Genomic DNA, 57,671 nt, shown 5'->3' with positions numbered 1-57,671 from the left:
CTGTTTCCTTCCCATTGCCGCATAAAACACTAGGTGAGGACCTTGTCCTTTCGATCGTGCTGGAGGCGGACAAGACTATTTCAGATTCCGAACTCAAAGCTTTTATGAAAGACTATCTCATCCCAAACAAGATTCCGTCCCGTATCATTTTCGTCGATGAAATACCAAAGGGCGCAACAGGTAAAGCACAGCGTCGGAAGCTTCATCATCAGCTACAGGTTTCGTCATCAGAAGATGCAGAACTGATCGGCGACCCAGACGGAGCAATCCCTGCAGACACGCTTAATATGCAGAAAATCTGGCAGGATGTGCTCGGACGGGAGAAAATTGGCCTGGACGAAAATTTTTTTGCTCTTGGCGGAGACTCTCTTCAGGCGGTGGATCTGTTTCTTCAGATTGAAAAACTGATGGGGCGCCGCCTACCGAGAGACATCTTGTTCGAGGCGGGAACAATTCGCGAAATGGCAAGGCACGTACAGGAGGAACTTTCGTCCTCCTGTATTGTCCCAATTCAGCCGACGGGAAGCCGTCCGCCACTCTTCTTTATCCATCCGATCGGCGGGGAGGTTCTTGGGTATCGGGATTTAGCCCAACATCTGGATAAAGATCAGCCATTTTACGGAATTCAGCAATTTCAGTCCGACACAAATATGCCTCGTTTTTCCTCTCTTGAAGAAATGGCAGATTACTATCTGGGTAAAATTCGTCAGCAGCAGCCAACTGGTCCCTACTATCTCGGTGGGCATTCCTTTGGTGGCCTTATTGCCTTTTTGATTGCGCAAAAGCTTGATGCCTTCGGTGAGAAAACAGCGTTTCTTGCCTTGCTGGATACCTATCTTCCCAGTCGAAAAAGATATGTCTCGCCGTTAAGCTGGATATCACTGCATTACAAGGTATGGGCGCGCTTACCGCTACAGAAGAAGGCAAACTATATCTTCGATAGGTTTCGCAACATAGCCAAGGGCGTCATGCGGCTGATTAGATTGAAATTTATGGAGACGCCCAATAGCAATCTTCCCGGATCTGAGGCATCTACCGCAGGCATGGTCAACAATCAGGATATCAACGCGTTAAATGTTCGAAAATTTTACCCGACTGCTTATTCAGGTAATGCTATACTCTTTCGGACAGAGTTGCCCGTTTCACTTCACCCCGATGTCCATAACGAATGGCAAAACTTGATAAAGGGAAAATTGGATATTTGTGAAATCTCAGGCGGTCATGTTGGAATAATGAAAGAGCCAAACGTGCAGTATCTCGCCAGTAAGCTTACATACTACTTATCAAAGGCTCAGGAAGAAGAATTGTCGGTTTAAACCGACCAGAGGGAGCGGGGAAACATTGAAACAGTTTTGGCCCGAATATGGCAAGGCCTATCCCGCCAGCATGAAAACAATCCGAAGGATTGCCGTAAAAGCAGAACGAACAGGTAAATTCAACAGTCCTTTTCGGAAAGCTCTATCCATCAGCTTTTTTCTACGGCGGTTACCCACTGTTTTCTTTCCACCGAAATCGGATATTGCCAACGCACAAAAGTTATCCGGCAAAGGATACTTGAGGCAAGTAATTGAGCGCCTTGTCTTGCTGATTATGTTTCGCACGGAACCGAGCGAATACTACATATGCGCGCTATTCTTACCTGAAAGGTATGCCCGAGCGGGAGAATTCATTGATTACCGCCAGCACAGCTTTCTAAACTTCTTCCTCAATCAAAAGAGAACGACAATTTTGACTGAGGACAAAGTACGATTTACAAATTTATGCAGTGAAAAAGGACTACGAACGGCGCCAATCATAGCTAGGCTTGATCTCAAAGCGACACCAGAGATGGAGCTCGAAAACAAGCTAAGCCCAATTGCGACGACTGAAGGAGTATTTTTCAAGCCCCGGTTTGGGCTGCAAGGCCGTGGCGCAGGACGGCTAGTTTGCGACCAAAACGGGATATGGTCGCTAACCTATGCAGATGGAGCCGGCTTCGAAAATAGGTGGCCTGAAATCTTCAAAATTTTAATGAAAAACATCAAACAGGAGTTGATATTCCAACCTCTACTTAAAAGCCATCGCAACCTGTTAAAGTTCAATCCTAACAGTACTCAAAGCGTTCGCTTCATTACTTTTCGTGACAATGGCCAGGTCCGCCCCCTCCTAGCCCGGATGCGCCTTGGCATTAATGACAGTCTGGTCGATGCCTCCTACTCCGCCATTGGTGTTCCTATTGATCTACTCACCGGAAAACTTCTAAGGGGAAGCCAGAAAGTAACCGCTATACTTCCTGATAGCATAGAAACTTTTGGCCCAGATAATCTGCCGCTTGTAGGATATGAAGTTCCGTATTTCGAAGAAACCCAAGCTCTCGCCATTGCTGTACATGATGCCTTTCCGGAAATTTTTTCTCTCGGCCATGACATTTTTATTCTTGATAATGGCCCCATTATCCTTGAAACGAACCATATTTGGGGAAACCCGCAATACGCACATAAGGAAGGCCTCGGAAGCTTTCATGCCTATATAAATGCGATCATTGAAATTGCTAATAAAGACGGCTTGTAGCAACGGGTCAAAGTGATGCGATCTGACATGAGAAAAATAGCGACGAACATGGCCTGCCTCAAATCTGTCGGTGGACTTTTGAACAAATTTGGTCAGAATGGCCATGGGCGCATAATCGAAAAATACCACCTGTCGCGTCGCGCGATTAAGTGAACGGAGTTTCGCAAATGAATGAAACATCAGCCTACGTACCCCCGAAGGTCTGGAAATGGGAAATGGAAAGCGGCGGCCGCTTTGCCAGCATTAATCGCCCTATCGCTGGCGCAACCCATGAAAAAGAGCGCCCCATCGGGAAGCATCCCATGCAGCTTTATTCTCTCGGGACACCCAACGGCGTCAAGGTCACTATCATGCTGGAAGAATTGCTGGCAAAGGGCTTTTCCGGCGCAGAATACGACGCATGGCTGATCAATATTGGACAGGGTGATCAGTTCAGCAGCGGATTTGTTGAAGTCAATCCAAACTCCAAAATTCCGGCATTGATGGACCATAGTGGCGCAAAGCCGATACGGATATTTGAATCCGGAGCCATTCTGTTACATCTAGCCGAAAAATTCGGTGAATTTATCCCAACTGATGTCGCTGAACGAGCGGAATGTCTTTCCTGGCTTTTCTGGCAAGTTGGCAGTGCCCCTTATCTTGGTGGCGGATTTGGCCATTTTTATGCCTATGCACCAGAGAAATTTGAATACCCAATTAACCGTTTTGCCATGGAAGTGAAGCGGCAACTCGATGTTATGGACCGTCAGCTAGCTGACAATCAGTTTATCTGTGGCAACGAATATACCATTGCAGATATGGCCATCTGGCCCTGGTATGGTGCCTTGGTACAGAACCGGGTGTATGAGGCTTCTGAATTTCTCGATACCGCCTCCTACAAACATGTTAATCGCTGGACGGAGGAAGTAGGTGCGCGGGATGCGGTACGTCGCGGACGCATGGTCAACCGGACATACGGAGCGCCAGAAGAACAACTCCGTGAACGGCACGATGCCAGCGATTTCGAGAATAAGACGCAAGACAAAATCGACGCAGCAAACGCCACGAACTAGGATATGCCGCCCTATCTTTCCGTTCGGTGGCCTTATCGGACGGAAAGCCTCTGCAAAGGGAACTCAAAAGATGGCCGACAAGAACAACATTACCCCCTTTGAACACATCAAGCTTACGGTAGAAGCGCAAATACCGTTAGTTCGGGCAATGGAAAAAGAGCTTGGCCGGGAAACGGCGCATCAGCTCGTACGCGAGGCGTTAGACAGCCGTAACCGCCAAGTATCCGAAATGCGATCGCGTGAGACGCCAATGACTATTCCCAAGCTGGAGGCTGAATTTGCCTCCTTCGGTATTGGTGTGGACTTCGAATTTGATGTACTAAAACGCAGCGACGAAGAATTTCATGTCGATGTGCATAAATGCGCCTATACGAAATTGATGGAGGAAATGGAGGCACGCGATCTCGGCCCCCTCCTCATCTGTAATTGCGACTACGCACTCGCGGAAGGCTTGGGCCTAGAACTCAAACGCGAAAAAACCTGTATGAAGGGCGATGGAATGTGCGATTTTCGCTTTCGCAAAGTAGAGAAATAAGGCCTACTTTTGTGTCCACTGTCCGTTTTCATTCAAAAACCAGGTACCTGCTGGAGCCTTCTTGAAAATTTCTACCGCATAGACACGCCCGACCTGTTCAACTGTAACATTTTCAGTTTTAGCTCGTTTCACATAGATAGCTCGTCTCTGTTCATTCAGGGTGGCAACAAACCCTTGCGCAGACCCATCACGTGCCCGGACAAAGCCATCAAACGCTTCTCCAACCGCGCCGGAACGTCGCAGATCATCCAGTTGATCCGCCCAGGCCGGTGTCACTGCGAAAACCGGTAGGCACGCTATAACAGTAAGCGCCAACAATGCTTTACGAAAAATCTGCCTACGGCTCATATTCCTATTGTTCTTAACAGATCGCATATCAGAAAATTCCCGGGTTATTACTAATATCGTCTTTGGCCTGCTCTTCTATCTTGAGGCGCACTTCCGCATCCAACTTAATATTCAAATTGATTGTGATGGGTTCCGCCGGCGCCTCAACCTTTACCGTTGGGGTACAGGATACTGAGGCGAACAAAACCACTGTCACGATCGACATCGCAAGAAGAGAATGCTTATCCACAGATATTCCTTCACTCATTTTACCGACCATCCACGGTAGCACGGAGCGCTTTTTCCGACAAGAGATAGCCATCCAGAAGAGCGTTAAATATCTTGTCCAAACTAGTCGTCAGATTGATATTGAGGACCACAGGGCGGTTATTTTCAACGTCTGGATTACTGCCCGCAGCATGCAGTTTAACCGTGTCTTCGCCGTTTTCCGTCTTTGCGATCTCAATCGACAGCTCCGAATAACGGAAATTCTCCAATATATCTAGAAGCAACTCCGCCTGTTCCCCGCCCCCTCCAAGGGCCTGACGCGCCGCGTCCGACGTCATTTTCAGCACTCCCGGCCCCTCTGCGGCCAGCAACCCATCTTCGACAAGCAAACGAGCTCCACCAAAAACGAGAGGTATCTTTCCACTGACACGACCGGTCGCAATAAGCTCCTCAACATTGCTGAGTGCCATAACTTCCTCTAGATCAAGGCGGGTCAGTTGAACCTCAATCCGGTTGACCTTCGCGCCCGTATCAACGCGCGCATCTTCAATGATGGCGGTACCACCCACCAGCCCAACCGTTAGCAGATCAAGATATAACACCGGAGAGCCATTCTTCGTCTCGACGCGAAAGCGCAAAAAAGGCTTTTCCAATAAAATGCCCGTAGTAGCGCTGCGCGCTTTCAGTTCCTGGGGAGACGAAACAGTGATGGGATTCAACTCACTAATATGCACCTGGCCCATGAGCCCCGAAATACTACTACCCGCTGTCTTGATCGAAAGATCGTTAAGACTGACGTCCGCGGAAGACTTCATACCCTTTGCGGACCAGCTTATCTCGCCGCCTGCCACAACGTCTCCTTCGACTTTCATCTCTGTGTCGAAGACGATAAGATCTGAGAGCTGCAACCCATCTTCTGAAAAAGAAAACGGATTAACAGCGACTTGCGCTGATCCGGCCTCGTCCGATAAAGAATGACGACCGTCCATACGAAGATATTTTCCAAGAAAATCTGAAGTAAGCGCAAAAGTGAAATCAATTCTTTCGTCCTTTAAGACCGCGTCTCCAATGACGATTTGATCCTCCTTGAAAAGTGCGCCTTTTTTCGGGCTTACCTTCATATTAATAAGCCCAAAATGTCCATTTTTTCCAAGGGTAATATTCTCAAAGGATGTTTCAAAACGCGCCTTAATATCTGAAATAGCTATATTCTGGGCATCCAGCCGGGCGTTTCCGGTACGCCCTGTAATGCTCCCCTCGAACAGGGTATCCTCTTCATTCTGGCCGCCTATTACCTTGAAATTAAGTCCCTCCGCGACCAACATCTTATCCTGCCATTGGCCATTCCTCAGTTCAGCATCCAGTGATGAAAAGGCGATATTACCCGCTGAATCACGGGTTATTTCTCCTGTGCCCACCACAGTCCCGGTGAGGCTATTTCCAACTTCTTTTAGGTGAGATGATAGCCCGGCAAGCGACACTCCATCCCTACCGAATTTTGTTTCGGGCAGCCGGAAGAACAGCTTCCCTGCGCCAGTCTCTATCCCATACGCCACAGACACATCAACTTGGAAATTCTCCGCTCTATTACCAACTTTTCCCTGAAGCGATAGATCCTGCGATGACGATACCCCGCCAGCAAGCAGAAAGTGAAAGGGAGAAAAAGCGGGCGTTGAACCAGTATCGCTAATCACTCCGCTGAGTGTATTAAGATCAAGTTTTTCAGTAAAATTTTGAATATCCAACTCAGCGAAAAGATCACTGATGATCAGCATCTCATCAAAAAATTCACCCGACACTTCAGACCTCTGCAATGTCATTCGGGCATTCTGAGTATTGTTTTCCAGATCATACTGTCCCTGAAATCTAACAGGCAGCTTGCCCGAAGCAAGATGCCCATCGGTGAGCGCCACCGCCATTTTCTCAACGACAAGATTCCCATCATAGGTGATGGCCGATCCGACAATTTCAGCAATTGCCGCAAACTTTATTGTTGCGTCGATGGGTGGGAGCCCTTCCGCGTAACGCGTCAAATCCACAGGCTGCAGCCCATCACGGCGGAATGATAAAGCTTCCAACGAGAGTTGAACTCGACCTTCTGCGGAGGCAGTATCATAGTTTCCAGTCAGATCCATCAGGGGCTGACCTTCCGCCGTTCTTAAAGCTATTTGAATATCAGCGGCACCCGCCGCCAGTTCTCCTTGCCCGGCCAGCATGAGCGGTGCCCAGTCCGGCTTGGGTCCAGCATGGCGTATGGTTCCGCCATTAAGCTCCAACACCGCCGACTGTCCGCCTATATCCGCGTGCAGAGAAAGCACCATATCCTCTAGAATGATCGGACCGGAGGCAGTTTTAATCTCAGCCTTTACCAAGCCTTCAGCCTTCAGTATCTGATCGGTCGACACGGTGCCCGAAAAATCCATATGCAACGACCGTTGTTCGTCTTTCGAGATAACCTTCCCGGTTTTTAGGGAGATTTCCGGAATCTGGAACGTTTGCGCGGCTTCTTCCTTACCACCCTCTTCATTGACAAGGCTGGCTATTTGCTTAATGGCGCCATCATTTGGGTTGGAGACATTGATAAAAAGTTCGTCGATTTCCGCCTTATCAATTTCTCCCCGCAAGAGAGCAAGAGGCGTGTAATGCACTGCAACATCACGCAGTATAATCTGATCAGAGAGCAATACTTCTTCAATAGTCACGCGATCTAGGGTAACTGCCTCAACAGTCAATATGACATCGTCAAACCCGTAGTAATCAAGCGCCAACTTCCCCGCATATTCCAGAATCGTTGAACGAAAAAGGATTAGGACGACAAGCGGGGCAACGAGCAGAACAACCCCGCCCCAAATGAGCTTTCGAAGAATGCCTGATTTTGCGCCTGCCGCCATCTATCCTTCCTGAATGACTTTATGTCAGTTACAAGGACATACCAATAAGGCAAGCCTAAGGCATAACTAAAGCGATGAGAAAGCCATATTTCTGTCTCTCACAGCAATAGTTCTTTACGCTCGGGCGCTTGGGCGGCTGGTTACGCGGCCCCACCAGCTATTTATATTCACTTGCTCCTCAGTTGGACGGACACCAACCGCTTTTCCCATCAGGATCGCGCACTGCGCCGTGATATCGGCGATACTGTAACTATCCGCCGCGATATACTCACGCCCCTCCAAAGATGACTCGAGCCAGTCTAGACTAGCTGTTGCCTGTTTTTGGCAAACCGGCACATATTCCGAGACCTGTTCGCGAATACCTTTCCACATGGGATGACTATGAGAAAAGGCACTTACAAGTGGGGTCAGCAATTCCAGCTCTATACGCCGGTTCCACATCTCAATTTGCGCCCGCTCCAACGGCGTTGTCCCCATGAGTGGAGGTTCAGGATGTATCTCCTCCAGATAGAGGCAGATCGCATGGCTTTCCGAGATTGTCGTTCCATCGTCCAGTTCAAGCACTGGCATACGTCCAAGAATATTCTTCTCTAAATACTCTGGCGTTTTGTGATAACCTGAGGAAAGATCGATTTCCTCTTTAGGGATATCTAATCCTTTTTCTGCAATAAAAATCCGGACACGGCGGGCATTTGGCGATGCAGGCAGATCGTATAGTTTCACAATACTCTCCTCTATATGTTTAATTCCACATGACTACGGCTGGCTCGGCGCCAATTCACTTTTTGGATCCCCGGCAATACGCGAATGATACATAATACGCGGCTGGTTCATATCCCATGGTGTAGCTTGATGCAGCAGGCAACGATTATCCCATATCACCACATCCCCTGGCTCCCAGTGATGATGGTAGATACGGGGAGCCTGACAGGTAAAATCGACCAGCTCTTCCAGAAGCGCTTCAGATTTCTCTTCGCTTAATCCGGGAATGCCATAAGCGTGACGCCCGATGGTCAGACATGGTCGACCCGTCTCCGGATGGGTTTTGACGAGAGGCCGAAGCGGCGGTTCCAGATCGTGAAGACCATAACCGCTGTATTCACTATCTTTCTTCTTTTGGGTGAAACCCATTTTTTGCTGGCTATAATGGAGCGAATGATAGGCTTTCATATCTTGAATGAGATCGCGCGTTGCCTGATCCAAAGCCTCATAAGTCGCTGTGAGATCGGCCCAGCCTGTTTCCCCGCCTTCTGATGGGACGACATGTGCACTGAACACTGCCCCTTTGGCCTGTACCGGCATATAGGTGCTGTCCTGATGCCACCCCATATTCCCCTTGAGTATCTTGACCATGTCGTTCTCATTCGACTTAATCAGATTCCCGTCAGCATCGACATTACTGATGGGCGCCAGATCAAACTCCATATCCCCAAAACGACGGGCGAACGCCACTTGTTGTTTAGTGGTCAAATGCTGCGCAGGAAATATCAGCAGAGAATATTGCAGCCAGTTGGCATAAAGATCGGAAAAATCGGCCTCGCCCAAGGATTTCAGATCAAGGCCTGTCACAACGGCACCAAACGTTGCATCAACAGGTTTCACATTAAAATTCATGGTGGTAACCCTCCCTGAAAATAGAGGCGGCGGTGATTTTTGATTACTTTTGCTTGGTTCCGCCACCGTCAATAGCATTACCATAGAGGCTCCCGGTGTCAGCGTCTACAAATTGAATAGCAGCTAATATGCAAAATGCGGACAAGCAAGATCTCGAGAGTAGCGAATTCGGAATTGCCTTTATCTTTATGCTATGATGGTATCCGCGCCCTCGCGAAGAATAAAAACCAGACCCATACTAAAGGATGAGTGACGTGTATCCGGCAAAGAACCAATCGGCAGACTTACTAAACAAAATCAGGGATTTTGCCGAAGCTCATATCCGACCAAATCGCGGAAAGTTAATCAAGGCTAACGATTTTCCTCCAGATTTATGGCACACCTTTGGCGCCTCCGGCCTCGCGGGCCTCTCCTTACCCGAAGATCACGAAGGCCTTGGGGCGAATTATAGTCTTCTCTCCGCCGCCGGACGCGTAATCAGCCGGACGGGCGGAGTTCCCGGCGTAACAATGGTTTTCATGGCCCATTGGCTCATGTCCAAGCTACATATTGCGACGGACACACCCTCACCCGTGCAACAGCAGCTGTTACCGCTCCTCGCCGCCGGAAAAACAACACTCTCCGTTGCCATTTCCGAACCCGGTGCCGGGGCCCATCCAAAATTTCTGAAAACAACAGCACGACGTGAGGGTGCGGAATTTGTTCTGAATGGTGAGAAGGCCTTCCTGACAAACGGTCCCCTTGCTGACCAATTCATCGTCCTCGCGATTACAGATGAAACGGGCGGCAGAAAGGCCTTCAGTGCTATACTCGTGCCTGCCGACAGCTCCGGTTTTCGCCGCACAGAAGGCGTCAAAATAGATTTCTTACACCCCTGCCCTCATGGCGGCATTGTGCTTGAGAACTGTCGCGTTCCAGCAGCAAATCTTCTTGGCGAAGAAGGGGATGCATTTGACCGAACCTCCATGCGAATGCGGGCAATCGAAGATGCCGCCGGAGCCGCGGGTCAGGTCGGATCAATGTATCGCTTACTTTCGGATATTGCAGCAGAGGCAAGCGACGATCTTGCAGTGCAACTCGGGGCAATAGCGACTAAACTACAAGCTCTGGATGTCATTGCTGCAGAGCTAGCATCAATGGCGGACGCTGCGGGAGATGATCTTCAACCAATATTGGAGTTGCAACTCGGTTTTCACCAACAATGCCAAAACTGTTCCGAGGCTTTCAGTGCCGTGATGGAAAAATGTCCTGATATCGACAGCCCCCATATCCATTATTTGTTCCGAGATATCTCAAAATCACTCACAATCGCTAAAAATGCCCATGCGGCCCGCCTTGCAAAAATCGGCATGGCAATCCTTTATTCGGCAGACAGCCGTTAGAGCTATTCTTTGGCACCATGATGACGTGAATAGCCGGATCTCTCAGCAGGATGCCAGTCTGCTGGAAGGCCCTTGGTTGCCTTATAAATTTCGACTTTGAGTGGATAGCAGGCGGCATCATCGCTGGAATGCCCGGAGCTACAATCGCCGCCAGGGCAGGTCGAAAGCCCGCCTAAAAGATCTATTTCCGCGAATACCTCCAGATAGTCACCGGGGCGAACCGGGCTCGCCTTCATGAAATACTGATGCGTATCTTTGGTGAACCCGGTGCACATAAAAACATTCAGAACGTCATGCACGAAGGGCTCAGCAGCGTCATATGAAATGCTTTGTGACTTTGCAAAGGCTCGGATGAGATTGGAATGACAGCAATAGTGATACTCATCGCCGCCCAGCATGACATTGGTATAGGGATCGCAACGGGTTCCGATAACATCATGTACGCCCCCGCCGTCATCATCCCAGCCATACCAATCGAGCGTATCATAGGTAAGTGTTGCCATCGGTCTCATATAGGGCAGATTACTCCAGAGCCGGTCGCCAACGCTGACATGAGTGCCGTGTAATGCACGGGTTTTGCCGCTGAAAAACCGTTCATTTACATCGCCTACATTCCAGAGATTAAGATCACCCACCTGAGGGCCCTCAATACTGACGATACGGAAAAAATGACCCGCAGGAACATGGAAGCATTCGGCGTCGCGGGGCGCGACAATGACCTCATCGATCTGCTCCAAATTCGCGCGAGCCTCATCGTAAATATTTGCGTTTGGCAGCGGTAGCGTATCAACAGGATAAACAATCACCGGCTTGATGGCGCGACGGACATCCGCATCGGCAGGAGTTTGGTTTTGCGGGCTGTACTTCATAGGACGGCTCCCTCGTTAAGGACAGCCGATCCTACGATGCTACGGATCACGGGACAAGCGGTGAGAGACCAAAGATCGTTACCAGCCGCCACCTCCGCCACCGCCACCGCCACCCCCCGATGATCCGCCACCGGAAGAACCACTTGAACTGCCCGGCGCAGTGGCGGCCGAAGAAATGGCGCTCGTAAAACCACGCCCGAGAGAGGTTGAGAATCCAGCCAGATTTGTCGGGTTGAAATGCCTACCGTTATACCAGGCCGGGCGGTAGCCGGTCATCTGAGCTGGAGCTTCATGTGCATTGGCAAAGCTGTTCGAGAATTGCTCAGCCCAAGCATTTTCTACATCCAGCGCCAAAGCAAAGGGGAGAAATTTTTCAAAGAGTTCCGGCGTACGATCCGGCGGATTAAAGAAGTTCATGCGGTCTTTTTCAGTGACACTCAGGAAATCCGCAAAGCCCGCAAACCTGTCCAGCATTTTCCGACCCAGCAATGTCGGAGCCTTCAACCAATGATAAAAAAGCAGGTTCACAAGCTGTATCAGCAGGAAAAGAAACGCGGCGGCCGGTGACGTTGCCTCAACCAGAAACATTAACCCAGCCGCCTCACCGCCGAGAAAGGGAACGACCATGGCAGACAAGACAATTGCGCCAACACCGGAAAAGGGGTTCTTTCCACTTAAAAATTCCAGCCATGCTCGATAACCCTTACGGAGGATGAAATAAACACCTGCGGTCCAACCTGCGAGCCAGAAAGAAATAAAAGCGGCTGTGCCCGGATCCTTCGCCCAGATAATCATTAATATAATGACGAGGAGGGAAAGCCCGGCCCCTGGGAGGAAATACAGGCGGTTGTTCTTGAAATATGTTCTTTCATACTCGGTCCGCAGCCACTCTTTCAGACTGTTACGGGCATTTTGTATAATTGCCCGATTTTTCTGTTTAAGTTCAAGTTCATCATCTTCGAAATTGAAAAAACTGTTTGCGACAGCTCTTTCCCCCATGGAAAGCGGTGCTTTTTTCCCGGTTCTCTTGAGGGTATAAGTTCCAGAACTATCTTCCTCAATCGTCAAATATCCCTTCACCGCCATACTCAATATTGCGGCAGAGAAAACTTTGTTATCGAAACCCATATTCCGAATATACCGCATCGCCGCAGGAGAATAGCCGTCTGGGGGATCGAAAAGCGGAATGATTGTTCCCGCGGCGGGGTCACGGCCCACTCGCCACCAGACAAAAAGATAATAGGCAATGATAATCAGCAGGCCAATGATACCAATAAAGAGGATTTTATTGTCAGACAGCAGATAGCCAAGCTTCTCCGTATCCGTGGGCCGCGTGACAAATCCGCTCGGCCAGGAAACTGCAATGGTCAACCCTTCGCGAGGTTGAAGCGATTTCGTTGTGTAGAATTGCATTCCGTCTGCAAATTCGCGGGCCCCATAGGACTTGCCCCTATCGCCCTGATATCCGGTGTAAGCAATATAATCCTGTATACGGGCGCCATCCGGCAAATGCACTCGAGCGCTCGCCTGTTCGATGATAAAAGCCCAGCCATTTCCGGTCACATTCCAGTACAGCTCATCAATATCGTCAAAATTTCCAATCTGGCGGGTGGTTTTATAGGTGATCGTGTAGCTATGCTTTCCATCAGGGAGAAAAACATTTTTATCCCCGATATAGACGCGCACGCCGTTGGATTGCCGCTCAGTGTGAAAGGGTTCCGCGCGTCCGTCGCGGGTGACTTCCTCGACTTCAAAGCCAACACGATACTCATTGCCTTGGGAGTCCTCATAGTCCGTCGGAAAATCACGATAAATCCCGCGCCGTATTTGCTTCCCCTCGCTTATAACCGTGATCCGCTCTTGCACTGTCAGGCTTGCGTCGCTGTGGACCCAGAGATCACTTTCGAAGTTCTTGATGAGTTCTTCTGCGTGAGGTAACGACGGAAATACCAACCCAATCAGAAAGACTAATCCAATCAGGACAGAACGCAGCAACTCTGGCTTTTGTCTTGAGAATACCATCGGATCAGGAGGGTACCGGTTAGTCGAACTTAACATCGACTGGCTTACGGGCGGCTTCTTCATCTTCGGCCAGTTCGAAGAACTCGGCTTTGAGGAAGTTAAAAGCATTAGCAACAAGATTACTGGGGAATTGGTCAATCTTGATATTATTATCCCGTACCACGCCATTATAGTAACGGCGGGCCGCCTGTATCTTGTCCTCTACTTCCGCCAACTGATCCTGAAGACTCTGGAAACTCTCGTTAGCTTTCAATTCTGGATAATCCTCCGCAAGGGCGAACAGGGATTTTAACACTCCAGACAACATATTTTCCGTTTGGGCCTGCTCGGCCGGGGATCCGTGATTTGACATGGCTTCATTTCTCGCCCGTGTCACGGCCTCAAACGTGCTCGATTCATGCTTGGCATATCCTTTTACCGTCTCAACCAGATTGGGAATAAGATTGTATCGAAGCTTCATCTGAACTTCGATTCCGCTCCAGGCCTCATTGGTTTTCTCACGCAGAGTGACAAATCCATTGTAAGTCACAATGACATACAGAATGATGGCGGCGATCAGGCCGATGATAATCAATAAGGTAATCATGTCGCATTACTCCCTCGGCAGGCGCATTGCATATAAGGATTTGCGCGCTGCCGCAAGTTTACGACCTAATTCATTAACGTCAAATGTAGATATCATTCAGGTTGTAATTTTTAAGAAGTTTCTCGCGGTTCTCCTCGTTCCAGCGATTTTCCTCTATCTCTCCAGCCAACGGCTGATAATTAAATCTTGGTTCACCCGGAAACCGCTGCTGACGCGCATCAATACCGAGCGCAATGATCCGACTGCGGGCGTGAATACGTTCCGCATTATATGTTTCCATGCGATCATCAAGCTGACTTGTCGAAACGTCGAGAACACGCGCACGCGGGAAAAACCCAGCGTTTATCGTTACTCTTCTATCCGGAGATGAATTAGCAAAAGACCCATGCACCAGTTGCCGATTAACGACAAAAACTTCCCCCGCCTCACAGACTAGCGGCACCGCTTCAGCTAGCCGTTCCGACCCGCTTTCATTCACCAGGGCGGGGATGTTCGCTTTTCCGCTTTTATGGCTGCCTGGCAGAACCCAGACACAGTTGGCCGGCGTGCTTGGGTAGAGCTGTGTCATGAAGTTAAAACCATGCGCATCTTCGTTCCAGTCAGGCGCATCCCAATGGGTTGTTCCATCCTGATGCCAAGCGACAGAGGGCCCAAGGCCCGGTTCCTTGATGAAAGCCACTTCGTTATAGGGAACAAAATCAGGGCCGTTAATAGCCTCCGCGACGGCAAGCAACCCCGGGTGACCGTAGAGGCGAAGGCAGGAATCCATCAGGTGTAAATTGCCCGTCAAAAGTTCGATGGTCCAACTCGGCGCATCTTCGCCCGGTGTCGGATTGAGCATCTTGACCGGATGACGCCCTTTGTTCTTTGCGGTGCCGCCAAGCGGATCGCTAAGTGGTTTTGCAAACCGATAGGGGTAGCGTGTGAATTCAGGCCCCATTGCTGGCCGACCAGACGCATCCAGAGCCGCCTCCGGCTCAACCGGTGCCCGTGAAAGGACACGCTCGACATCCTCCCGAAGCTCACGCAATTCAGTGTCATCCACGACATTCTCAAAAACGTAAAATCCATGCTCCCGATAGGCATTCAGGATTTCTTTATCAAGTTTGCCATCCGGTCCCAACTTGATTGGCCCCCGGTTTTCAAGAGCATAGGCACGCACCTCTCCTTCCCGGATATATTTTTCCATCAAAAGCGCATGATCGGCGGCAGAGATATGGGTTACGGATTGCGTATTATTCATTTTTTTGCCCTCCTTGATTTATATCGGGTTAGCGTAGCTGATCCACTAGCGCGATCACATTCTTTGCCTGCTTCAAATGCGGCATATCGAGCATTTTCCCGTCTAAACCGATTGTCCCCATGCCGGGATTTTGCTCAAAAATATCAATCACCCTTCGAGCAAAGTCAATTTCCTCGTCCGTCGGCGTAAATGCGCGGTTGATCACTTCAACTTGCGCTGGATGGATGGCAACCTTGCCAATGAATCCGGACCGACGATCCCGCAGGCATTCCTGCTCCAGCCCTGCGCTATCCCGAAAATCGACATAGACGACGCCGACTGCCTGTACATCAATGGCGCGCGCCGTCGCAAGACAGAGAGAGCGGGCCAGCAAAAACGGATCGTCATATTCTCCGGTTGTCGGATGCCTATTCGTTGACGCACCGAGTGCCGCCGCCAGATCCTCTCCTCCCCAGGTCATCGCGACCAGTCTGGGAGAAATGTCCTTCAGATAGCTATCAAACGTCAGTAGTGAAGCCGCCGTTTCTGTCGCAACGCTGCAAATTTTTGTCGAGCCGAGCTCAAGCCCTTCACGCGCCTCAAGCGCCAAAAGAAAATCCGCAAGCCGGTTTACTTCAGCTGCCGAATATACTTTTGGCAAAATGATGCCATCGGGCGCCCCAGACATGACAGCCGCCAAATCCGGCAGGGCCATATCCGTATCAAGCGGATTAATCCTCACCCAAAGCTGTTGCTGCGACCGATCCTGGTTCGCGGCCAGAAAGTCCGCGACCATTTCCCGTGCCACATCCTGACGGTCATCCGCGACAGAATCTTCCAGATCCAGCAATAGAGCATCCGCGTCGTTGCCAAGCGCCTTCTCCATTTTGCGTTCGCTATCACCGGGCACAAACAACCATGATCGCAAAAGCCTCATGGCCGCTTCCTCATCAGACCTGTACGAACACAATAAGCAACTTCCTGATCCCGTTGGTTATAGCCGATATGTTCAAATACAACCAAACCTGCGGTGGGGCGTGATTTACTCTCGCGCATTTCCTTGATCCGGGTGACCACGCGAATTGTATCTCCATGGAAAACCGGATTAACGAAGCGGATATCTGTCATTCCGAGGTTTCCAAGCGTGGTGCCCAACGTTGTTTCCGCCACCGTCACACCGATTACGAGACCGAGGGTAAACAGGCTATTTACAATGCGCTGACCATACTCAGTTTGCTTCGAAAATTCCTCGTCCAAATGCAACGGCTGAGGATTATGAGTCATGGCACAAAACATGACATTATCCATCTCCGTCACCGTGCGGGTAAGGGAATGATTAAATTCCATCCCCACTTCGAATTCCTCGTAATACAAACCTGACATCAGAAACTAACCTTTCTTTATTATTGTTTTTTGCCTTTTGAGTTGCGCCTTACCAAGAAAGCTCTCGCCACTCATCATCCGTGCCCATTACCGCCTTTTCCGCATCATAGGAATAGAGCCAGCGTTGGCCGACCGGAAAGCCATCCTGGTCTTCTTGCTGATGACGTGCGAAACGGGCATTCCTGCGCGAAACTTCTTCCGGATCGCTCATATGAAAGAGATTCTCTGCCGCGCGGGATTGCAACAGCACTCGGTTTGCACGGTCGAGACGAAGCCCCTCATATTTTTTAAGGGCCGCAGGAATATTACCTTCCGCCATCTCAAGGGATCGGCCCAGCACCCAAGCATCCTCAATACTCTGCCCTGCGCCTTGCGCGTGATACGGCATCATCGCGTGCGCGGCATCCCCCATCAGAGCAACCCGGTCCGTGACCCAGCGGTCAAGCGGCTCACGATCTATCATATTGGTCATAAACAGACTTTCCGTGCCCGCAATTAACTCGCGTATCTGCTCATTCCAACCATCATACTCATTAAGAGCGGCATCGCGAGAGCCTGTCTGCGACCAGGATTCCTTCGCATTGTCATTGTAAGGGCCAATCCCGACCCAGTTAAAAAGATCGCCACCACAGACATAGTAGAGAACTGCCGAACGATGTGGCCCCATCCAGACATAGGAGTTCTGCTCAAAGCCAAGTTTCCGGGCGACGTCAACCGGGACCAGCCCCCGCCAGGCAACACAGCCCGAGGGGCGCGGCTTTTCGGGCGCAAAGAACTTTTCGCGAACCATGGAATGAAGTCCGTCCGACCCGATCAGAACATCGCCCTTTTCGACTGTGCCATCACTTAAATGGACTTCGACCCCGTCATTATTTTCCTTAACATCGACAACCTTGCAGTTCAGCCGGACGTTACTCGGATCCATCGCGCGAACCATAATGTCGAGTAAATCCGCCCGATGGACATGGTAATAGGGGGCGCCGAAGTATTCTTCCACCTTCGGCATTAACGGTGTTTTGAGATAAACTTCCCCGGTTTTATAATCCTTGAACAGATGCGCTGCCGGCGGCACCCCGATGCGCGCCAACTCATCCTTTAGACCCAGATATTCAAGAACCCGAATGCTGTTCGGGCTTTGTTGAAGGCCCGCGCCCACTTCGGAAAGTTTAGAGGCTTGTTCCAGCACTAGATGGGAAATCCCCGCCCTTTTGAGGGTCAGTGACAGTGCGGCTCCCGCTATTCCGCAGCCTATTAATATAACATGCATGTTTTCCTCCTTCCGGATTCTCTCCGTGTTATTCTTGAAAACGCATGGTCTTAAGGGTTGCAGACTTAAGGTCAAACGACAAGAAAAAAGCCATCATCGGCCACTAAATTTTCTTTAGTAAGATTTCGGCAAATCAAGTGCCCGCTCCGCAAGGTAGCTTAAAATTAGCTGTGGGCTTATCGGCGCCAGCCGATGGATCAGGCATTCACGCAGGTATCTTTCCACGTGGAATTCCTTCGCATATCCCATGCCGCCATGCGTCATAACTGCATTGGTACAGGACTTGAACGCCGCCTCCGCCGCGAGATACTTCGCGCCGTTTGCTTCCAGTCCACATTCCTGTCCTGAATCGTATAAATGAGCTGCACGAAATGCCATAAGGTTGGCCGCCTCAAGCTCCGCCCAGGATTGCGCCAAAGGATGCTGGATAGACTGATTCATACCGATCGGTCGATCAAAAACGACACGATCCCGGGCATAATCTGAAGCGCGCTTGAGAGCACAGCGGCCAAGCCCGACCATCGAAGCAGAAATCAGTATCCTTTCGGCGTTCAGACCATGAAGCAGATATCGGAACCCCTTACCTTCCTCACCGATCAGGTCTTCTTTCGGAACAGGCAGATCATCAATAAAGAGCTGATTGGAATCAACACATTTACGGCCCATTTTATCGATTGGCCTGATTTCGACATGATCCCGGTTCAGGTCCGTATAAAACAAAGAAAGCCCATCGATTGGTCGTGCTGTCTCGTCCTCTCTTTTTGTCCTGGCAATCAGAAGCATCTTATTCGATTGCAAGGCTGTGGAAGTCCAGATTTTCTCACCCTTGATAATATAACGATCTCCGTCGCGGATGGCCCGGGTCTTCAAACGGGTTGTATCCAGCCCCGTGTTCGGTTCTGTTACAGCAAAACAGGCAACATCCTCGCGCTTTATAATCGGAGGCAACCATCGTTGCTTCTGTTCTTCTGTACCGAAAACAACGACCGGGTTCAGGCCGAATATCCCAATGGCAATAGCCGCGAAACCAGCATTGGCGGCCCCAGATTCCGTAATGGCTTGCACCATGACGGCAGCGTCAGATATGCCGAGACCACTCCCGCCATATTTTTCGGGCATGGCAATCCCCATCCATCCTTCATCCGCAATGGCGCGGCAAAATTCTTCCGGAAACTCACCGTCGTTATCTCGCGCAAGCCAATAGTTATCATCAAATTTTTGACATAGACGGGTAATGCTATCCTTGATCTGAAGCTGCTCGGGCGTAAGATCGACACTCATTTTTTCCTCCCAGCGGTTACCCGCCTTGTTTTATAGGGCTTCTTCTTCGCCGAAATTTCGACAGAATAGTCGCATCTGTTTTTTAGTGGAGATCAATCTGTTGCTGACGGGAAATCCGCAAGAGGATTTGTTCTCACTAATTATGTTATTTTTACATGGAGTAAGATGAAAGAACAGAGACAAAATGGAATGCCCCTACCTTTACTTTTTGATAGAAAACGCAAAGGATATAGCCGAAAGTTCCGCACAATCTCAGGATACGAACAGGTAATGAATTATGAATGAAAACAACCTAACCACACATGATGCGGAGGAGGATGCTCGAAACCAGGATATCAAGATTTATGTGAACGGCGAAATTGTTCACCGGTCAGACGCCAAAGTGTCCGTCTATGATTCCGGGTTCATGCTGGGAGACGGAATGTGGGAAGGAATGCGCCTTTACCGTGGCAAATGGGCGTTCTTTGATGAGCATATGGACAGGCTTTTCGACAGTTGCAAAGCGATTTCATTAGATATTGGGATGGATCGAGATGGTATTCTGGACGCCCTTACCCGGACCGCCGCCGCCAACGGAATGACCCATGATGTTCATTGCCGCCTGATGATTACGCGCGGTGTCAAATCTAAGCCGTTTCAGCATCCAAATCTTTCGAAAACGGGACCGACAATTGTCATTATTATGGAGCATTCTAAACCTTCAGAGCATCTGCAAAACAGAGGTATTTCTCTCGCAACCGTTCCTCAAGTCCGCGGACTTCCTATGTCGCAGGATGCAAAATATAACTCGCATTCCAAACTGAACTGTGTGATCGCCTGCTTGCAGGCGGAGCAAGCCGGGGCGGATGAAGGGTTGATGCTGGACCCGCATGGCTTCGTTAATACGACAAACGCCTGCAACTTCTTCATCGTCCGAAAAAGTGAGGTTTGGACCTCCACTGGCGACTACTGCATGAATGGTGTGACCCGGCAGAAAGTGATCGACCTGTGCCGGGCGAACAATATACCGGTATTTGAGAAGAACTATTCTCTTGTGGAGGCTTATGGCGCAGATGAAGCCTTTCTAACAGGTACTTTTGGCGCCCAAACTCCTGTCGCGCAGATTGATGGAAAAAAGATCGGGTTGCATGAGGGCATCGGCCCCATGACGGCCAGACTTCAAGGCCTTTACCGGGAACTCGTCGCTCAAAATACGCAGTCATAATTTTGCCAATAAAAAAACCCGGCTGGAAAACCGGGTTTTTCGCCTCCCTCTACGCAGAATTAATAGCTAATCGCGCTGACTTTTTGCCACTTGTCTCCAACAACCTGGTAAAGGCCTGCACTATTACGTGCATCTGGACCCAGATGATCTTCAGCAGAGAAGCTATATGGAGCGCCCCCGAATATATTCTGATAGTCTTTAATGCTTTCAATGGCTTCCGCGACTTTTTCAGCAGTCAGATCTGGTCCTGCTTTTTCAAGCGCCATGACGAAAACATGCATTGCGTCATAACCGGCAATTGACTGTAACACCGCGTCATCACCAAAGCGCTTCTTGTAGTCGTCCATCCACGCTTTCACTTCTGGCGTGGCATCTTCATAATAAGGGATTGGGGATTGTCCTGTTCCATATAAACCTTCTGTCAGGCCTTTCGCCAGAGTTACATTCTCAGGAACATAACCAGCAGAACTCACAACAAAGATCGGATCGTAACCAATCTTCTTAGCCGTTGCCATGCTGCCGATCGTCTCACCGATAATGGTACCAAGGCAGACTAGTTCAACACCCTCAGACTTGAGCTGGGCAATCTGAGAGGAAAAGTCCTTTGATCCCCGTTTAAAGTTTGTTTTAACAACCTCAGCAAGCCCCATATCCTTGGCCTGATCTTCGCACCCATGAAGTACATTTTTACCAAAGTCGTCATCCTGATAGAGAACACCGATTTTCTTGATGCCCTTGTTATCGACAAAGTATTTCACAGCGGCCTGCATTTGATCACTGTAAGGCGTGAAACCACCGAACTTAAGCTTATGGTAGGGCTCGAACATCTCATTCGCGGCTGTAACCGGAAAAATATTCATGACGCCCATTTTAAGAGCCCGCGGCATCGTCACCATGTTCGTTGGTGTCCCTAGCGCGCCGACGATGGCGAAAACCTTGTCCTTCTTGAGAAGTTTATCTCCGGCCTGAGCTGCTTTGTTCTGCTGATAAGCTGAATCTTCGACGATCAGTTCAATCATACGGCCGTTAACGCCCCCTTTTGCATTGGCATCCTCAACCGCCATCCGCATACCGTTCGTGACCGGAACGCCCCAAAGAGCGACAGGTCCGGAAAGCGGTTGATGCGATCCAAGAACTATTTTATCGTCATATATCCCCTGATCAGCCGAGGCTATTCCAGCCGATCCAATGAACGCCGCGGCAATAGTCGCAACGGCCCCCAACGAGATATTTAAAAAGCTTCTACGTTTCATGGTTATTCTCCCAAATTATTCCCTGATAACGACATAATACCCTATTTTTCTAATTTACCGAAATTACTGCTCACGCATACATTGTATCGATCAGCCCTTTGTATTTCTGATTTACGAATGAACGCTTCAATTTCATGGTCGGTGTCAACTCATCATCCTCCGCAGTGAGAACTTCCTCAATCAACCGGAAATCCTTTATCGTCTCGACCTGCGCAAAATTCTTGTTCACCTTTTCTACTTCTTCGCGGATCAGGCCCAACACCTCGCTAGTTTTGCAAAGGCTCTGAAAATTCGTGAAAGGAACGTCACGATCTTGCGCGTATTTCTCCACGTTCTCATGATCAATCATGATCAGACAGCTGAGGTATTTACGCTTGTCGCCAATCACGACGGCATCCGAAATATAGGGACTAAATTTCAATTGATTCTCTATTTCCGAGGGCGTGATGTTCTTACCCCCGGCCGTGATTATGATATCTTTCATCCGGTCGGTAATTTTCACAAACCCGTTGTTATCGACATACCCAACGTCCCCGGTGTGCAGCCATCCATCCGTCACAGTTTCTGCGGTCTTCTCCGGCTGATTAAGGTAGCCAAGAAATACATGAGGTCCCTTAAGAAGTATTTCTCCCTCATCGGAAATACGCACCTCAGTTTCCGGTGCGGCGACCCCAACTGTGCCGAGCTTGTATCGATCCGGCAGGTTAGTCGTCGCGACACCAGTATTTTCCGTCTGCCCATACACTTCATACATGCTAAGGCCGAGTGCCCAATACCATTTGATCAGGTCCGGTGATATTGGTGCGGCGCCAGAGCCGAGATAATGTGCGCGGTCCAACCCAAGAAGACGCTTCACATTTTTGAGTACCAGTTGGTCTGCCAGCCAGAATTTAAATTCTTCCAGTTTATTCGGCGTTTCACCGTTCAGCTTTTTGTCCGCAATCTTATAGCCCGCACCAATTGCCAATTTATAGGCAAGCTGCTGTAATCCCGTCGCTTCTTTCAACTGCAATGTTATCGCCGAGTAGAATTTCTCCCAGATACGAGGGACGGCGAAGAAAACAGTTGGCGAGACTTCCCGGATATTTTCCGGCACTGTGTCTGCGCCTTCGACAAAATTGACAACAGAACCGGCAAATAATGGTAAAAAAACGCTAAAAGAACGTTCTGCTACATGGCACAATGGCAGGAATGAAAGCTGCTCATCCTCAGGTCCGAAATCAATGATAGGTGTCAAATTTGAAATCTGAAACATCAGGTTCCGGTGCGAGATCATCGCCCCCTTTGGCGGCCCTGTTGTACCGGAAGTGTATATCAGGATTGCCAAGTCTTCGGGTTTGGAAAGCGCAATCTGTTCTTCCCAGAAATCCGGATGCTCCTTTTGGTATGTTTCACCAAGTTGATAGAGTTCCTCGATACTAATGACCATATCGTCCTGAAAGTCACGCAGCCCTTCCATATCAAGAACAACAATTTTCACAAGATCTGGCAGGCGCTCCCGCACTTCCAGGATTTTGTCGAGTTGCTCTTCATTTTCTGCAACGAAAACTCGCGTCCGTGAATCCCGACACAAATATTCCACCTGCTTCGCACTATCCGTCGTATAGACACCATTACTGACCCCTCCGACACAGAGTATGCCCATATCAAGATAGAGCCATTCGGGCTTATTTTCACTTAGGATCGAAACAGTTTCACCGCGTTTCAGGCCAAGCGCAACCAAGCCCAGTCCGCAGGCGCGCGCTTTTTCCCCATACTCCGACCATGTGACCGTTTGCCAGATGCCGAAATCCTTTTCACGCATCGCAATCTTCTTGTCATGCTCTTTGACACGCCTCCAGAAGAGCTGACAAGTCGTTGTCGCGCCATCAATGACCGTTGGCGGGTAATTCATTGCGTTCATATTTCCCTCCAGCCTCAGCCTATCCTATCGCCAGGTCTTACGTTTTTTCCAACGGCGTTTACCACGAACGCCTTGGTCCTGAATGCCGAGATAAAATTCCCGGATATCCTGCTTTTGCAGAAGGTTTTCAGTTGTATCTTCCATAACGATGCGTCCCACTTCGAGGACATAGCCGAAATCCGCCGTATGCAGCGCAATGTTCGCGTTCTGCTCAACCAACAGCATCGTCATGCCCTGCTCCACATTCAATCGCTTGATGATCGTGAAAATTTCCTTTACCAATCTTGGACTTAGACCAAGGCTGGGCTCATCAAGCAGCATCAACTTGGGCCGCGCCATAAGCGCTCGGCTGATTGAGAGCATTTGCTGTTCCCCGCCTGAGAGCTGTCCCGCAGGCTGATCCCCCCGTTCTTTCAGGATCGGAAAATAGCTGTGCACAAGTTCTACATCCTGAGCAATTGCATCCCGATCTTTTCGGGTGTAGGCACCCATCATCAGGTTGTCATATACTGATAGAAACGGAAAAACTTCCCGCCCTTCCGGGACATGGCTGATCCCTTGGCGCATCACCCAGTCGGGGTCGTGTTTCTGGATTTCTTGCCCATTAAATTCCACAACACCCTTTTGCGGATCCATGATACCGCTGATCGTTTTCAGGATCGTCGTTTTACCTGCACCGTTCGCGCCCAGAACCGTTGCAATCTGTCCTTCGCGCACATCAATAGATATGCCGCGAATTGCCATAATCGGGCCGTAGTATGTTTCAATATTTCGGACTTTCAGGATCGCATCACTCATTATCTACTCTCCCAGATAGGCCTTGATAACTTCCGGATCGTTCTGCACATCCTGGGGAGAACCGAATGCCAGCATCCTGCCGTAGTTCAGCACCAGTACCTGATCGGACACTTCCGATACCAATCCCATGTCATGCTCAACCATCAGCACAGTGATACCCAGATCCTTTTTGATATCATCGATCCAGAAAGACATGTCCTGGGTTTCTTCTACATTGAGTCCCGATGACGGCTCATCGAGCAATATCAGTTTGGGCTCTGTGCATAATGCCCGGCCCAACTCAACCACTTTACGAACCCCATATGGCAAGTTCGTAATCAGGCTTTCCCGGTAATGTTGAAGATCAAGGAAGTCGATGACCTCTTCCACCTTTTCGCGATGCGCTATTTCAGCTTTTCGCATTGATGGCGTGAATGCCAATTCAGAAAATAAATTCGTTCTCGAATGACAATGACGCCCGACCAGCAAATTCTGCAATACGGACGCATGCTCAAACAGCTCGATATTCTGGAATGTCCGGGCGATACCAAGGCTGGCAATGGCATGCGGCGGTACTTTTGTAATATCCTGACCGTCGAACGTCATCGTACCTTCGGTCGAATCATAAATCCGACTAATCAGGTTAAAAATCGTCGTCTTACCCGCACCGTTCGGGCCGATAATGGTAAAACACTCGCCCTTTTTGATCTCAAAATTAACTCCATCGACCGCCTTAACGCCGCCGAAGTTAATCGCCAGATTTTCCGCTTTGAAAAAACTCATTTCAATCGTTCCGACTTCATATAGGCTTTTTGGCGTTTGAAGGTGGCCTTCTTGTAGACAGGGAACATCTGGAAATAATGCTTTATCTTCAACCAGCGGCCGTAAATACCATAGGGTTCAAAAATAATGACCAGCACCAGGATAAAGCCGAAAATAAAAGGCTCCATCCCCGGTGTCTCCGCAATAGCCGTCGGCAGATAATCCTTCAGAATGGCCAGCCCTTGCGGCAGCGCTAGCACGAACATTGCGCCGAAAATCGCGCCATGAAGTGATCCAATGCCGCCAACCACAACGAGCACCAGCAGTTCCAGAGACTGGAACACCGTAAAACTTTCCGGCGAGAGGAAGCCCAGCTTGTGTGCGAACAAGGCCCCAGCTAGCCCCGTGATGCCGGCACTAAGGGCAAAGGCTGTGGTTTTCACACGTGCCAGATTAACACCCATGCTTTGGGCGGATACCTCTGAATCACGGATAGCCATCATTGCGCGTCCCGTCGGCGACCGCAGAAGATTGATCGACATTAAAATAACGAGGACCAGCAAGCCGAGGCACAGAAAGTAAAACGGCGCACCGTCCGTAAGTTCCGTATCCCCGATATAGAGAGATTCCACCAAAAGCCCCGTATAGCCATTTGTCACACTCTCCCAACGAGAGAGGATCTCTTCAATTATCAAGGCAAAGGCAAATGTTGCGATGGCCAGATAAATTCCAGTCAAGCGCAGAACCGGGATACCAATTACCACCCCTGCCAGCGCCGCAAAAATTGCAGCAAGCGGCATGGAAATGACGAAGGGGAAGATTACCGGTTCTTCCATAAACGGCAGTGGCACCCCATTGCTTGTGAGCACAGCCTCGGTATAGGCACCTATGCCGAAAAACGCCGCATGCCCAAGACTGACCAGCCCCGTATATCCCGCAAGGAGCATCAAACCGACACCCGCCATAGCGATGATGAAAAGCTGCGTCATCTGTCCTATATAGTAGCCTTCCAGGAAGTAAGGCGCCGCTACGACAATCAGCAATAATAGTCCGTAGGACCAATAGTAACCTGAGTGTTTCGCAATCCGGATATCCTGATTATAGTCTGTTTTAAAAAGAAACCGCATGACTACACTCTCTTTCCGGTCTTCTGACCGAACAGCCCCTGCGGCCGAACAACCAGAACAACGAGTAGCACCACATATGCGGCCACGTTCTTAAAGCCGGGCGGCAGATAGAACCCCGCGAGCGTCTCAATAATTCCGATGATAACGCCTCCGACGACTGCGCCTGGAATAGAACCGAATCCGCCCAGCACAGCGGCCGGAAAAGCCTTTAACCCGATAAAGCCCATACTGGTATCAATCAGGGTGGTCGGCGCAAGAAGTATACCCGCCGCCGCCGCAACCGCCGCACTTATACCCCAGATCATGGAGAAAACGGCCTTAACCGGAATACCCATATAATAGGCGGCCAGCTGGTTCTGCGAGGATGCCTGCATCGCAATACCAAGCCGCGTGTGGGTGAAAAAGGCGTACAAGACGGCACAGAGGATAATAGTCGCAATAATCACAGATAGATCCGTTTGAGATATGACGAGAGAACCAACAGATTCCGGCACCAGACTCATCCCCTCGCTCGAAAAGGGTGTGGAAATCGCGTAGGTTTCTGTTCCCCAGCCGGGAATCATACCCGCCCCGCTCCGCGCCATATACCCAAATCCAATGGTTACCATGACAATGGAAAATTGCGGCTGACCCAGCACCGGACGAAGAAATATCCGGTCTACAAAGTTTCCAACGAAGAACATGCAGAAAATAGCCGCAGCAGCACCGGCCCAATAGTTCCACCCAAGAATGGATATAAAGGTGTATGCAAGAAAGGCACCTAGCATCATCAACTCGCCTTGCGCGAAGTTGACGACTTCCGTCGCCTTATAGATCAATACGAAACCGAGGGCGACAAGGGCATAGATACACCCGATGGACACGCCCCCGATAACTAACTGAAAAAATTCAAACAGGATAGCCTCCCACTATTGTCCGATTTTTTTAGTTTTTTCACGCCGTATTACTTAAGCGGACGAATACGGTGATTTGAAAAGTATAAGCAAGCGTTTCGTTCAGCGTCAATAAAACTTTTCAACGAGCTTAGTATTTTTTTTGTTCGCATTTGCAGTATAATTATTTTTATAAACAATAAGTACATTAATGAAAACAATTTCCCATTTTTACTACAAATTACTTGTTTAAATTCTATATATTTACTTAATTTATGACAATATGTTGCATCTACAATCGTCAATTCTCACCCTTACGATACATCCCTCAAAGGTACATTAGAAAACACACATGTTGCGCCGCGTGCAACCTGAGATGAAATTACCATACCACTGTAACCAAGAAATGAGTTGGATTTGTTCCACCAACATGGTTATCGTCAAATCACCTTTTAGACATTTTAATTTTTCTAACCGCTGGGCAATCAAAGCCGGGCACCAATAGATCGGGAGTGAAAAATGAACCAGAACACAAAAGGAGGCACGCGCACAACAGAAGGGTTGGGGCAATTATATTCCTCTATCGTAGACACTATTGGCAATACACCTTGCATCCGCGTCAATCGCCTTGCACCTGAAGGTGTCGAGCTATATGTGAAGGCGGAATTTTTTAATCCGGCCGCTTCCGTTAAGGATCGACTCGCTATTTCGATTATTGAGCAGGCGGAGAAGCGCGGAGATTTAAGACCTGGCCAAACCGTTGTCGAGGCGACCAGCGGCAATACGGGAATTGGCCTTGCCATGGTCTGCGCGGCTAAGGGATACCCCCTCGTCGTCACTATGGCCGACAGCTTTTCTATCGAGCGACGGAAACTTATGCGCTTTCTTGGTGCAAAGGTAGTCCTCACGCCCCGGGCGGCGAAGGGCTTTGGCATGTATCAAAAGGCGAAAGAACTGGCGGAGGCGAACGGCTGGTTCCTTGCACGCCAGTTTGAAACCGCCGATAACGCGCTGATCCATGAAAATACAACGGCGCGGGAAATCCTCGCTGATTTCGATGGGCATCGGCTTGATTACTGGGTAAGCGGATATGGAACAGGCGGCACAATGACCGGTGTATCCCGTGTCCTGAAGAAGGAGCGTCCGGAAACCAAGATAGTTCTGACCGAACCCGCCAATGCTCAGCTTGTCGGTAGCGGCGTTGCCCAAGAACGCGATTCAAGCGGCTCCCCGAGTGAGGGTCATAAATCCTTCGAACCCCACCCGATCCAGGGTTGGACGCCGGACTTTATCCCGCTCGTTCTTCAGGAGTCTCTTGATCAGGGATACTACGACGAACTTATTCCGATCGCAGGACCAGAAGGAATTGAATGGTCGCAGAAACTTGCACAGAATGAAGGGATTTTCACCGGCATATCTGGCGGGTCAACTTTTGCAGTCGCCATGAAGGTTGCAGAGAAAGCGGCGCCAGGATCTGTTATCCTCTGCATGCTGCCTGATACTGGGGAACGCTACCTTTCTTCACCGCTGTTTGAAAATATCGTGGAAGACATGGCGGACGACGAAATCGCCCTTTCCCTCTCAACGCCCGGCTTTCACATGCCGACGGAGTGACCCGCGCGTTAAAACACTGCAAATACTCATTTCGTTGTCCTGTTATTATGTTACCGGACAACGAAGTGGGATTTTGCACTTAAGGCAATCTAAGCAGACTTACCAACGAGAACGCAGCCACCAACAATCAGTACTGTGCCGATAATCCGCATCGGCGTGACATTCTCATTTAACAACAAAATTCCGAACAGCATTGTCACCACGAAACCAATCCCGACGAAAGGGTAGGCAACGCTCAAATCTACTTTAGAAAGAACCCAAAGCCAAAGCACCACACTCAGTGCATAGATAATCAGTCCAAACCAGATAAATGGCGAGAACAAAGCCGCCAAGGCAGACTCATAAATACCCGACTGCATTGCTGCCTGCATCTTCTGGTCCGCCACGCCAAGCTTCAAGACAAGCTGCGCGCATGCCGATGCAAATACGGTCAGCAGGATCAGGCCAAGAACAAGGAATGACATTCTATAAGTCTCCTATTTACACATCGCGCGCGACGCGGCAGGTAAAATCAAAATACTAAATATTTAGCAAGGAACAGAACTACGACAAAGCTAACCCCAACGAGTTGGCTCGCCCGATCTTTGATTGCGAAAACAACCGGGTCATCCGGGATTTCCCCCCGTCGCGCACATACCCATATATGGTTCCCCCAGAACAGGACAATCAAGCACAGGAGCCACAGAACTTCTGGACTGGAATATGAGCTCAGCACAAACGGACTATTGATATAAAGGGCAAGAATAACAACTGCCGCGGTAAAATTCGTAATACCAAGACCAAACATTGTTTCCCGGTCATCTGCAGAGTAACCCCGGCCACGAACCTTGTTGTCATTTTCAGTTAAGGCCGCCACCTCAATATAGCGCTTCATGAAAGCTAGGCTGACAAAGATAAAGACCGAAAAGGCGATCAGCCAGGAAGAAAGGTCCACGCCTGTTGCCGCCGCCCCTGCAACAACTCTCAATGTATAGAGGATCGCAAGCGTCATGACGTCAACCGTCGTGATCCGCTTAAGCAGGAAGGAATAAGCATTCGTGATGGCAAAGTAAACCAGGAGAACGCCTACAAATGCAAATGGCAAAAATACAATCGATATGGCAAATGCCAAAATCGGAAATCCAAGAGCTCCGGCAATCCCGATAGGAAGAGGAAGCGCCCCTGATGCGATTGGCCGGTATTTCTTGCTCCGATGTCGACGGTCTTCTTGCAAATCAAGCAGATCATTCAGAAAATAAACTCCAGAAGCACAAAAGCTGAAACAAACAAAAGCCAACAAGGCCGTCATCAGATGCATAAAATCTGAATATTCATGCGACGTCACCAATGGCACGAAAATCAGGACATTCTTGGCATATTGATGCGGGCGCATCTCCTTCACAAAGGCTTTCAAGGTAGACGCCTCGGATTTTGCTTGCCAGACCAATTTACCGTTCTTTTCAGCTTCCGCGACATATTGGGCCGGCGCGTTGACCATAATGTTTGCCGCCGCAGCCCGCCAGATGGGCGCATCAGCAGAACTGTCCCCGGCATAGGCAAAGTCTTCATCGCCGATCAAGTCCTTGATCGCGGCGAGCTTGTTCTTTCCCTTAAGATTATAGTCGCCCTCCGTCGCCATAACCTTATCAAAAATACCCAGATGTTCGGCCACTTGATTGGCATAATTTCGATGGGTTGCTGTCGCGAGGATAAGTTCTTTGCCCTGAGACTTGAGCTGTTTCAGATAGGCAATCAACCCTTCTTCATAGGGAAGATACTCAGCATCGATATCAACATGCTGAGCAATCTTTTCCTTGGCAAAGGCACGCCCCTTCAGCAACCAAAAGAGCAATTGGAATATCTTGAATGGGTTACCTTTCAGGTAACGCAGCAATGATTCCACGAATAAATCCGTCCGAACCAATGTACCATCTAAATCTACAACTACGTATTTTACGTTCTCAACCAACGGATTCTCGCCCTCATATACAGATTGCTGTAAACAGCAGGGGTGACCCTAACAACTCCCTGGTCCAGCAACGATATTATTCGCAAATGCAACCCAGTGTGTATCGAATAAACCTTAATTTTAGATTTCTTTTCGCTATTCTAGAAAAAACAAGGATACGAACCAGTATTAACCATAATATAGTCAATTAATGTTAGTAAGCGTGACATTTTTGCGTTGATGATGAGCCGGGGACAAGTGTTTGTATAATCAGGAGAATCGATCGAAACGGATTTGGCATTTTGGCTTTTTAGCTGCCGTAATAGTGATTTCGCTGTCTATAAAAATCATCAATGAAGGCGCCCTTCCATACTGGCTGGACGAGGGTTACACCGCTTGGTTTGCAAAGCTATCATTTCATGAAATCTGGTTCTGGCTCCCCGAAGTTGAGGCGCATCCGCCACTTTACTATAGCTTGGTCAAGCTTTGGGGCATGATCGAAGCGGATGAGACAGGGCTATGGCACCGGTCTCTATCTATTTTTATTAGTTTTCTGCTCGTTGTTTCGTCCTATTTTTCGACAAGGATTACCGCAACATATCTCAACAGAGAGGGCGATAACGCGGCCCTCTTCAACAGTATCCTTATCTGCTTTAGTCCGGTCCTTGTCTGGTATTCGATTGAAGCCCGGCCATATATCTTGCTTTTCTTCGCCTATTCATTGGCAATTTTCGGCCTAATTTCAATTCTCTTGAATAACGATGGGGGAACGAAAAAAGGGTGGATGATATTTGTCATAGGCGTGCTCCTGACAAATTGGTCCCATCATCTGGGCGGTATTTTTACTGCAGTGCTATTTTCGTCCCTGACTGTGCACTGGGCTCTTCAGCTAAAATTCAGGAAAGATTTTTTCTACAGACTACTATTTTGTTTTATCATAGTGCTCGCCCTTTCCGTCCCACTTATCATTCAAATCGTAAGACAACTGGTCTATTGGGAAGCTTCAAACTGGGTCGCTGAGCCCACAATCACCAGCTTTATCCAGATCATGCGCCGGATTTTCGGCTTTGGCTATGCGGACAAGCTCATCGATACTGCCTTTGGACCATCCGCAATTATTCACACAGGGCGACTTGCTCTCGGTCTGGCCACGGCTATTCTGTCATTTGCCCTTATCTTGCACGGCCTTTACAAGATCATCCAGTTGAAGGCGATTTCCCTTGCCAGCTTCTTCTTGTTAAGCTGCTTCTCAGTACCAGTTGTCTCTTTCCTTATCTCAATAATGGGGCCTAATATCTTTCTGGAGCGGACACTGCTGCCGGGCCTTATTCCTTATTTCATGCTTCTATCCATAGCAATTGAGTTTATCGGACGCCGGTTTCTTCGAAATGCCATCAAGATCTTCTATGTTGTGGTCCTTGCCCTCGGCCTTACGGCAATTTTACGAGCAGGAGAGAAGGAGCCATGGGATGAAATCATGGCGGGCCTTGCGGAGCAAACCCAGAAAAATGACTTAGTCCTGATGATGCCAAATGACCTCTATCTTCCGTCCAGCCTTTATGTTTCCGATCCCGAATTAGCCGCCCGGATAAAAAGTTTTCCTGCAGAATATCCAGCAACGGAGTATTCTGACTTTTACCCCGATGGCTTCCCCGCTGTTCCGGGAGTTCGTGCTGAAGATGCGCAAGTCATCAGAGACCTGATTGTCGACAAGGATCGCGTCTTTCTGGTCACCCGACAGTATGATCTTTTCGATCCGGATGACGTTACAAGAGAGACCCTTAGCGAGCATTTCACCTCAGTGGGCGAAGAAGCCTGGGGCAATATCTATATAGAGCGATTTGACCGCAACTAAATCGCCGCACGTAGTATCATCAGCGGCTGCGGATCAAGTGAAATATTGACCGGTGTTTCAAATCCGCCATCACCGTCGCATTGGCAAGGAAACGGAGCGGGTGAGGTCAGCGATATGGCTGTGTCTGTAACCAGCATTTCAACATCAGGCAAACGGTTAATCCGGTTTAAAAGCAACGCCATCCCATATCGAATGGCGTTCACGGCACCCGAACCTCTGAATATAAGAACATCAAGCTGCGGCTTTTCAATTCCCCCGTCGGGAGCGATCACAAACGGGCCTCCATAGTACTTTGCCTTTGTGATGATGACGCTGCCCGCACTATGACGCACCCCATTTACCGTCACTTCAAGTTTCATATTTCGAAAACCAGCGATTACACGCATTGCCGCTAAAACATATGCAATAGCACCAAATCTCTTTTTCTGATCCGAACGCATGGCTGCCACGGCAAGAGAGTCGTAACCCGCCCCGAGCATCAGCAGAAACCGCTTGTCATTGGCGAGCGCTGTATACACAGGCACGGGCAAGGCAGTCACCAATGTATCTACAGCTTTTTCAATCGAAACGCCGACACCAAGCTCACGCGCGAGTACATTCGCGGTACCAAGTGGAATAACGCCCAAGGGAAGATCACCCCCCTTAAGCCCGTTCAAAATTTCAGATATTGTACCATCTCCACCAGCGGCTACCAGAACAAGATCGGGGTCATTTCGGGCAACAAGCTCTTGGGTCAGCATCGTTGCGTGGCCGGGGCCGGTGGTTTTCAGGATTTCAACCTCGCACTCCGTCTCGGCGAGCCGTAAAAGCGCCTTTGAAAATCTGCTTTTGTTACGCATCCCGGAGGTTGGATTATGAATGATGACCAGGCGCCTGTTCGCTGGAGTCATAGGACTGACCTTCTATCGCAACAAAAACATAACCAAGCGGTCATTAAACTGACCCGTACAACCCGTAGACATTGTCCATACGATTGTTTCGTCATTTAAAACTTTTGATGACCATTTGATGACAACCCAAAAGAGTCATGCGTAATGGATGCCCGTGCAATAAGCCATAAATACCGGTCCATCTGGATATCGGATATACATTTAGGCACCCCCGGGTGCAAGGCAAACTTCCTGCTGGATTTTCTGCGAAGCACCAAGAGCGAAAACCTCTACCTCGTTGGCGATATTATCGACGGATGGAGCTTGCAGCAAGGCTGGTACTGGCCGCAGGCTCACAACGACGTGGTGCAAAAGATCATGCGCAAGGCGCGGCAGGGGACCCGGGTTGTCTTTATTCCGGGAAACCATGATGAATTCGCTCGAAACTATGTCGACCATGATTTTGGCTCCATTCAGGTCGTTCATGAAATCGTCCACACCACCGCAGATGGCCGGAAGTTTCTGGTTCTGCATGGCGATGAATTCGATGTCGTCGTCAAATACGCCCGCTGGCTTGCCTACCTCGGCGACTGGAGTTACGGGCTCTGCCTCAAGCTCAACGATACTCTCAACGCCATTCGCCAACGGCTTGGATATCCGTACTGGTCGCTTTCCGCCTATTTGAAGCTGAAGGTGAAAAACGCCGTTAAATTTATTGCAGACTTTGAAAATGCGCTTGCCGACGTTGCCAAGGATCGGGGCGTCAACGGCGTTATTTGCGGCCATATCCATCACCCCGAAATTCGCGAAATCAACGGCGTCACCTACTGCAATGATGGTGACTGGGTAGAAAGCTGCTCGGCCCTGGTCGAACATTTTGACGGCCGTCTGGAATTAATTCACTGGATGGGTGCGGTTGCTTCCCTCTCCGACATACAAGGAAACAAATCATGCGACTCATCCTCATTACCGATGCCTGGCATCCTCAAGTCAATGGGGTTGTTCGGACGCTCTCGAACTTAAAGGACTATCTAACGGGGCTCGGTGATGAAGTCATCATGGTAACGCCGGAACTTTTTACCTCTCTTCCTTGCCCTACCTATCCTGAAATTCGTTTGTCCCTTTTCCCGGCACGACGAATGCGCAAGATTTTTACAGAAACACTGCCGGATGCCGTCCATATTGCAACGGAAGGCCCCCTCGGTTTCGCTGCCCGTCGTTATTGTATAAAGAACAATATCCCCTTCACTACCGCATTCCATACGCGCTTTGCTGAGTATGTAAATGCCCGCATCCGACTCCCGATCACATGGGGATATGCCAGTTTACGTTGGTTTCATCGACCATCCCGCGCGATTATGGTCGCTACGCCAAGTCTGGAGAAAGATTTAAGGCTCCGCGGGTTTCAGCATATTAGACGCTGGACACGCGGTATAGATACAGAGCTTTTTCATGCCAGAGAAAAAACCGCACTTAACTATAAACGGCCGATTTTTCTCTATGTCGGCCGGGTTGCCGTTGAGAAAAATATTGAGGAATTTTTACGGCTTGATCTCTCTGGCACCAAGGTAGTGGTTGGTGATGGGCCGCAACGCAAGGATTTGGAGAAAAAGTATCCGCAAGTCATCTTTCTTGGACTGAAAGAAGGTGAGGAACTCGCGAAAGTATACGCCGCCGCCGATGTGTTTGTATTCCCGAGCCGGACGGATACGTTTGGCCTTGTCCTCTTGGAAGCGCTGGCCTGCGGAGTACCCGTCGCCGCCTATCCCGTCACCGGTCCTCTCGATGTCATCGGGGATAGTCCTGTAGGAGTTCTCGAGGAAGATCTGAAGGCTGCCGCAATTAATGCTTTGGATATTGACCCCACCGTATGCCGCGAATATGCCATGGGTTACTCTTGGGCGACCAGCGCGATGCAGTTCAAAAATAATTTGGTAGTTTTCACGGATACTACAAACATAGCTCCTGCCCCCCTATCTTTGAAGGAAACGGAAGAAGTCGGCTAATTTGCATTCGATCGGATGAAATCTATTTCTGGTGATCCGGTGCCGGCCCGGCACCGTATCAGAATGGAATAGAATAGCTTTAACCAAAGATTTCTCCATCGTGACACTTAGCTCGTCAAATAATGCAATCGCAATCCACTGGTTTCGGCAGGACTTGCGGCTTTCTGACAATCCTGCGCTCATGGCAGCGGTAGAATCTGGCAAACTACTTCCCATTTATATTCTGGACGATGAAAATGCGGCTAGCCATCGTATTGGCGGCGCAAGCCGATGGTGGCTTCATCATTCCCTGACCGATCTCAACAAAAGCCTTGATGGCAATCTCAATGTTTTTCGCGGAGATCCGATTGAAGTCCTTATGAAACTAACTCGGGAAAATGCGGTAGAAACTATCTCATGGAATCGCTGCTACGAGCCATGGCGCATCCAACGGGACAAAGATATTTCAGCGGAGTTGAAACAGAATGGCGTAAATGTAATCTCCATGAATGGCTCCCTGCTCTGGGAACCATGGGAGGTTCTCAAGTCAGATAGAACACCATATCGTGTTTTCACCCCGTACTATCGCAAAGGCTGTCTGAATAGTACGGAGCCAAGAAAACCCATGAGGAAACATCAGAATTTAACATTTGCCGAGACCGGCACTATCGATGGCTCCCATACCATTTCCGAGCTAAACCTTCTTGCGTTGAACTGGGAGATCAAGCGAGACCCGGATTGGACGCCGGGTGAAAAAGGGGCGCAAGACAGGTTGCACCAATTCCTGGACGACGGCATAGATGGCTATAACAAAGGTCGGAACTTTCCTTCGACTGAGAACAGCTCCAACCTTTCCCCGCATCTTCACTTTGGTGAAATATCACCACATCAGATATGGTATGCGCTCGCCTTTCGAGAACATATGATCAAAAATGAAGAAGATGCAGATCAATTCCGCATGGAACTTGCCTGGCGGGAATTTTCATATAGCTTACTTTATCACACACCTGACCTCCCCGAAAAAAACCTGCAGACGAAATTTGACGCCTTTCCCTGGCGAAAGAATATGGCCGCGCTAGAGGCATGGCAACGTGGACAGACGGGCATCCCCCTTGTTGACGCCGGAATGCGCGAGCTTTGGCAAACCGGTTTCATGCATAACCGGGTGCGCATGGTCGCCGCCTCCTTCCTTGTGAAAAACCTAATGATCGACTGGAGGGAAGGCGCGCGCTGGTTCTGGGATTGTCTTGTTGATGCGGATCTCGCCAACAACAGCGCAAGCTGGCAATGGGTTGCGGGCTGCGGTGCCGATGCCGCCCCCTATTTCCGTATCTTCAATCCCGCCACTCAAGGCGTCCGGTTTGATCCAAAGGGAGAATACACACGAAAATATGTGCCCGAACTCACTGGCTTGCCCGACAAGTGGCTGTTTAATCCCTGGGAAGCACCGAAGGAGATATTAGAGGCGGCGGGGATAACTCTCGGCGAGACCTACCCCGAACCGCTTGTAGATCTTAAAACATCACGCCAAGACGCGTTGGATGCCTATGCGGATATGAAGGCAAGACAGTCTTCTTAGGTTATTCCCGCTGTATACATTCGATTTGCCGTCGGACTGATTACCAGCTGGTTGACACAAACCCGCTTATCAAGTTGCGCCAAGAACAGAATTGTTTCCCCCAAATCCTCGCCTTGAAGCATGACCGATTTTTCATCATCCGTGACTTTGACAGGCCGGTTATCTAGGATCGGCGTCGCCACTTCGCCTGGGCAAAGCGCGCAGGCCCGGATGCCGTTAATCGCCTCTTCCATATTGATGCTCTCGCTCATGGCAACCATACCATGTTTAGCGGCTGTATAGGCGGGCCCTGTCATTTTCGATACGCGCACACCTGCCCAAGACGACACATTAACGATCAGCCCCTCTTTCTGACGACGCATGATCGGCAAAACGGCCTTACAACAATAAAAAGCTCCATTCAGGTCGATATCAACGACTGAATCCCACCCGTCCGTATCAACCTCGCTCCAGCTACGCTTCTTGACATTTATGCCCGCGCTCAACACAGCGATGTCAAGGCGTGAAAACCGTTTTTCAATCCGATCGACAACCGCAGCAACCTGATCTGCGTCGGCCACGTCGAGCTCCTCGATGACGGGTTCAATTCCGACAGCGCGGATCATCTCCTCGGTCTCTTTGAGCTTTTCCTTGCGGCGGCCCGAAAGAACGATCTCCATACCAGCGCGCGCGAGTGATACCGCGCCCGCTTGTCCTATGCCAGTTCCAGCCCCTGTGACCCAGGCAACCTTGCCTGTAATATCTCTGAGAGCACCTAGATTATTACCGTTAGAAGCTATCCCTGCCATTTTTTCTTCCTTGATTAGACCATTGCACAAGAACGACCCCAAGGCATCGCTCCTTTCCCTGTGAACAGCATATCCAAGACGTTGCGATTTGTCCCGACGATAAAATTCAGCTATCTGAGATCACGAGAGTCGGCGTTCAGTTTTTGGGTCAAACACATGCAGGTGGTCAGGTGCCACGCGGATCGGCAACACTTCGCCTCCCTTGATATGACGGATTCCATCCAGCCGAACTGTCAGATCAGATCTGCTTTCACCGAAATGACCATGTACGAGCGTATCTGCGCCAAGTTGTTCCACCATCGTTACCGTCATGGGGACAGCATCAGGCGCTTCAACAACTAATTCCAAATGCTCTGGCCGGATACCTAAGATAACATCTTTTCCGCCATGTTCCGGCATTCCCCCATCACCGAGCGGTAGTGCCTCCTGCCCCGAAATAGTGATATTTTTGCCCTCTGCGTCAATTTTAGCATCCGCAAAATTCATGGCCGGAGATCCGATAAATCCTGCGACGAAAAGAGAGGCAGGGCGCTGGTATAGCTCAATCGGCGTACCAAGCTGCTCCACATTGCCTGCATTCAGCACCATCAAACGGTGGCCAAGTGTCATGGCCTCCACCTGATCGTGGGTTACATAGACACTGGTAATACCTAGATTTGCCTGAAGCGTCTTGATCTCGAGACGCATTTGGACCCGTAGTTTTGCATCCAGATTGGAAAGTGGCTCATCAAAGAGAAAAACACTGGGCTCACGAACGATTGCCCGCCCCATAGCGACGCGCTGACGCTGTCCACCGCTGAGTTGTCGGGGCTTGCGCGTCAACTGCTCATCGGTAAGTTCAAGAATTGCCGCGGCCTTCTTAACCCTTTCCTCAATCTCGGCCTTGGGCAGCCCCATGATTTTAAGGCCGTAGGCCATGTTTTTGTAAACACTCATATGCGGATAGAGGGCGTAGTTCTGGAAAACCATCGCAATATCTCGCTCAGACGGTTCCAGATTATTGACGTCACGACCGCCAATGCTCAGCCGCCCTTCAGTAATGGATTCAAGCCCTGCTATCATCCGAAGCAAAGTCGATTTTCCGCAGCCTGAAGGGCCGACAAGAACAAGGAATTCCCCTTCCTCAATCTCAACATCAACGCCATGAATCGCCTTGAAACCATTTGGATAGGTTTTGCGAATACCCTCTAGAACTACCCTTGCCATCGTCTGATTTTCCCGCCTTATTTTTCGGTTTCCGTCAGTCCCTTGACGAAGAGACTTTGCATGAAAATAACAACACAAACTGGCGGCAACATAGCGAGTAATGCCGTCATCATGATGATATTCCACTGCGGCACTTGTTCCGCCGCCTCCAACATCTGCTTGATACCCATCACAATCGTATACATGCTTGTCTCTGATGTAATCAGGAGTGGCCAGAGATACTGGTTCCATCCATAGATAAACAAGATTACAAAAAGCGCGGCGATGTTAGTCCGCGACATAGGAATTAATATATCCCAGAAAAAACGCATGGGACCCGCGCCATCAATCCGCGCCGCTTCCAGCAATTCATCCGGGATCGTAAGAAATACCTGTCGAAACATAAACGTCGCCGTAGCCGACGCGATTAGCGGGATGGATAGTCCCCAGTAGGTATCCAGCATTCCCAGATTGGCCACGACTTCATAGGTCGGCAATATCCGAACCTCTACCGGCAACATCAAGGTGATAAAAATCATCCAGAAGAAAAACATCCTGAATGGAAAGCGAAAATATACGATAGCAAAAGCCGATAGCAATGAAATCGCGATTTTTCCGACAGCAATCATCATCGCCATGGCAAGGCTGTTCAGCATCATATATCCAACCCCATTGCCATCCATTCCGCTCATTCCACGGCTCAATGCGATGTCGAGATTTTCGAAAAAATGCCCCCCGGGAAGCATCGGTAGCGGGACCTGTGTCATCCGGATTTCAGGATGGCTCGCGGCCACAAACATAATCCAGATGGGCAGCGCTATAACCGCCACACCAAGGATCAACATGATGTGAGAAAAAATTGTCAGAAGTGGCCTGTTTTCAATCATTAGTAATCCACCCGTTTCTCAACATACTTGAACTGAACGACCGTCAGGGCAATTACCATAATCATAAGAATAACCGACTGCGCAGCAGATCCACCAAGGTCAAGCCCCACGAAACCGTCATTAAATACCTTATAGACCAAAATATTTGTCGCGCCCGCTGGTCCGCCAGCAGTCACGACATGGATAACGCCAAATGTTTCAAAGAAAGCATAGACAATATTGATGACAAGCAAGAAGAACGTCGTTGGCGACAACAGCGGCAAGACAATATCGATTGTCCTGCGCATCGGGCCTGCGCCGTCAATTGCGGCGGCTTCGATCAGTGATTTTGGTATTGATTGCAGTCCTGCTAGGAAGAAAAGGAAATTATAAGCAACCTGCTTCCATGCAGACGCCATGACCACCAGCGCCATGGCCTCCCCGCCATTCAACTGGTGGTTCCATTCATAGCCAAGTGCCGAAAGGGCATAACTTACGATACCCAAAGTCGGATTAAACATGAAGACCCACAACGCGCCAGCAGTTACCGGCGCAACGGCGTAGGGCCAAATCAGAAGTGTTCTATAGGCGCCCGAGCCTTTTATGACACGATCTGCAAAAAGGGCGAGAATTAGCGCGAAGGACATGGAAAGAAAGGCAACAAGAAAGGAAAAAACAATCGTTATTTTAAAGGAATCCCAGTAGAGCGGATCGCTCAATAGATCCTCAAAATTCCTGAACCAAACAAATTCCGTTTTCAGTCCGAACGCATCTTCCAACAGCAAGGATTGATAGAGCGCCTGACTAGCTGGCCAGATAAAAAAGACAAGGGTGACGATAATCTGCGGCAGAACCAGTAGAAAGGGCAGCACGGATGGCCCAAAATGTACATTCTTTAACATCAGCGAAAACCTCTCTGAATGCGCCGCCGCAGCACATCTGCGCTGCGGCGGTCGACATCAGAAAATCAAACGTTACGACCCGTTCGCTTCTTCGAACTTACGAAGGAGAACGTCGCCACGCTTGGCAGCATCATCCATGCCCTGTTCCGCAGTTTTGGATCCGTTCCAGATCGCTTCCATCTCTTCATTGATAACGTCACGGATCTGCACAAAGTTACCGAAGCGGATACCACGGGAATTCGGCGTTGGCGTATTCAGGCTTAGCTGCTTAATGGCCGTATCCGTACCCGGGTTAGACTCGTAAAAGCCCTGCTTCTTGGAGAGTTCATAAGCAGCAGTAGTAATCGGAACATAGCCCGTTTCCTGATGCCACCATGCCTGAACTTCCGGAGACGACAGGTAGGTCATGAATTTTGAAACCCCCTTATAGTCGTCATTTTCTTTACCACGCAGAACCCAAAGAGTGGCGCCGCCAATGATAGAGTTCTGAGGCTTGTCGATCACATTCGGATAGTATGGCAACATGGACTGACCGAAGTTAAACTTTGCCTGGCTCTTCATAGAGCCGTAATATGCAGAGGAATTCATCCACATGCCACATTCACCGTTCGTGAACATCGGCAGGCTGTCGCCGCGGCGTCCACCATATGTGAAGAGATTGGATTTATGCCAATCCTGAAGATTTTTCATGTGAGTTTTGACAATATCGTTGTCAAATTCGAAAATCGTTTTCGTGCTCTTGAAGCCGTTTTCTTCGGTGCCCATCGGGATATTGTGCCAGGCGCTAAAATTTTCAACCATAACCCATGACTGCCATCCGAATGAAAAACCACATTTATATCCTGCGGCAACCAACTTTTCGGAAGCTTCTTTCATTTCCGGCCAAGTTGCCGGAACCTTGGATACGCCTGCTTTATCAAGGGCGTCTTTATTATACCACAGAACAGGCGTGGAGCTGTTGAACGGCATGGATAGCAGTTCACCCTCTGATGTCTGATAATAGCTGATCACGGCAGGCAGGTAGTCCGACTTGTCAAACGGTTCGCCCGCATCTTTCATCATCTGCTCAACAGGATAAACGGCGCCCTCGGCGGCCATCATCGTCGCTGTGCCAACTTCGAAAACCTGAACAATATGAGGCTGCTTCTTCGCGCGGAATGCTGCGATTGCCGCCGTCATTGTTTCCGTGTAATTGCCCTTGAATGTCGGAACGACTTTATAGTCTGACTGCGTCGCGTTGAAATCTTCCGCAATTTTATTGACACGCTCCCCGTTGGTGCCACCCATCGCGTGCCACCACTGAATTTCAGTAACCGCCGACGCAACGCCGGTTCCGCTCATGAAGGCAGCCAAAGCCGCCGGTAGAACTAGTTTTTTGAATATAGACATAATGTTTCCCTATAGGTTGATTATAAAACATCACGGTATGCGATGCCCGAATCTAATTTCTTTCTGTCGGAGGCAACCCGTCCCCTCCTGACAGAGTATAGGTATTTGCCCGACCTTCAATTACGGTTTAATGACAGCCTAACAAACTAATTCGAGATTCCACATTTTGCGGGGTTAGTGATAATCTATTCGAATAACTCCATAACATTGTGTTATGGAATAGGTCTTGGGGAGGCATCTTTCGGAATGAATCGGTTACGACAATTGGAGGCCTTCAGAGCTGTCATGATCGCCGGAGGCGTAACGCCCGCGGCCAGTATTCTCAATGTCTCTCAGCCGGCCGTCAGCCGGTTGATCAGCAGCCTTGAAAAATCTCTCAAAATTCCTCTTTTCGATCGGCGTCAGGGGCGCCTTCATCCCACATCAGAGGCCGAATTTTTATATAGCGAGGTCGATCGGGCAATTGCCAACCTAGATCATGTTGCACAGCTTGCAGCAGATATTCGCAATCAAAAGGCGGGACATTTGCGAATTGCCTGCTTACCCGGTTTCGCAACATCCCTATTGCCGCGAGTTGTCTCAGAATTTCTGGCCGATCGGCCGGATGTCACGATGTCAATTCAAACACGAAGTTCTGCAAGAGTTCGTGAATGGATCGCGGCTCAGCAATATGATATCGGAATTGCTGATGAATTTGAGGGGCATAGCGCCGTCAATCATGAATCGGTAAATATTCGGACCGTATGCGCACTTTCAAGTCGCCATCCTCTCGCCGGTCAGCAAGTCATAACAGCTAAGGACCTCGACGGCCTTCCAATGATCATTCAGGATCGGCAAAATCGCTTTTATCATGCTGTAAAAGCAGCATTTGATACGTCGGGCGCCGTTTTGGACCATCGCGTCGAAGTGCGCCAGTTTGCGACGGCCTGCTTACTGGCAGAACAGGAGGTGGGGATCGCCATCGTCAGCTCAATTGATGCCGCAGAATATGTTGGGCGTGGGCTGGTCACCCGGCCCTTTGAGCCGCAACTACCATTCCGCCTCGATATACTCTATCCGAAGTATCATCCTCGCTCGCTTTTGATGCAGGAGTTCATCGCACAGTTTCGTGAAAGCCTGACACCGTTCGTGCTAGCTGATTAAAAATCACAACCAATTTAGTTGACAAAGTCCATTATTTTGTTGTCACATGACAATAAAATAGGAGGATTCTTATGTCTGTCTCTGTAAAGCACATCGACGCGGTCAGAAAGTTCAACAGGTTCTACACCAAGCATGTCGGCGCTCTAAATGAAGGGTTATTGAACAGCCGGTTTTCCCTTACGGAGATGCGGGTGCTCTATGAACTATACGCAGGCGAGAATCTGACGGCGGGGGACCTCTCAAAAAGTCTGTCGCTTGACCCCGCCTACCTCAGCCGTCTCCTCAAGAAGTTCAAGTCAGAAGGCTTGCTCAAGACAGAGAAAAGTGAGACAGATGGACGGCAGCGGGTTCTCACCTTCACTCAACAAGGAAGGCGCGCTTTTAAACCTTTCATCAAAGCGTCCCGCGATGAAGTGGAAACAATCCTCTCCTCGCTCTCTGATGCCACACAAATCCGGTTGCTTGCGGCGATGAACTATATTGCCTCAACACTTGATCCGGTGGACGGCAAATCTGACCCCGTCATTATCCGCAGTCATCGTCCCGGCGATATTGGCTGGGTCATCCACCGCCATGCCGTTCTCTACGCGCGAGAGTATGGCTTCGATTCCAGTTTCGAGGCTCTGGTCGCCCAAGTCGCCGGAGAATTCCTGACAAATTTTGACCCACAATTTGAGCATTGCTGGATCGCAGAGAGAAATGATGAAGTCCTGGGTTCTGTATTTCTTGTAAAGAAAACCACTACAACAGCACAGCTGCGCCTACTCTATGTCGAACCGACGGCACGAGGCCTCGGTGTTGGGCGTAAGCTAATTGACGAATGTATTCGCTTTGCCAACCACAAACATTATGAAAAGCTGACCCTTTGGACTAACAGCACCCTTCATGCCGCTATACATCTGTATGAAGAGGCTGGATTTGAAATGGTTGAAGAAGAGCCTCACCATAGCTTCGGGCAGGATCTTGTGGGTCAGGTTTGGGATTTGAAGTTATGAATCGTGTAAACTTGGCGCTGCTCGCTGCTGCTACGAGTGGTGTCGTTGTTGGTGCCGCAACTGTGGCAACAGGATCAATTGTCGGTGAGATCGGCCCGATTACAATAGCCTTCATCCGATATCTGATCGGAGTCTTGTTGTTACTCCCGCTCGCACTTCGTATTCGTTGGAGCCCTGTAGCGCCGCGCGATTTTCTGGCAATTCTTCTTTTTGGCATTTTTCAGTTTGCCATTTTGATCATCCTGCTAAATTTCTCAGTCATCTATATTGCTGCCGGCCTAGCCGTTCTAATATTTGCCAGCCTCCCTCTCCTCACCATGGCCATTGCCATTCTCCTCGGGCGCGAGAGTTTTACCTACCGCAAGCTCACGGGAATTATACTGACTATAATCGGTGTTGGATTTGCTGTTGGTACAACCGCTTTCGTAGATGATTTAGATACGATGGAGTGGTTCGGCATCGGCGCCGCATTCTTAAGCGCATTCATAGGGGCGCTTTGCTCCGTCCTCTATAGCGCCTACATGCCGCGCTACCCGACATTGCAGATCAGCTCCATGGCAATGGGATGTGCGGTTCTATTTCTGTTTGGCCTCGCCCTAATGGAGGGCATGATCGAAGCCGTCTCTGGCTTTTCAACGACCATATGGTTTGTTCTGTTGTTTATCGGTTTCTCGAGCGCCGTGGGTTATTTCTGCTGGCTTTATGCGTTGGCCCATATCCCGCCATCGAACGTGACCGTATTCCTAGGCCTCAGTCCGATCACCGCTGCGATCCTGGGCGCCCTGTTTATTGCTCAGCCTCTCTCTGTTCAGGATTTGATTGGAACAGCCCTGGTGATTGCCGGTCTCGTCGTCTCCCTATGGCGCAAGGAAAGCAACGATGTTCAGTCTTGATGTCTGTTATAATAAATGCTGCATATTGTTATTATAACGGAAATTGTGTGAAAGTTGGTTTATGGCGGAATTTGTGTTACGCAGCATAGATCGGTTTGAGTTCGGCAGCCATGATCCGGTTTATAGGTCTGATGCCAAACCGGAAAAATGCTGTCTGAGTACTGATTAAAACGGGAACGTCACGAATGATGAAAAACGTCAATTCGGCCGCTGCCTCAATTTTTATTTTTCTTGCTGTTCTCCTCTCCATCAGTAGGGCTGATATCTACGGTATTATCCCACATCTTATTCAGGTTGGCCTTGCCTTAGGAATTACTTGCCCAGCGGTAATCGGTCTCGGCGGCAGGAAAGCTCTGCTTTCCGCCCTTCTGGCAATTGGTAGTTTTTTTATTATTCTGGCCGCGTGGGCATATGGAACCCAACCCTTCTACCCAGCAGGTCATGACGGATATGTTTATCACATCACCGCCATTTGGGATTTGGCGAATGGATGGCATCCCTTTTTGACACCAAATAACAACATTTGGGTTGATTCCTATCCAACAGGCTATTGGGCGCTGCAATCGTATCTCGTATCCATAACGGGATTGCCAATGGCGGGACAAGCGCTGCTGATCGGGTTGATGGCAGTGTTAGGATTACAAGCTTTCACCTTCTTCTATGTAAATTTCTCAGGCACGTGGTCACGGTTCAAGGTTTGGCCAGCCATTCTGTTTTCAGCCATCGTTGTCGCCAACCCCATACTCCTGACGCAAATACAAACCCATTATGTTGATGCGCCACTATATACGGTTGGCGCTTCACTTGTACTCTTCCTTATCTCGGATGTAGTTTCGCGAGGTCGAATGGCATGGATCGGCGCCATAGCCTGCGTCATTTTATTGCTAAATATAAAGACCAGCGCCCTCTATTTCACACCGCTTATTCTTTTCAGTGGCTTTCTTATGGACTTGTTTGTCCAACGAGGACCTAACGGAATAATACAACGCGTCATCCATTGGATAGGAAAGAGAGGCATTTATTATGGTTTGGCAGGGGTCTTCGGGATTTTGGTGATAGGCTATAAGCCCTATGTCACCAATATTCTGGATCATGGTGATTTATTCTATCCTCCCTCTGCGGAGATAATGAATAAAAATACGCCCATGAATGTACAAGATCCGATGTCAGCTCCTGAAAAGTTTTTTATCGGTCTCTTCGCACGAACAGAGCATAATCGATACGGCATTCCGGTTGAAGCTCCAATAAGCCTGAAAATTCCCGGCACTTTCACGCTAGCAGAATTTAAGGCGCCCGATTTTGATACACGTCGGGGCGGCTTTGGCCCCTTATTCAGTCTGGCCTTGATTGCCTCCTTCTTCGCCTTCTTCGCAAGTCGCATTGCGGTGTATCGACAAGAGATGACGTTACAGCAATTGCAGAGCGGAGGCATCGCGCTTCTTGGGTTTGCAATGCTAGCAGTGTCTATCTTCTTTCCGGAGCCATGGTGGGCCAGATATGTACCGTTTCTTTGGCTCACCCCAATCTTTCTTGCGATTACTCCGATGGTTATTGAATTGAAAGGGAAATGCAGGTTCTTTACGCAGATTACTGTGACAATTACCGTAATTTCCCTGTTAGGCTGCATATTGTCGGCAACTTTGGGCGCCGCGCGTCAGCATAAACAAACGTATGAAAGATTTGCGCCGCTTGACCAGATGAAGATGGCGCCTGTTGTTGAACTGACCCTCATAGAGGAGGTGCGTAAATTCTCTGATTATCAGTCTAAATCGCAGTCTGATGCGGCGACGGTTTACGCAGAAATACTGGAAAGGGAAGGCATCAACACAAAGATTACCAAGGTATTTGACGAAGAGACATGTCTCCAAGCCGGATACTTTTTCGGTGCCGTCCTCTGGTGTATTCCCAAAAATTACGAAGAATAGGCATCCCCGATGATGACATCCTTAACCATATTTGCAAAAATACGATAGTCACGATAATTTTCTCAACGCTAAATTCCTTAATAGTTGCAACCGAGAGGGCACTGAAATTGCAACATGATCGTTATAGCTTGCAATCGCGTATATCCATTGCCAGCGGTTCATCAATTTTCTTTTTTTTAGCGCTTCTGCTGATTGTCAATCGACTTACGATTACAACGATGCTCTCCCCATATGTGGATATAGCAGTATCTTTGATATTAGCGGTTCTCCTGTCATATTTTGCAGAAGGCGCACGCGCATCAAAAACCGCGCTTATATCTATCCTTGGGTTTATTGCTCTTCTGGCATTATGGGCTTTCGTGACGTCACCGCTTTATTCTCCCGGAGATGATGAATACGCCTATCACTTAACGGCTATTTGGGATCTGGCTGAGGGTTGGAACCCACTCGCCACTCCCCATAACAATATATGGATTGATTCTTACCCGAACGGTTACTGGGCCCTACAATCCTATCTCGTCGCGACTACAGGCCTCATACTATCGGGGCAGTCCCTGCTAATCGGACTAATGGCAACTGTTACAGTTCTATCCTATGGCTTTTTTCTGGACCATTACACTGAGCAACTTTCCAAATTCCAAAAGCTAACATCCCTTTTTCTGGCAGGCCTTGTTATCGGGAGCCCCATTGTTCTAACGCAAGTCATGACACATTACACGGATGCACCTCTCTATCTGATTGGCTCCGGTCTTGTTTTCTTTCTAATGATAGATGCGCTTGGCACCAGCAAGCTCGCCAAATGGGGAGTGATGAGCTGTATCATCCTGTTGATCAACACGAAAACAGCGAATCTTTATTATGCGCCTCTCATCGTGATCGGTGGATTTTTTATGCACCTCGTGGCGAACGGCAGTCTCAAGGATTGCCTTCCACGTGCCGTCAAATGGATCATGTCCCGCGGATTGATATATATGCTTGTGTATTTTTTCGCGGTTATTGTTATCGGCTACAAACCCTATGTAACTAATCTTCAGGACCATCTGTCACTGCTCTATCCTTCTGTTAGGGACATTATGAGCTATAATATCCCGAATAACGTAAAAGGCGTTTCCGCGCCCGTCGGGTTTTTCTATGGAATATTTGCCGAAACAGGCAAAACGCTTTGGCCGTATCCTTTCGATTCCCAGATTTATCTCAAGTTCCCCGGCACATTTTCAATTGATGAGTTCAAAGTTCTTCGTTTTGACACGCGTCGAGGCGGTTTTGGGCCCTTTTTCAGTCTGGCATTTATAAGTTCCATACTTGCTTATGCAGCCTGCAGAATTGCGAGCTTTTCAAGCAACTCATATTCGATCATACGGAAGGGAGATAGCTTTGCAGCCTTCGCATTTGCGCTTCTACTCATGTCTATGTTCTTCCCTGAATCCTGGTGGGCCAGATACGTGCCCTTCACCTGGCTCAGCGTTGTTCTTTTCGCCGTTGCGTCACTCTATTTGGTCGGCAAGGGTAAGTTCCTGATATTAATCCGAATCCTTCAAGGCGTTGCCGTACTGTCACTTATGCTTTGTATTCTTGCTGGCGCAGGCGGTGCGTATAAGCAAAACAAACAGGTTTGGATAACCACCCGCGCCGCCGAAGCCGCAAAAAATTATCCGATAATTGAAATGTATATCGAAAAAGATATTCGAATAAATCCAGATTTTCAGTCCAAACAAATCTCAGATGCAACGAATGTCTGGGCACGCGTTCTTGGAAGAAATGGAGTAAAAGTTCAAATTGTTGGCACAAGATTTCCGGATGACGTTAACGCCTATTGTGAAAAACTAGGCTGGCTTGAGGCTCATGTACTGTGGTGCGCCCCGAGAGATCCAAAAATGCGGGAGGAACGATTCATCGAAAGAACTGCGCCTAAGACTTTTAAATATCCTAATTAGGGCGAAGTCTGTTGCCGACCGTTTTTCCCCCCAAGTCAATTCGTAGAGAGAACAATGCGATCAACAGCAAAACCGCGCCATAAAAATGTAAGGATTGAAGTAAATTTAATGGTGGTTCGCTAAACACTTCTTTTTCCGCCAGCGTAAAATAGTTAGCCAAAAGAAAATAACTTACGCACAGAAGCAGGATATTGACCAAGGATGATATTTTTGCGGCTGTCGAAAAAGAATGGATCGCCACCAGAAAGGCCGCGAGAAATACAGGTAATAAAATCCCATAGTGATGAATCCATGCGACTGGCGACGCAATCGTGCAAATCAGAAGCATTGCCGCCAAGTCCAAAGCCGACCCGATACTCGGCTCCCCATTCTCCCCGATGACCATCTTATGCCGATAAAAAAGACCCAATAGAATGAGAAGAACCGTCGACGTAATTGTCCCAATATGAACAAGCCGGTTATAAGGGGCGAAGGATTCCAAAGTCCACATCAGAGACGTCGCATCAACCAATAACCTGTTCAGTATTCCGTTGATGCTCTGGTTTGGCCAGTATACCTCCCCGTGGCGTCCCATATGCGATAGTGCACGTAAATAATCCAGATGCTCCTGAAAGCCGAAAATTGCGAGAGAGATGACACCAGCCGGGATGAAGACAATCAGTAAGCCCATCAGGAACTGCTTCTCTTTTCGCAACAACGCCCAAAGCAGAAACAATGCAAACTGCGGTTTGATCAAAGCGGCAAGCGCGATCATCATGCCTGAGAAATATTTTCGCCCCATCAACCAGCTCAAGAAAGCAATACTGATCAGCAAATCTATAATAACCTGAATCTGGCCGATAAACTGCCCCCACATGAGGGGATAAAAACTGAAGGTGGCGACGAGAACGAGCAAAAAGATGGCCACGCGAAAGGCGAAAGATACCTGAAATTCCGAATAATATTTCTTTGCAATTACAGTTACCGTTTTATAGCCGCAAATGACGATCCCAAACAAAGATAGATAGGATACGAAATTTGCAATTTCGGTTGCCCGCTCCCAGCTCATATCAAATTTGTAAACCGCCCAAAATGGCAGAATACTTATCGGTGGATACTGGAACTTGATATGCCTTTCAAAGAAAACATTCTCATAAATACCCTGGTCCGGGAATTTGAGCTTAGCGACGGCAGCCTCCGTCATTGGCCACCATGAATCAAAATAAATCAAATCCAGTGACAAAACCGTTTTAGTAAGCGTTGTGATATAGGTATCGCCCAAAGCATAGTCTACTATGTTCTTTGCGATCCCCAGAGACACGATCCCTCCCACGATAAAAATAAAGAGGAACGTGGGGTTGGACAGTTTATTGGGACGTTGAGGCATTAAGAAGGACTATCCGGGTTGATTACGGCGCGGGCTGACCAAGTTTGCTTACATTTTCTACAGACGTTGATCGAATACTACTGCCTGAGTAAATACGGTCAAGTTATTCTAATTTCCCGCAAAATTGCACTAACTGCGGGACACATCACCGGCCAGACCACCAGATGCCGCGCGTCTTAATAGCAATAGCGCAAAGAGGGTAATGAATCCGCCGTAAAGAAAATGTGACAAAATCAAATTAACAGGAGGTGCATAATATGCGGGGTTATCTGTAAAGCTAAAGTAATTGGATATGAAAAAATAACCGATGCAAAGCAAAGTAAACCCAGTCACAGCATATTGATTTTTTCCTTTAAGCATAAGGAGTATCGAAACCATGATGGCCATCACCAGGATTGGCCATAAGACCCCATAATGATGCGTCCATGCAGTCGGAGTTGCCATCACAGAGAGCAATACCATCGTCGCCAAATCAAGCGCGGACGCGACATTGTTCGAGGATTTCGGCCTGTTATAAAACAGGCCAAACAGGATAAAGCATACCGTCGAGATCATGGTGCCCGCATAAACATATAAATTGTAACCGGAATAGGAATTTGCATCAAAGCTGCCCGGATTATCGCCCCCCAGCAACCGATTAAGCAATCCATTCATGCTTTGGTTTGGCCAAAACGCCTCTCCATGGGTGCCAATGTAAGACAACACCCTGAGATAATCCAGATGTTCCTCAAATCCAAAAACGGCAAGAGAAAGAATGCCCGCTGGAATGAAGACGACGACCATCCCAACAAAACATGCTTTTTCTTTTCGTATCATTGCCCAAAGAAAGACCAGTATCAACGTCGGTTTTATCAAAGCCGCAGTGGCAATCATTATTCCAGAAAGATGCTTTCGCTCGCTCAGCCAGGCAAGGAATGCGAGGCAGACGAGCAGATCAATAATTACCTGTACCTGTCCCAGGTACTGCGCGATATAAATTGGGTGAAATGTGAAGATAGCGAGTAATGACAAGATAAAAATACCCAGCCGCCCGCGCGTTGATAGCAACCCTTTGCAACCATATTTATCTAGGAGAACAACCGCTATTTTGTATCCGCAAAAAGCGATTGCAAGCATCGCAACAAAAGACACCGCGTAGGATATTTTGATAATGGCAGGCAGATCAAACCCAAACTTTATCAGGCCGATATATGGCAATAAGCTTATTGGAGGATATTGAAACTTTATTCCGTTCTCGAAAAAAACAACCTCATAGATTCCTTTGTCCGGAAATTCCCGCCTTGCATATGCCGCTTCATACATCGGCAGCCATGAATCATCCTGTTCCATAGCCTGCAGCAACACAGCCCTTAACTCTGCGTATGTGTTTCCGTACCCCCAGAAGTAATCCAGCAGTCCGTTTATAACGAATAGCGAGATCAATACGCCAAGCGTCAGCATATATAGGCTTGCCGGATCTCTATTTATTTTTCGAAACATACTCTCTGGGCCCATTGCTTCAGGTTATTTTCGGACTATCCGTTGGAAAGCCAAAATACGGCGATCTAGATCTGTCTTATCGAGGGGTGTTAATTCAATCAACATCGGATTTAACAACCAAATTACGCCGGAGCATGAACAAGGCAGCCAACATCAAAAATGCGCCAAAAAGATAATAGGATTGGACAAGGTTTATGGGTGAGGAAGCGAACTGTTCTTTCGTCAGCACCGGGAACCTGTTTGATAACAGTAGAAAGCTCAAGCTGAATAATATGGCCGTTGCAACTGTCAATAGATCCCGCCTTTGGTAAAGCTGCCAAGCGATAACGACAAATGCAGCGATGAAAATGGGCCAAAGGATGCCGTAGTGGTGATACCACGCAATTGGGGAGGCCATTGTCACCAGCAAAAGCATTGTCGCCATATCGAAGGATGAGCTGATAGGCGTTTTGCCCTGAGCCTTAGTATGCCCGGATTCTGGTCGGCAAAATAAGCCCAGCAATATCAGCATCACAGTTGTCACAATCGTAAAACCATATACGATCGGATTATATGGTGCGTAGGAATTCACCGGGAATTTAAGAGGATCAACATCGCTTATCAAGCGATGTAGCAGGCCATTAATACTCTGGTTTGGCCAGTATGCTTCGCCGTGCTTGCCCATTTGGGAAAGGGATTCAAGATAGTGGACATGCTCTAGAAACCCGAAGCCATATAGAGAAATCACGCCCGCAGGAACGAAAATAGCGATCATTCCCACAATTACTTCCTTTTCTTTTCGGATTATCGCCCAAACAAGCAGTAATGTAATCTGGGGCTTAACCAACGCAGCCAGAGCCAGGCACGCGCCAGCTAAATATTTTTTATTAGTTAGAAACAGCAAGAATGCCAGGCAGATGCATAAATCCAGTATGACTTGAATCTGCCCTAAATACTGGGCCTTAACGATTGCATCAAATCCAAACGTTCCTACAATCGCAATCAATATAAACGAAATTTTGTACTTCCAGTCAAAATTTTCAATACTGGTGAACTTCTTAAATACCGAGATTATCAGGTAATAAACCGAACCGATGATAGAGAGTATTGAGACAAACGAGATAAAGTTCATGAACTCCCGAATTGTCTCCCACCCCATTCCTATCTTGATGAAAATCACAAATGGCAAAATACTCAAGGGCGGATATTGAAATTTCATCCCATCCTCAAAGAATACTGTTTGGTATATACCATCCCCATAAAGCCGTACATTTGCGGCATTATACATTGGCCACCAGGAGTCATCATCCACGATTATAAGCTGCAAGATTGTGCGCAGTTCATCTACTGCCCACCCATATCCCCAAAAATAGTCAAATGCATCATAAATAACGCCAAAGGCAATAAGTCCTCCGGCCAGACAAATAAAAATTAGGGCGGACTTACTCATACGTGGTTGGGAACTCGGCTCTGACATATACAATTCTGACTTTCTTCAATCGTCTAAAATAGGCGAACGTCTAATAGTCCCCGTCGAGCTTGGCGGCCCCATACTAATGTTTGGCAGACATGGGTCAAGCTCTCAAACATTAGCTTTAAGAAATGAAATTTTTATTGACAGCAATCTATTGATTTCGAGCACCCACGTCGTTCGAGCATCATTTCTAATACTTTCATGGCATTGATGTGCAATAGCGTGCATAAGAAAATTATGCATGCCATTTGTTTCCGCCTTCGTCAATGCTGGCAATGGTTTATTAGTTTGTTTATGGTATCGACGGATCGCTGGGCTAATTAGGACAAGAGGACTATTTGTTGATGACGCGATTTGCAAATGCTGGATCTTCCGCGATCTTTCTGTTTCTTTCCGTCCTGTTAATAGTTAGCAGAGTGCCGATCATAGATATAGTACATCCGGCGGTGTTCCTGTCAGGCTCTACTCTGATAACAGTTCTCGGCTTTTGGCTGGTTAGTGGATATAGGGCGGCACTAACAGCATTGGTGGCGATTGTCGGGTTTGCGATAATTATCCTGTTATGGGCTTTCTCAACACAGTTTCTCTATGATGTGGGACATGACGGACACTCTTATCATCTGACGGCAATATGGGATTTGGCGCAGGGCTGGAGCCCTTTCCTGTCGTCTCATGACAATATCTGGGTTGATTCCTATCCTAGTGGCTATTGGGTATTGCAATCATATCTGGTTTCAATGACGGGGTTGCTGCTCTCGGGAAAATCTCTCCTCATTGGCCTAATGGCTGCAGTAGGCTTGCTTTCTTACGGTTTTTTTGCGGATCATGTGGCTGCTCAGTTCGCTCGGTTCAGGAGCCTATGGGCATTCGTGTTTGCACTTTTCATTGTCGCGAACCCGGTCACTGTAACCCAGATAATGACCCACTATATCGACGGATCGCTCTATCTTTTAGGAAGTGCATTGGCTCTCTTCCTTCTGTCTGACACGTTTTCTGATAATCGACTCGCCAGATGGAGTGCTGTCGGATGTATTATTTTGATGGTGAACACCAAAACGGCGTCGCTTTACTATGTTCCGATAATCGTTTTCGCCAGCTTAATGGCCGGCTGGGTAATGAAAAATATCGAGCTTTCCCATTTTCAGTTTATTATGAACTGGATCAAAAGCAGAGGTATTCTTCTCGGGCTCGCGTTTCTTATCGGTATCACTGCCATCGGGTATAAGCCCTATGTCACCAATATCGTAGATCACGGGCAGCTGCTCTACCCTTCCGTTGATAAAATCATGGCAACCAACATTCCAGACAATCTGGAAGCATTGCCGGTACCCGTAAAGTTTCTATATGGAATTTTTTCAAGAACCGAAGACAGCGTCTGGCCTGTCTTGGTAACAGCGCCTGTCCATTTAAAAATTCCGGGAACCTTTCAGATATCTGAGTTCAAGGACCTAGATTTTGATACACGACGGGGTGGTTTTGGCCCCTTCTTCAGCCTTGCACTTATCCTCTCAATCGTTGTGTTTACATTCACGAGACTTACCAGTGCGCGCAGAAATTACGCTCCACAACGCCACAAGGGGGATGCTCTGGCTCTATTTGCATTCATTCTTCTGGTCGCTTCGGCGCTGTTTCCAGAATCCTGGTGGGCGCGGTATGTTCCGTTTACCTGGCTTGCAGTTTTACTGATAACAATTTCCACTCTTTTTTTGGAAGACAAGAGCAATCGGCCAATGTTTGCAAGATTTTTGGTCACAGTTATTGTTCTTTGTTTCCTTGGCAACATCGCATCCGCCATACTCGGTTCAATCCGGCAAAGCTGGCATACCTACCAAAGAACTGCCGTCATTGAAGATATGAAGGATTATCCGATCATCGAGCTTACTCTTATTCATGATCCCCGCATCATCAAAGATCATCAATCCACCGCAATTACCTACTCCGATAAAACTTGGACGACTCTTCTACGCGAACGCGGAATTGAAACAAAGATAACATCCGAGTTTCACAAAGAAGATTGCGAGATTTCAGGTTTCTTTGATGGCAATATCATATGGTGTGCTAAAAATCGTCCCAGCAAGTGAAATCTGTATCAGATCACCAAATGTAATATGTGTAAAAATGCGTGACATTAAGGAAACCCGCCTATGATAAGATTTGCGAGTATCGGTGCATCGGCGGTTGTTATTTTTCTGGCTATTTTGCTCATCATTAGCCGGTTCACATCGGAAGCATTTCATTCCCCGGTTATTTTCTTTGTCACAGCGATTATTATTACACTCGGCATTATCGTGAAAATGGAAGGCCGGAAAAACGCCGGGCTAGCTCTTCTCACAATTGTCGCATTTTTGGTCATTATTCTAGTTTGGGCCATTGCGACCCAACCTTTCTATGATCCGGGCTTCGACGGATATGCGTACCATTTGAGTGCTATATGGGATATTGGAGACGGCTGGAATCCCTTCTTATCCCCCCATAACAATATTTGGGTGGATTCATACCCCAACGGTTATTGGGTCTTACAGTCATACATTGTCAGTCTGACAGGCATGCTGATGTCCGGGCAGGCACTTATCCCAGGCCTGATGGCAATAGTGGCCTTGTTATCCTATGGGTTTTTCCTGAATAATTGCACAAATAATTTGCCTCGTCTTCGCGAGGTGACCGCGCTCCTTCTCACCGGTATTCTGGTCGCAAACCCTGTCGTAATCGGTCAGCTTCTAACGCATTACGTTGACGCGCCCCTTTATTTGTTTGGCGCGGCGCTTGCTCTCTTTTTGCTAACAGACATGTACCAGAAAAGCGCACTTGCCCGCGTAAGCGCTCTGTGTTGTATCATTCTCATGGTGAACACGAAAACGGCGGCGCTTTACTATGCTCCTTTAATTGTTGCTGCTGGCTTCCTTGCCGAACTGGTATTTCAGAGGACGAACGAAGCTTTCTTGAGCCGAGCATTTTTCTGGATACGCAATAGAGGCCTCATATACGCATTCACATTTATTATCGGTGTCACTGTTGTCGGATATAAGCCTTATGTCACAAATGTGCTGGATCACGGGCAACTCCTTTATCCTTCAGTGGAAAAAATTATGACGGGGAATGAACCGGCGAATGTGATCCCATTGTCCGCACCCATGAAATTTATCTATGGTATTTTTGCACGAACTGACCATAGCGAATGGCCCATTGACGCGCCGATAGAGCTTAAAATTCCCGGGACCTTTCAACTATCTGAATTCAAGTATCTCAGGTTTGATACCCGCCGTGGCGGCTTCGGGCCTTTCTTCAGCCTGGCCCTTCTCGCTACAATTGCGGCTTTTGCCGCCAGGCGCTACACTAACAGAAGAATTAAAAATACGAGTGTGGTCCAGGAAGCGGATGGCATAGCTCTATTTGGTGCCGTAATGTTTGGGGCCTCTATGTTTTTCCCTGAATCCTGGTGGGCCAGATATGTACCCTTCACTTGGTTAAGCGCCCTTTTCTTCTTTGCAGCGTCTATGAAACTAAGCGGCTGCGGGAAGAGAATGTTCATCCCCCGCCTATTTATGTGTATCGCTCTACTCTCTTTTATCGGGTGTATTATCGCAAGCGGTTTAGGTGCCTTTCGCGAAAGCAGGTTGCTTTACGCAAAAACCGACTTAATTAATGAATTATCGATGTTTCCTGAGGTAAAGCTCCTCATGTTCTATGACCCTCCAGCTTATCAGGATTTTCAGTCAACTTCGACCCAAGATGGTCTTTCTGTATGGACGCAACTTTTGGCTGACAGGGGCGTCAAAACGGAAATCAGCCGTGAACGGGATCAGTCTGATTGCGATATGGCGGGATATCTGAACGGCGGGATATACTGGTGCATTGTCATTGATGAAATGGAATAGGGAAAGTAAGTGGATATGACGAAACATACAATAGACTTAGAGAAGGCAAAGTTGGACCCGAGTTCTGTGTTCGCCTCCCCCGAAGACGTCGTCGCACATCCGGACCTGACAAGAGAGCAGATGATAGAGGTCCTTCTCAGATGGGAATATGATGCAAGCGAACTAGCCGTGGCTGAAGAAGAAGGAATGACCGACGGGGAAGAAAACATATTAGCAAGAGTACTTACCGCACTCAATGGACTGAAAGCAGATTATGATGTCGACCATACTCCGCCGACGAAGCAGGGCGGTTTAGCACGTAAAGTGAGCTCTAAGGTATAGCCTAATTTTCGTAAGTTTTTCTGGCCCTTACTTAAGCTTCTTTGTAGCGGTTATCCCAGCCACCGAACAAAAAAGGGTCCCTGAAGGGACCCTTTTTAATTTGGTTGCGGGGGTAGGATTTGAACCTACGACCTTCAGGTTATGAGCCTGACGAGCTACCGGGCTGCTCCACCCCGCGGTAATTTTGTTTTTCTGGAAGGGGTTTGATGTCCTTCCGGTTA

49 protein-coding genes and 1 tRNA gene (1 of these 50 running past the window's edge) are annotated in these 57,671 nt (G+C 48.7%); 19 read left to right on the top strand and 31 right to left on the bottom strand.

Going from position 1 to position 57,671, the window contains the following annotated elements; translation table 11 throughout:
- The 4 genes from LKE13_RS05485 to LKE13_RS05470 form a co-directional block, all read left to right on the top strand.
- Positions 1–1,316 carry the 3' portion of a non-ribosomal peptide synthetase gene (locus LKE13_RS05485; RefSeq protein WP_227948984.1) on the top strand. Its footprint begins 1,309 nt before the window's first position, so the window shows 1,316 of its 2,625 coding nt (coding positions 1,310–2,625); its start codon lies off the left edge, out of view; the stop codon is at positions 1,314–1,316.
- Positions 1,317–1,341: 25 nt separating this feature from the next.
- Positions 1,342–2,550 carry a sugar-transfer associated ATP-grasp domain-containing protein gene (locus LKE13_RS05480; protein WP_227948982.1) on the top strand — a complete coding sequence of 403 codons (1,209 nt, stop codon included), beginning with the start codon at positions 1,342–1,344 and terminating at the stop codon, positions 2,548–2,550.
- Positions 2,551–2,717: 167 nt separating this feature from the next.
- A complete protein-coding gene (gene yghU / locus LKE13_RS05475) occupies positions 2,718–3,602 on the top strand; it encodes a glutathione-dependent disulfide-bond oxidoreductase (protein ID WP_227948980.1) in 885 nt (294 codons plus the stop codon).
- 70 nt (positions 3,603–3,672) lie between these two features.
- On the top strand, positions 3,673–4,137 hold the full coding sequence (locus tag LKE13_RS05470; protein ID WP_227948978.1) for an L-2-amino-thiazoline-4-carboxylic acid hydrolase: 465 nt from the start codon (positions 3,673–3,675) through the stop codon (positions 4,135–4,137).
- A gap of 3 nt (positions 4,138–4,140) precedes the next feature.
- Here the strand turns inward: LKE13_RS05470 and LKE13_RS05465 are convergent, their stop codons facing one another.
- The 5 genes from LKE13_RS05465 to LKE13_RS05445 form a co-directional block, all read right to left on the bottom strand.
- On the bottom strand, positions 4,141–4,485 hold the full coding sequence (locus LKE13_RS05465) for a YdbL family protein (RefSeq protein WP_227948976.1): 345 nt from the start codon (positions 4,483–4,485) through the stop codon (positions 4,141–4,143).
- Positions 4,486–4,513: 28 nt separating this feature from the next.
- Positions 4,514–4,732 (bottom strand): YnbE family lipoprotein, encoded by a 219-nt coding sequence (locus LKE13_RS05460; RefSeq protein WP_227948974.1) that lies wholly within the window; start codon positions 4,730–4,732, stop codon positions 4,514–4,516.
- 1 nt (position 4,733) lies between these two features.
- Positions 4,734–7,583 (bottom strand): intermembrane phospholipid transport protein YdbH family protein, encoded by a 2,850-nt coding sequence (locus LKE13_RS05455; protein WP_227948972.1) that lies wholly within the window; start codon positions 7,581–7,583, stop codon positions 4,734–4,736.
- A 114-nt stretch (positions 7,584–7,697) separates the two neighbouring features.
- Positions 7,698–8,306, bottom strand: coding sequence for a glutathione S-transferase family protein (locus LKE13_RS18755; RefSeq protein WP_227948970.1), 609 nt, complete (start codon positions 8,304–8,306; stop codon positions 7,698–7,700).
- 33 nt (positions 8,307–8,339) lie between these two features.
- Positions 8,340–9,197, bottom strand: a complete 858-nt coding sequence (locus LKE13_RS05445) for a TauD/TfdA dioxygenase family protein (protein WP_227948968.1) — start codon at positions 9,195–9,197, stop codon at positions 8,340–8,342.
- A 254-nt stretch (positions 9,198–9,451) separates the two neighbouring features.
- Here LKE13_RS05445 and LKE13_RS05440 point away from each other — a divergent pair, with 254 nt between their 5' ends.
- On the top strand, positions 9,452–10,579 hold the full coding sequence (locus LKE13_RS05440) for an acyl-CoA dehydrogenase family protein (RefSeq protein WP_227948966.1): 1,128 nt from the start codon (positions 9,452–9,454) through the stop codon (positions 10,577–10,579).
- A gap of 2 nt (positions 10,580–10,581) precedes the next feature.
- Here LKE13_RS05440 and LKE13_RS05435 read toward each other — a convergent pair whose 3' ends face one another.
- From LKE13_RS05435 to LKE13_RS05400, 8 genes are all read right to left on the bottom strand, one after another.
- A complete protein-coding gene (locus tag LKE13_RS05435) occupies positions 10,582–11,448 on the bottom strand; it encodes an urea carboxylase-associated family protein (RefSeq protein ID WP_227948964.1) in 867 nt (288 codons plus the stop codon).
- A gap of 78 nt (positions 11,449–11,526) precedes the next feature.
- Positions 11,527–13,443 carry a DUF2207 domain-containing protein gene (locus LKE13_RS05430; RefSeq protein WP_227948963.1) on the bottom strand — a complete coding sequence of 639 codons (1,917 nt, stop codon included), beginning with the start codon at positions 13,441–13,443 and terminating at the stop codon, positions 11,527–11,529.
- A 46-nt stretch (positions 13,444–13,489) separates the two neighbouring features.
- The gene (locus tag LKE13_RS05425) at positions 13,490–14,056 is read right to left on the bottom strand and encodes a LemA family protein (RefSeq protein WP_227948962.1); all 567 of its coding nucleotides are present in this window, start codon (positions 14,054–14,056) and stop codon (positions 13,490–13,492) included.
- Between the two features lie 79 nt (positions 14,057–14,135).
- Complete coding sequence (locus LKE13_RS05420; RefSeq protein WP_227948961.1) at positions 14,136–15,299, bottom strand: phytanoyl-CoA dioxygenase family protein; 1,164 nt, start codon at positions 15,297–15,299, stop codon at positions 14,136–14,138.
- 28 nt (positions 15,300–15,327) lie between these two features.
- A complete protein-coding gene (locus LKE13_RS05415; protein WP_227948960.1) occupies positions 15,328–16,215 on the bottom strand; it encodes an HpcH/HpaI aldolase/citrate lyase family protein in 888 nt (295 codons plus the stop codon).
- On the bottom strand, positions 16,212–16,661 hold the full coding sequence (locus LKE13_RS05410; RefSeq protein ID WP_227948959.1) for a MaoC family dehydratase: 450 nt from the start codon (positions 16,659–16,661) through the stop codon (positions 16,212–16,214). The genes LKE13_RS05415 and LKE13_RS05410 overlap by 4 nt, the downstream gene beginning before the upstream one ends.
- Before the next feature lie 49 nt (positions 16,662–16,710).
- Positions 16,711–17,928 carry an FAD-dependent monooxygenase gene (locus tag LKE13_RS05405; RefSeq protein WP_227948958.1) on the bottom strand — a complete coding sequence of 406 codons (1,218 nt, stop codon included), beginning with the start codon at positions 17,926–17,928 and terminating at the stop codon, positions 16,711–16,713.
- Positions 17,929–18,042: 114 nt separating this feature from the next.
- Positions 18,043–19,209 carry an acyl-CoA dehydrogenase family protein gene (locus LKE13_RS05400; protein WP_227948956.1) on the bottom strand — a complete coding sequence of 389 codons (1,167 nt, stop codon included), beginning with the start codon at positions 19,207–19,209 and terminating at the stop codon, positions 18,043–18,045.
- A gap of 277 nt (positions 19,210–19,486) precedes the next feature.
- On the opposite strand from LKE13_RS05400, the gene LKE13_RS05395 reads away from it, so the two are divergent.
- Positions 19,487–20,413 carry an aminotransferase class IV gene (locus LKE13_RS05395; RefSeq protein WP_227948954.1) on the top strand — a complete coding sequence of 309 codons (927 nt, stop codon included), beginning with the start codon at positions 19,487–19,489 and terminating at the stop codon, positions 20,411–20,413.
- Between the two features lie 59 nt (positions 20,414–20,472).
- On the opposite strand, the gene LKE13_RS05390 is transcribed toward LKE13_RS05395, so the two are convergent.
- The 6 genes from LKE13_RS05390 to LKE13_RS05365 form a co-directional block, all read right to left on the bottom strand.
- Positions 20,473–21,666, bottom strand: coding sequence for an ABC transporter substrate-binding protein (locus LKE13_RS05390; RefSeq protein WP_227948952.1), 1,194 nt, complete (start codon positions 21,664–21,666; stop codon positions 20,473–20,475).
- Between the two features lie 70 nt (positions 21,667–21,736).
- Entirely contained in the window at positions 21,737–23,569 is a 1,833-nt protein-coding gene (locus tag LKE13_RS05385) for an AMP-dependent synthetase/ligase (RefSeq protein WP_227948950.1), read from the bottom strand.
- A 24-nt stretch (positions 23,570–23,593) separates the two neighbouring features.
- Positions 23,594–24,367, bottom strand: a complete 774-nt coding sequence (locus LKE13_RS05380) for an ABC transporter ATP-binding protein (RefSeq protein WP_227948947.1) — start codon at positions 24,365–24,367, stop codon at positions 23,594–23,596.
- 3 nt (positions 24,368–24,370) lie between these two features.
- Positions 24,371–25,129 carry an ABC transporter ATP-binding protein gene (locus LKE13_RS05375; protein ID WP_227948945.1) on the bottom strand — a complete coding sequence of 253 codons (759 nt, stop codon included), beginning with the start codon at positions 25,127–25,129 and terminating at the stop codon, positions 24,371–24,373.
- Complete coding sequence (locus tag LKE13_RS05370) at positions 25,126–26,235, bottom strand: branched-chain amino acid ABC transporter permease (protein ID WP_227948943.1); 1,110 nt, start codon at positions 26,233–26,235, stop codon at positions 25,126–25,128. Before LKE13_RS05370 ends, LKE13_RS05375 begins: the two co-directional genes overlap by 4 nt.
- Before the next feature lie 2 nt (positions 26,236–26,237).
- Positions 26,238–27,131 (bottom strand): branched-chain amino acid ABC transporter permease, encoded by an 894-nt coding sequence (locus LKE13_RS05365; protein WP_265334826.1) that lies wholly within the window; start codon positions 27,129–27,131, stop codon positions 26,238–26,240.
- Between the two features lie 495 nt (positions 27,132–27,626).
- Here LKE13_RS05365 and LKE13_RS05360 point away from each other — a divergent pair, with 495 nt between their 5' ends.
- On the top strand, positions 27,627–28,721 hold the full coding sequence (locus LKE13_RS05360; protein ID WP_227948939.1) for a PLP-dependent cysteine synthase family protein: 1,095 nt from the start codon (positions 27,627–27,629) through the stop codon (positions 28,719–28,721).
- An 89-nt stretch (positions 28,722–28,810) separates the two neighbouring features.
- Here LKE13_RS05360 and LKE13_RS05355 read toward each other — a convergent pair whose 3' ends face one another.
- Positions 28,811–29,185 carry a DMT family transporter gene (locus LKE13_RS05355; protein WP_227948937.1) on the bottom strand — a complete coding sequence of 125 codons (375 nt, stop codon included), beginning with the start codon at positions 29,183–29,185 and terminating at the stop codon, positions 28,811–28,813.
- A gap of 47 nt (positions 29,186–29,232) precedes the next feature.
- On the bottom strand, positions 29,233–30,669 hold the full coding sequence (locus tag LKE13_RS05350; RefSeq protein WP_227948935.1) for a UbiA family prenyltransferase: 1,437 nt from the start codon (positions 30,667–30,669) through the stop codon (positions 29,233–29,235).
- A 304-nt stretch (positions 30,670–30,973) separates the two neighbouring features.
- On the opposite strand from LKE13_RS05350, the gene LKE13_RS05345 reads away from it, so the two are divergent.
- Entirely contained in the window at positions 30,974–32,503 is a 1,530-nt protein-coding gene (locus LKE13_RS05345) for a hypothetical protein (RefSeq protein WP_227948933.1), read from the top strand.
- Here LKE13_RS05345 and LKE13_RS05340 read toward each other — a convergent pair.
- Positions 32,500–33,393 (bottom strand): diacylglycerol/lipid kinase family protein, encoded by an 894-nt coding sequence (locus LKE13_RS05340; RefSeq protein WP_227948930.1) that lies wholly within the window; start codon positions 33,391–33,393, stop codon positions 32,500–32,502. The two genes, LKE13_RS05345 and LKE13_RS05340, sit on opposite strands and share 4 nt — an antisense overlap.
- Before the next feature lie 144 nt (positions 33,394–33,537).
- Here LKE13_RS05340 and LKE13_RS05335 point away from each other — a divergent pair, with 144 nt between their 5' ends.
- The 3 genes from LKE13_RS05335 to LKE13_RS05325 all read left to right on the top strand — a co-directional run bounded on the left by LKE13_RS05335 (position 33,538) and on the right by LKE13_RS05325 (position 36,936).
- Positions 33,538–34,395 carry a UDP-2,3-diacylglucosamine diphosphatase gene (locus LKE13_RS05335; RefSeq protein WP_227948928.1) on the top strand — a complete coding sequence of 286 codons (858 nt, stop codon included), beginning with the start codon at positions 33,538–33,540 and terminating at the stop codon, positions 34,393–34,395.
- Positions 34,323–35,378, top strand: a complete 1,056-nt coding sequence (locus tag LKE13_RS05330) for a glycosyltransferase family 4 protein (RefSeq protein ID WP_227948926.1) — start codon at positions 34,323–34,325, stop codon at positions 35,376–35,378. Before LKE13_RS05335 ends, LKE13_RS05330 begins: the two co-directional genes overlap by 73 nt.
- 100 nt (positions 35,379–35,478) lie before the next feature.
- A complete protein-coding gene (locus LKE13_RS05325; RefSeq protein ID WP_227948924.1) occupies positions 35,479–36,936 on the top strand; it encodes a cryptochrome/photolyase family protein in 1,458 nt (485 codons plus the stop codon).
- On the opposite strand, the gene LKE13_RS05320 is transcribed toward LKE13_RS05325, so the two are convergent.
- From LKE13_RS05320 to ugpB, 5 genes are all read right to left on the bottom strand, one after another.
- On the bottom strand, positions 36,933–37,724 hold the full coding sequence (locus tag LKE13_RS05320; protein WP_227948922.1) for an SDR family oxidoreductase: 792 nt from the start codon (positions 37,722–37,724) through the stop codon (positions 36,933–36,935). The two genes, LKE13_RS05325 and LKE13_RS05320, sit on opposite strands and share 4 nt — an antisense overlap.
- A gap of 120 nt (positions 37,725–37,844) precedes the next feature.
- A complete protein-coding gene (locus LKE13_RS05315) occupies positions 37,845–38,930 on the bottom strand; it encodes a sn-glycerol-3-phosphate import ATP-binding protein UgpC (protein ID WP_227948919.1) in 1,086 nt (361 codons plus the stop codon).
- Between the two features lie 17 nt (positions 38,931–38,947).
- Positions 38,948–39,796, bottom strand: coding sequence for a sn-glycerol-3-phosphate ABC transporter permease UgpE (ugpE, locus tag LKE13_RS05310; protein WP_227948917.1), 849 nt, complete (start codon positions 39,794–39,796; stop codon positions 38,948–38,950).
- Positions 39,796–40,677: a sn-glycerol-3-phosphate ABC transporter permease UgpA gene (gene ugpA, locus LKE13_RS05305; protein WP_227948915.1), complete on the bottom strand. Its 882-nt coding sequence runs from the start codon at positions 40,675–40,677 to the stop codon at positions 39,796–39,798. Before ugpA ends, ugpE begins: the two co-directional genes overlap by 1 nt.
- Positions 40,678–40,749: 72 nt before the next feature.
- Positions 40,750–42,066 (bottom strand): sn-glycerol-3-phosphate ABC transporter substrate-binding protein UgpB, encoded by a 1,317-nt coding sequence (ugpB, locus tag LKE13_RS05300; RefSeq protein WP_227948913.1) that lies wholly within the window; start codon positions 42,064–42,066, stop codon positions 40,750–40,752.
- Between the two features lie 246 nt (positions 42,067–42,312).
- Between ugpB and LKE13_RS05295 the strand changes: the two genes are divergently transcribed.
- From LKE13_RS05295 to LKE13_RS05275, 5 genes are all read left to right on the top strand, one after another.
- Positions 42,313–43,209: a LysR substrate-binding domain-containing protein gene (locus LKE13_RS05295; RefSeq protein ID WP_227948911.1), complete on the top strand. Its 897-nt coding sequence runs from the start codon at positions 42,313–42,315 to the stop codon at positions 43,207–43,209.
- Positions 43,210–43,280: 71 nt separating this feature from the next.
- Positions 43,281–44,204, top strand: a complete 924-nt coding sequence (locus tag LKE13_RS05290) for a helix-turn-helix domain-containing GNAT family N-acetyltransferase (RefSeq protein WP_227948908.1) — start codon at positions 43,281–43,283, stop codon at positions 44,202–44,204.
- Complete coding sequence (locus tag LKE13_RS05285; RefSeq protein WP_227948906.1) at positions 44,201–45,097, top strand: DMT family transporter; 897 nt, start codon at positions 44,201–44,203, stop codon at positions 45,095–45,097. Before LKE13_RS05290 ends, LKE13_RS05285 begins: the two co-directional genes overlap by 4 nt.
- Positions 45,098–45,282: 185 nt before the next feature.
- Positions 45,283–47,022, top strand: coding sequence for a hypothetical protein (locus tag LKE13_RS05280; protein WP_227948903.1), 1,740 nt, complete (start codon positions 45,283–45,285; stop codon positions 47,020–47,022).
- A 218-nt stretch (positions 47,023–47,240) separates the two neighbouring features.
- Positions 47,241–48,956 (top strand): hypothetical protein, encoded by a 1,716-nt coding sequence (locus tag LKE13_RS05275; RefSeq protein ID WP_227948901.1) that lies wholly within the window; start codon positions 47,241–47,243, stop codon positions 48,954–48,956.
- Here LKE13_RS05275 and LKE13_RS05270 read toward each other — a convergent pair.
- The 3 genes from LKE13_RS05270 to LKE13_RS05260 all read right to left on the bottom strand — a co-directional run bounded on the left by LKE13_RS05270 (position 48,949) and on the right by LKE13_RS05260 (position 53,230).
- Entirely contained in the window at positions 48,949–50,256 is a 1,308-nt protein-coding gene (locus LKE13_RS05270) for a glycosyltransferase family 87 protein (RefSeq protein WP_227948898.1), read from the bottom strand. The genes LKE13_RS05275 and LKE13_RS05270 overlap by 8 nt on opposite strands.
- Before the next feature lie 195 nt (positions 50,257–50,451).
- The gene (locus LKE13_RS05265) at positions 50,452–51,762 is read right to left on the bottom strand and encodes a glycosyltransferase family 87 protein (protein ID WP_227948896.1); all 1,311 of its coding nucleotides are present in this window, start codon (positions 51,760–51,762) and stop codon (positions 50,452–50,454) included.
- A gap of 133 nt (positions 51,763–51,895) precedes the next feature.
- Entirely contained in the window at positions 51,896–53,230 is a 1,335-nt protein-coding gene (locus LKE13_RS05260) for a glycosyltransferase family 87 protein (protein WP_227948894.1), read from the bottom strand.
- A gap of 548 nt (positions 53,231–53,778) precedes the next feature.
- Between LKE13_RS05260 and LKE13_RS05255 the strand changes: the two genes are divergently transcribed.
- From LKE13_RS05255 to LKE13_RS05245, 3 genes are all read left to right on the top strand, one after another.
- Positions 53,779–55,335, top strand: a complete 1,557-nt coding sequence (locus LKE13_RS05255; RefSeq protein ID WP_227948892.1) for a hypothetical protein — start codon at positions 53,779–53,781, stop codon at positions 55,333–55,335.
- Between the two features lie 63 nt (positions 55,336–55,398).
- The gene (locus LKE13_RS05250; RefSeq protein ID WP_227948890.1) at positions 55,399–57,129 is read left to right on the top strand and encodes a hypothetical protein; all 1,731 of its coding nucleotides are present in this window, start codon (positions 55,399–55,401) and stop codon (positions 57,127–57,129) included.
- A gap of 15 nt (positions 57,130–57,144) precedes the next feature.
- Positions 57,145–57,450 (top strand): hypothetical protein, encoded by a 306-nt coding sequence (locus LKE13_RS05245; RefSeq protein ID WP_227948888.1) that lies wholly within the window; start codon positions 57,145–57,147, stop codon positions 57,448–57,450.
- 101 nt (positions 57,451–57,551) lie between these two features.
- Here the strand turns inward: LKE13_RS05245 and LKE13_RS05240 are convergent.
- A tRNA-Met gene (locus LKE13_RS05240) sits at positions 57,552–57,628 on the bottom strand.
- Between the last annotated feature and the right edge of the window lie 43 nt (positions 57,629–57,671).

The sequence above is a fragment of the Sneathiella sp. HT1-7 genome (assembly GCF_020731145.1).
Classification (GTDB): domain Bacteria; phylum Pseudomonadota; class Alphaproteobacteria; order Sneathiellales; family Sneathiellaceae; genus Sneathiella.
Note: the sequence above shows the minus strand (reverse complement) of the source record. Positions and strands in the feature narration are given on the sequence as shown.

Bases quoted from the DNA above. Each gene is read 5' to 3' on its own strand.
- LKE13_RS05245 (WP_227948888.1), top strand. From the start codon at position 57,145: ATGACGAAACATACAATAGACTTAGAGAAGGCAAAGTTGGACCCGAGT.
- LKE13_RS05455 (WP_227948972.1), bottom strand. From the start codon at position 7,583: ATGGCGGCAGGCGCAAAATCAGGCATTCTTCGAAAGCTCATTTGGGGC.
- ugpE (WP_227948917.1), bottom strand. From the start codon at position 39,796: ATGATTGAAAACAGGCCACTTCTGACAATTTTTTCTCACATCATGTTG.
- LKE13_RS05330 (WP_227948926.1), top strand. From the start codon at position 34,323: ATGCGACTCATCCTCATTACCGATGCCTGGCATCCTCAAGTCAATGGG.
- LKE13_RS05320 (WP_227948922.1), bottom strand. From the start codon at position 37,724: ATGGCAGGGATAGCTTCTAACGGTAATAATCTAGGTGCTCTCAGAGAT.
- LKE13_RS05465 (WP_227948976.1), bottom strand. From the start codon at position 4,485: ATGAGCCGTAGGCAGATTTTTCGTAAAGCATTGTTGGCGCTTACTGTT.
- LKE13_RS05445 (WP_227948968.1), bottom strand. From the start codon at position 9,197: ATGAATTTTAATGTGAAACCTGTTGATGCAACGTTTGGTGCCGTTGTG.
- LKE13_RS05460 (WP_227948974.1), bottom strand. From the start codon at position 4,732: ATGAGTGAAGGAATATCTGTGGATAAGCATTCTCTTCTTGCGATGTCG.
- LKE13_RS05415 (WP_227948960.1), bottom strand. From the start codon at position 16,215: ATGAGGCTTTTGCGATCATGGTTGTTTGTGCCCGGTGATAGCGAACGC.
- ugpA (WP_227948915.1), bottom strand. From the start codon at position 40,677: ATGTTAAAGAATGTACATTTTGGGCCATCCGTGCTGCCCTTTCTACTG.
- LKE13_RS05400 (WP_227948956.1), bottom strand. From the start codon at position 19,209: ATGAGTGTCGATCTTACGCCCGAGCAGCTTCAGATCAAGGATAGCATT.
- LKE13_RS05250 (WP_227948890.1), top strand. From the start codon at position 55,399: ATGATAAGATTTGCGAGTATCGGTGCATCGGCGGTTGTTATTTTTCTG.
- LKE13_RS05315 (WP_227948919.1), bottom strand. From the start codon at position 38,930: ATGGCAAGGGTAGTTCTAGAGGGTATTCGCAAAACCTATCCAAATGGT.
- LKE13_RS05385 (WP_227948950.1), bottom strand. From the start codon at position 23,569: ATGAACGCAATGAATTACCCGCCAACGGTCATTGATGGCGCGACAACG.
- LKE13_RS05360 (WP_227948939.1), top strand. From the start codon at position 27,627: ATGAACCAGAACACAAAAGGAGGCACGCGCACAACAGAAGGGTTGGGG.
- LKE13_RS05390 (WP_227948952.1), bottom strand. From the start codon at position 21,666: ATGAAACGTAGAAGCTTTTTAAATATCTCGTTGGGGGCCGTTGCGACT.
- LKE13_RS05340 (WP_227948930.1), bottom strand. From the start codon at position 33,393: ATGACTCCAGCGAACAGGCGCCTGGTCATCATTCATAATCCAACCTCC.
- LKE13_RS05470 (WP_227948978.1), top strand. From the start codon at position 3,673: ATGGCCGACAAGAACAACATTACCCCCTTTGAACACATCAAGCTTACG.
- LKE13_RS05265 (WP_227948896.1), bottom strand. From the start codon at position 51,762: ATGCTGACGCTTGGCGTATTGATCTCGCTATTCGTTATAAACGGACTG.
- ugpB (WP_227948913.1), bottom strand. From the start codon at position 42,066: ATGTCTATATTCAAAAAACTAGTTCTACCGGCGGCTTTGGCTGCCTTC.
- LKE13_RS05355 (WP_227948937.1), bottom strand. From the start codon at position 29,185: ATGTCATTCCTTGTTCTTGGCCTGATCCTGCTGACCGTATTTGCATCG.
- LKE13_RS05335 (WP_227948928.1), top strand. From the start codon at position 33,538: ATGGATGCCCGTGCAATAAGCCATAAATACCGGTCCATCTGGATATCG.
- LKE13_RS05290 (WP_227948908.1), top strand. From the start codon at position 43,281: ATGTCTGTCTCTGTAAAGCACATCGACGCGGTCAGAAAGTTCAACAGG.
- LKE13_RS05260 (WP_227948894.1), bottom strand. From the start codon at position 53,230: ATGAGTAAGTCCGCCCTAATTTTTATTTGTCTGGCCGGAGGACTTATT.
- LKE13_RS05435 (WP_227948964.1), bottom strand. From the start codon at position 11,448: ATGAAGTACAGCCCGCAAAACCAAACTCCTGCCGATGCGGATGTCCGT.
- yghU (WP_227948980.1), top strand. From the start codon at position 2,718: ATGAATGAAACATCAGCCTACGTACCCCCGAAGGTCTGGAAATGGGAA.
- LKE13_RS05275 (WP_227948901.1), top strand. From the start codon at position 47,241: ATGCTCTCCCCATATGTGGATATAGCAGTATCTTTGATATTAGCGGTT.
- LKE13_RS05395 (WP_227948954.1), top strand. From the start codon at position 19,487: ATGAATGAAAACAACCTAACCACACATGATGCGGAGGAGGATGCTCGA.
- LKE13_RS05380 (WP_227948947.1), bottom strand. From the start codon at position 24,367: ATGAGTGATGCGATCCTGAAAGTCCGAAATATTGAAACATACTACGGC.
- LKE13_RS05295 (WP_227948911.1), top strand. From the start codon at position 42,313: ATGAATCGGTTACGACAATTGGAGGCCTTCAGAGCTGTCATGATCGCC.
- LKE13_RS05280 (WP_227948903.1), top strand. From the start codon at position 45,283: ATGATGAAAAACGTCAATTCGGCCGCTGCCTCAATTTTTATTTTTCTT.
- LKE13_RS05420 (WP_227948961.1), bottom strand. From the start codon at position 15,299: ATGAATAATACGCAATCCGTAACCCATATCTCTGCCGCCGATCATGCG.
- LKE13_RS05425 (WP_227948962.1), bottom strand. From the start codon at position 14,056: ATGATTACCTTATTGATTATCATCGGCCTGATCGCCGCCATCATTCTG.
- LKE13_RS05410 (WP_227948959.1), bottom strand. From the start codon at position 16,661: ATGTCAGGTTTGTATTACGAGGAATTCGAAGTGGGGATGGAATTTAAT.
- LKE13_RS05285 (WP_227948906.1), top strand. From the start codon at position 44,201: ATGAATCGTGTAAACTTGGCGCTGCTCGCTGCTGCTACGAGTGGTGTC.
- LKE13_RS05375 (WP_227948945.1), bottom strand. From the start codon at position 25,129: ATGAGTTTTTTCAAAGCGGAAAATCTGGCGATTAACTTCGGCGGCGTT.
- LKE13_RS05370 (WP_227948943.1), bottom strand. From the start codon at position 26,235: ATGCGGTTTCTTTTTAAAACAGACTATAATCAGGATATCCGGATTGCG.
- LKE13_RS05405 (WP_227948958.1), bottom strand. From the start codon at position 17,928: ATGCATGTTATATTAATAGGCTGCGGAATAGCGGGAGCCGCACTGTCA.